This is a genomic window from Butyrivibrio sp., from assembly GCF_017940685.1.
Classification (GTDB): Bacteria; Bacillota; Clostridia; order Lachnospirales; family Lachnospiraceae; genus Butyrivibrio.
The window spans coordinates 1-46,455 of the sequence record NZ_JAGAYD010000265.1; the positions used below are offsets into that span (position 1 = coordinate 1).

Below are 46,455 nucleotides of genomic sequence, written 5' to 3' on the forward strand. Positions count from 1 at the left end.
GTGGGTTAAATAGTGGAATTCAGACTGAATGGCTTATTTTCTTATCTCAGTCCGTAAAAAGATGGCCAATATCAATTGTTATTAAATTGTATTACGGACTACATAGTGTTTTTTGAGTGCACAGTCCGTAAAACGGTTTTTTTCAAGGAATTATGCCACTGGATCCGGAAGGAAAGTTACGGACTGCAGGCTCTGAAAGCGGGTTCTGGTCTGAAATTGGATTTTTTTGAGGCTTTTAGCGGGAAATAATGACCTACTGTAGAGCATTTTTCTATGCTATAGTCCGTAATCAAAAAATTTGGCATTTTTTGGACCACATGTTGCGCTCAAAAGCGTTATTCAAAAGTGGGTTTTGGCCAATCTAATACCTTCAATTGATTTCCTTATTATTGGTCCTAGCTTTTTCTGGTCTTGAAGAAAAGAATCAGGGTACTTTAATACCATCGAAAGGGTATGTGGATACTGGTATTAGATTTCTTGCGCTAATTTTTGGGGCTTAAACAAAACCACAACGTGAAATTCATACCCGTCAGCGATGTAAGAGTCGTGGGTATTAGATTTGTTAAAATATCAGGCGATATTTTCGCAAAACCATAATACCTGCAGAAGATAAAGTTGACAATGGTATTATATTGACTCTGTGACGCTGGTCACAGCACGATATATCGCGATGCAGAAGACACTGTGCATCCATAGTGCATAAGCGCAACTAAAACGCATGTGGTAATCCAATTCACTGCCTACAACACCCTATCCATGGCCGCTTGATCACTAAAAAAGTCTGACCGGATGAATGTCAATAGCACCGTGGAATACCGCAGCAGATCGCACAGAATAAGACAAAAGAACCGTCCCCGTGTCTTGGTGCGGTCTGCGAGGATATGCCGCGAAAGGCTATTGAGATTCATCAGATCAGACTTATAATTCAAAAAGCAGCCATGGATAAGCTTATTGCTTATCAAGATCAGGCAAGGTCAGATGCGATATCGATATTTTCACCAGTAATTCCAACCCAAGCGCCGTCCTTAGCTTCGTTTGCTTCGGCGTGAGCAAGGAGCCATTTGTTTGTTGCTGTGAGCATGCGGTCTTCCTGGTTTTTAGCTTCAAATGAAGGCTTGCCTACGTTTGTACCCTTAGGAAGTCCAACAAGAACCTGGAATCCAGAATCCTTGTGAGCCTGGCAAGGTGCATAGTGAAGGGCTGTAGCGTAAACCTCGATCATTGTGCCTGCAGGGCATAGGAAAGCCTTAACCTTGCTGGAGTCGATCTTGTAGTCAACGATCTCTTCTCTCTTAGCAAGAAGGAGAATAAAGTCAGTTGAGCCAAGATTGATCTCAGATGAACGGTGATACTCAAGGCAGTTGAGCTTGGTATTGTGTCCGTTGCACCATCCAAACTGCATATCAGATCCCCCAAAGAGACTGTTTGTGATGGATGCTGCTGCATCAAGAGACTGAAGAGCTGGCTCCTCAGCAACGTAGTCTGTTCCCTCTGGAATAGGAGTCTTGTCCTTAAGTGCCTGTGCAATTGCCTTCTTTTCTTCTTCGTAACCCTCGATGATCCTGCCGTAGTTTGTGAACTCAGGATCGCTTACATTATATATCTTCATACCTGTCTCCCTTCTGAAAAGATATTTTTTCTCATAATCATGATAGAGCCTTGGCGCAGCGTCTGCCAATCATTTGTAGGCAATTTCTTTTCAAAAGTTGCTAGGTCTTTTATTCTTGCAATAAAAATACTACAATATGATTATTGATAAACATAATTGCGTGAGTAATGATTCAGGGATCTGGCTTATTTATGAGGGGATGAGACGTATGAAAGATAAGAAAACCTGGCAGATCGTTCTATTTACTGCAATATGTGTGTGCCTGAACGTGGGGGGAAGATTCTTTGCCGTATGGCTAGGGTTGCCATTATGGATGGATTCTTTTGGTACGGCACTGGCGGCCTTCTTTGGCGGACCAGTTTGCGGCGCCTTAGTTGGCGTTACAGGTAACCTGGCATATTGCGTTATCAGCCGCATGTCAGCGGCGTATTCCATTACAAGTATTGCGCTTGGAATAGTCATAGGTATAGCTGCACGTCAGCGATGGTTTGACCGGTTCTTTGGTTTTATGAGGACCGCCACACTTTGTATGCTGACGGCACTTGTTGTGTCTGTTCCAGTTAATTTCATTTTTGATAACGGTTATACCGGAAATAAATGGGGAAATGGTGTAATCGACTATCTGCTTGAGAGAAACTGGCCTATGTTTGTCTGCGCTGTACTAGGACAGCTTTCCATTGAATTTGCGGATAAACTTCTTACAGTGCTGGCGTTGTACCTGCTTGTCAGAGTAAAGCGCTGGAACAGCCACGAGAGCAGCGAAAAGAAAAAGCTCCAGGGAAATACTGCAAGGGCAGCTATCATGCTGCTTCTTACCTTTGGACTTAGCATGGCTCTTCCTGTTACTTCTGAAGCTTCAACAGGCGCAACTGACGAAAGCGAAGATTATAACGATTATGTTCAGAGCATCTACAGCAGTAACAATGGTCTTCCCTGCGGAGAAGCCAATGACATCACTCAGACCAATGACGGTGTTTTGTGGATAGGTACCTATGCGGGACTTTACCGCTACAACGGCAGAGAATTCAGATGGGTTGATAAATATGATTCTGTAAAGAACGTAAACTGCCTGTATGTAGATGAAGAGGGCCGTCTGTGGATCGGAACCAATGATAACGGTCTTTCGATTGTCATCAGGGAAAAGCTGGTAAATGTGCTGGATCAGTCAGATGGACTGCCTTCCAACTCTGTAAGGTGTATCACCAGGGCATCTGATGGATATTACTATGTTGGAACAACCAGCAGTATGCAGATCATCATGATGAACAATGGCTTAAAAGCCATCAATACCCTTAATGAAGTGAATTACACAGAAAGTATCTGTGCAGATAAAAAAGACCATGTAGCAACCATTACTTCAGATGGACAACTGTTCCTTATGAAGGGCGGCGAGATACTGGATACATTAAAGCTTCCTAGTGAGGAGGAGCTTTTTAACTGCTGTACCTTTGCTCCTACAGGAATACTGATGGTTGGTACTTCTACTGACCACATCTACAGTTATGACGTTTCTTCGGACAAGTTTAAGAAGGTTGGCGTCATGAACTGCAGCAATGTGTCTCACATTAACAATATCAGCTACATAAATGACGGAACGCTGTTCATATCATCAGACAGCGGTGTTTCCTATATAAATAAGAGCGGCTATCACAGTTTAAATACCAATGAGTTCAATAACTCAATTGACAACATGCTATGTGATTATCAGGGAAATCTGTGGTTCACATCTTCAAGACTGGGACTACTGAGGCTGGCAAAATCTCCTTTCAAGGATATCTACGGCTCTATTGGAATGGAGCGAAAGGTTGTAAATGCCATTGTGCTCTGGGAGGGCAATTACTACATCGGTACAGATAGCGGCCTTGATGTGGTTGACAGGGCATGCCACAACCAGATAGAAAATGAACTTACACAAAAGCTTGATGGCAAGCGAATCCGTTGCCTGTATGTGGACAGACAGAACCATCTGTGGGTATGTACTTACGGAAATGGACTTATGGAATACACTGCAGATGGTAAAGAGTGGGAATATAATGCCGATGCCGGTAGCTTTGGCAATAAGGCCCGTGTTGTTACAGGCCTTTCAGATGGGACCATTCTTGCGGCAGGTGACACTGGAATAAGCTACATAAAAGATCACAAGATCACCAAGACAATTGGCCTCCAGGATGGTCTTATAAACTCCATGATCCTGACTTTGACAGAAAGAAAAGACGGAACCATCTTAGCTGGTACAGACGGCGATGGCATTGCAGTTTTAAAGGACGGTCAGGTTGTAGACATGATAACCAGAGACGACGGCCTTAGCAGCGGCGTAATCCTTAGAACTATCAAGGATCCCAAGTCAGAGGGCGTATTTTTGGTTACCAGTAACAGCTTGTGTTATTTAGAGCCAGATCAGACCATAAGGGTTTTTGAAAAGTTCCCGTATTTCAACAACTACGACATCTGGGTAAAGGATGAGGATACTCTGTTTGTTATGTCCAGTGCCGGAATTTACGTGGTAGAGCGAGATGAGCTAGTAGCTGGAGGCGAGATCGCCTGGGAACTTCTTGATGCAAGAAGAGGTCTTGGAACATCTCTTACAGCCAATTCCTGGAACTATTACGACGAGGCCGGGGAGTTGCTTCTTCCCTGCGACACCGGCGTATACATGATAGATGTTGAAAAATACAACAGTGATGTGCGTTCTTACCGTATGCAGCTGGCATCCGTAAAGCTTGATGGCGTATTGCAGCCACCGCTTAGAAAGGGCGCTATTACTGTAGGACAGGGCATCAGCCGTGTTGAACTTGGACCTGAGATATTAAACTATACGATCCAGGAGCCAAATGTAGGCTACTTCCTTGAAGGATACGACACACAGTGGACAATTGTTCCTCAGAACAGCCTTAACAACATCATTTATGTAAATCTGCCAGCAGGAACCTACACCTTCCACCTTGCGATCTTAGACAGCGCAGGAGATAAGGTTTTGGAGGAGAGAACCTTTGAACTGGTAAAAGAAGGCGAATTTTACGAGCAGCCATATTTCTTTTTCTATATGCTGACGATCATGAGCCTTATCATATTCTGGTTTACATGGCTTGTTGTACAAAGACAGATAAATCAGCAGCAGATCAAGATCAATATGGCCAACGAAACAGTCATGGCTATAGCGAACGCCGTCGATGCCAAGGACGTACGTACTCACCAGCATTCTCTTAGAGTTGCTGAGTATTCGGTGCTGATCGCTCAGGAAATGCACATCTTTAAATGGTGGGAAAAAGACAGGATGCTCTCCAACCTTAAAAAGGCGGCACAGATGCATGATATCGGTAAGATCGCCGTTCCTGACAGTGTTCTTAATAAGGTTGGCCGTCTTACGGATGACGAGTATGCCAAGATGAAATCTCATGTTGTAAAGGGTGCTGAGATCCTTAAGGACTTTACCCTTGTTGAACACGTAGAGGAAGGAACCAGATATCACCACGAAAGATATGACGGAAAAGGCTATCCTGACGGACTTAAGGGAGAAGAGATCCCGCTGTTTGGCAGGATCATCGGTGTGGCAGATGCCTTTGATGCCATGACTTCAAACCGTGTATATCGAAACCATATGGATACCGCCTATGTTATGACGGAGATGCTAAGGGGACGAGGAACTCAGTTTGATCCTGCCGCTCTGGATGCATTCTTCAGGCTCCTTGATAAAAAAGTTATCGATCTGGATGCAATCTATGCTCAGAAGAGAGCTGAGATCCAGCAGGCCGGCGAAGAGCAGTCAGAAGAGCTAAAGCGCCGTGTTGAGGAGGATAAAAAGATCCAGGAAGCGGAGATGAAAAACGAATCCAAGGATTCTTCTTCAGAGACTAAGGAAGAGAAAGGAGCAGAGGTATGAAACGAGTATACATAGCAACTTTCCTGACCTGTTTGAGTTTGCTGGCCATCTTTTTAGGATGCTTTAAGTTCTTTAATATCACTGGTAAAAGAGACCACCTGACAATTGGATTTATCTACGATAACGACGAGAGTACACCATATACTTACAACTTTTCACTGGCCAAGGACGCCCTTGAAAAAGAGTATGGGGAGAAGATAACTATTTTGACCAGCAGCAATGTCCTTGATGAGGAGATGGAAGAACCTTTAAGGGAACTGGCAGATCAGGGCTGCGATATCATATTCTTTAACGGCTACAGCGAGCTTGTAGTCAAGCTTGCTCCGGAGTATCCAAATATCCAGTTCTGCCAGACATCTTACATGGATATGTATGGGAAGACGGTTCCGGAAAACTACCACACCTTTAAGGGTGAAGCTTATCAGGGCCGTTATGTAAGCGGAATCGCTGCAGGCATGAAGATAAAACAGATGATAGATGAGGGAATAATATCTGCAGATCAGGCTCTGGTGGGCTTTGTGGCAGCGTTCCCAACATCTGAGGTCATCTCAGGATACACAGCGTTTATTCTGGGAGTAAGATCCATTGTGCCAGAGGCCACAATGAAGGTTAGCTATACCAATACATGGAGTAGTTACGCCCAGGAAAAGAAAGCGGCTCAAAAGCTCGTTGAAGAGGGGTGCGTGATCATATCACAGCACACCGATACCATTGGCCCCGCAATAACCTGCGAAGAGGAGACCACTGAGGAAAGGCCACTGTACTTTGTAGGCTATAATCAGAGTATGTCTGAAGTTGCACCTGCAACAAGTCTTATTACTTCAAGGATATGCTGGGAGCCATATATACTTGGAGCTGTGGACGCTGTCTTTTCAAACAAAACTATAGAGTCCAGGATTTCAGGCAATATTCATGGTACTGATGTCTGTGCCGGCTATGAGCAGGGCTGGGTAGAAGTGGAAGAGCTAAACCATCAGGTTGCTGCTCCTGGAACACAGGAGGCCATGGATAAGGCCGTTGAGCAGTTCAAACGAGGCAACGTTGATTTTGTTTATAAGGGAAATCTTGTTGGCGTTAATCCTGAGGATCCTAGTGATACCTATGACTTAAGTCAGGGATATATAGAAAACGAGAATACATCATATCCTCTGTTCCATTACATTCTTACAGATGTGGTTACAGTGGAGAAATAAGCCCTGTAATTTGCAAAATATGCCAAGTCGCAATAAAATACCTACAATACTACCTGTTGTAGGTATTTTTTGTGCAGGTAGTAAATTTTGTGTGTGGAGCGATGTTTTTAGATGAAAAATAGTACCAAAGGCGCCCTTATTGTCACAGGAATGGCGCTTGTTATGACAGCATCACTGGTGGGTGGATATAAGTTCATAACCCACGTAAGTCCTAAGGTTAAGACAGAGTTTGATAACTATACAAATCCTATAACACAGCAGCTTATCAAGGACTTTGAAATTCCAGAGAAAGAGAAGGAAGAGCCAAAGGAAGAACCTTCCGAATTCTCATATACCGGATCTGTGAAAAGAACTTACGATAGCCCGGTAATCTACCAGAAAGGTGGATATATCTTTAATTCTGATGGGAAAATGCTCACAGATTTCAGAGGCGAAAAGGGAAATGATGTAAGGCTTACAAAAAGCATTGATGGATCCAGGGCTGTTCTTGTAGAAGATGATAAGTGCGTGTATATTGACGCAGACCTCAATACTACAGAGATCTCTAACACCTGTAGGCTCGCTGGAATGAGCTTTGACGGAAAGTATTTCTTTCACCTGGATCAGGAAGGCAGTGGTCAGGCTGTTTATATCCGTGACATCGATAAAGGCGATGACTATTTGATAGCTAAGACTCCGGCCACTTTTAGAAGTGTCTGCATTTCTCCTGACGGAAGGACTTTAGTTTACTCCTTTTACAGCGATAAAACCACGATCTTTGTCCAGGGGATTGATATTCCGGAAACGAAATATGAAACCGATGACTGCAACAGCATCATAACTGTATCCAACGATGGCGAGACTATTTTTTACAGTTCTTATGACAAAGATACTGAATACCACTGCATTCATCAGGGCAAGATCACTGATCTTGGAACCAAGAATTACAGGCATGACTATTTAGACAGGGAATGCAAGCAGATCCTGTATCAGGACAAAAAAGGCAGCGTCAAGTACTATAGGGCAGGAGATAAAAAGCCTGTTACACTGCTTAAAGAGGATGAAGCCAGGATCAAACTTGGATGTGTGGCAGCTCAGCAACAGGATATCTACATGGAAGATTATGTCCTTGATACGGACAGTTTTGCTGATGCTGTGATGATCGAGGCTGATTATAAATGTTATGCACTTTCCGGCAATACACCGGAAGTAGTGGAAATGAGCAAAGGCCTAAGTAAGATTTACTCTTATGAAACCTGTGTAACTCCTGAAGGTCCAGCCTGTATCTGTAAAATTGATGGAGAATATGTAAAGCTTGTTTATGACGGCAAGGATATAAACAGAACGCCGGTCTATGAGTGTGAGAGAACAACGACTGATATTACCTGCAATGACGATCTTACAAAAGTCTGGGTAAGAGACGGCAATAATATTTACTATGTTGAAGAGGGTAAAGAGCCGGTTCTGGTATTTGAGCTTGAAGGTGGTGCAGCTTACACCACATATGACCTTGACTGGGATCCTTCTACCGACAGATGTTGCTTTGTGGTTAGCTCAGTTCTGTACAGTGTGGGAACAACTGCGGACAGCAGAGTTGAGATGAATAACTGCAAGTTCTTTTCATCATATTCAACAAATGAATGTAAGATCCTCACCGTTTATGGTACTGATGGCAATACTTATATTGTGGTAGGCGGACAGGCTTATAAATTACGCTGAGGTGCGACATGAAGATATATATAGATTTTGACGATTGCCTTTGTGAGACAGCAAGGTCTTTTTGCGAGATCGGAAAACGTCTCTACGGCAAGGATGTTCCCTATGAGAGCATCCGTAGCTTTAACCTGCAGGAGTCCTTTGATCTTACAGATGAGCAGTACGAGGAGTTCATGCATGAGGGACACAAACCTGAGGTGATCCTTGGATATGAGGAGACTCCGGGAGCCTCAAGGGTCATAAATGAATGGATCGATCAGGGAAAAGAGGTATTCATAATCACAGGTCGGCCCTACTCGACCTATGAAACCTCCAGGAAATGGCTTGATGATCATGGCCTTTCCAGGGTACAGCTTTTCTTTTTAAATAAATATGGACGAGATTTTTTCTATAAGGACAGCACTTATAACCTTGAACTTGAGGACTACTACAAGATGAAGTTTGATGTGGCTATAGAGGATTCGCCCATGGCATTTAAATTCTTTGACCATCTGCCAGATTTAAAGGTCATGCTCTTTAACAGACCATGGAACGAAGACTGCAAGCTGCCAGGAGATAACTATCACCGGAGCCCTGACTGGGACTGGATCCGGGAGCAGGTCGGATAAAAACATCAAGGAGAGCCAATATGAGATCAGAAGAAGATATCAGAAAAAAGCTTAATGATGAGATCGACGCATACCTTACATGTTCAAAATTCACCGTGGAAGAGCATGCGCACAACATCACTATGCTGGCTTGGGTTCTGGACATTGAGGACGGAGCCTTAAGCGAGATGATAGTGCAATCTGAGGTTTCATTTGGAGGAGAACCGCTTGGATTACAAGACAACCAGGACTACTTATAGCATAAGAGAGATCAAAAGAAAGATTGAGCCTATAGAGGACGGATGCTCTGCAAGAGAGATCATGTCTGAGAGGCTCTTTTTCTCATCCCGGGAAATCTCAAGATGCAAGCAGTTTGAGGACGGGGTAATGGTCAAAAGAGCTGATGATGTGGCCTACAGTCCCATATGGCTAAAGGATATCTTAAGGGCCGGAGATACACTAAAGATCAAGATCTACGAAGATATGGACAACAGCGGGGATGTGATCCCTTCTGACGAAGAAATAGATATTGTTTACGAGGACGAGGACCTGGTGCTGGTAAATAAGCCGGGAGATAAGGTGGTCCACCCATCCTACGCCCACCACCTGGACTCTTTGTCCAACGCCCTTGCCGGGTACTACAAGAAAACCGGGCAAAGGCACATAGTAAGAACCATTGGAAGGCTTGACAGGGAGACTTCGGGACTTCTTATATTTGCAAAGAACAGGCATGCAGCAGCTCTTTTGTCTGACCAGAAGGACAATATGTCGCGGCGAAAAGAGTACCTGGCCCTTGTAGACGGAATCCCTGATAAAAAGCAGGGAACCATAGATGCCCCTATAGGACAGGAAGAAGGAGTTCGGATGATCCGAAAGGTCATGCCAGAGGGGAAGGAAGCCATAACCCACTATCAGGTGGAAAAAGAGTTTGATGGTTACAGCCTTGTAAGGCTCCATCTGGACACCGGAAGGACCCATCAGATAAGGGTTCACATGTCATATATTGGGCATCCGCTGCTTGGGGATAACCTGTACGGAAAAGAGATAAAGGACAGCCATGGGATGACAAGAGCTGCCCTTCACGCTGCCCATCTTGAGTTTATTCAGCCAATAACGGGTAAAGAGCTTAAGTTTGATGCGGATTTTCCTGAAGATATGAAGAGACTTGTTAACTGAATCAGTGCTGGCAAAGGAGGAGAACTATGCCAATAGTAGGAGCTTTTATGGTGCCACACCCGCCCATTATGCTTCCAGAGGTGGGAAGAGGCGAAGAGAAACAGATTGAAGCTACAACCAGGGCCTATAGGCAGGTGGCAGACGAGATTGCGGCGTTAAAGCCAGAGACCATCATCATCTCAAGCCCCCACAGCATCATGTACGCTGACTATTTCCATATTTCTCCAGGGAAATTTGCACATGGTGACATGGGGCGTTTCAGGGCGCCGCAGGTTCGTTTTGACGTGGAGTACGACACGGACCTTGTGGAAGAGATTTGCGCCATTTCAGACTCTTATGGCCAGGAAAATGACGACATAAAGAGCATGGAGATACAGGGGTTTCCTGCAGGGACCATGGGAGAGAGAGACCCTGAGCTGGACCACGGAACCCTTATCCCGCTCTACTACATAAAAGAAAAGTATGACAACTTCAAGATAGTCAGGATCGGGATTTCAGGGCTGTCCCTTCCAATGCACTACGAGATGGGGCAGATCATCCAACAGGCTGTAGAGAAAACCGGCATAAGGGCTGTGTACGTGGCCAGCGGCGACCTTTCCCACAAGATGAAGGAGGATGGTCCTTACGGCTTTGCCAAGGAGGGACCTGAGTACGATAAGAGGATAATGCAGGTTTGCGGAAGCGGAGAGTTTGACAGGCTCCTTGACTTCGATGAAGTATTCTGCGAAAAAGCAGCTGAGTGTGGTCACAGGTCTTTTGTCATGATGGCAGGAGCCCTGGATGGAATAGCGGTTTCGGCAAAAGAGCTCTCCCATGAGGCTACCTTTGGAGTTGGCTACGGTATCTGCACCTTTGAGGTGAAGGGCGAGGATGAGACCAGGCATTTCCTTGAAAAGTGGAGAGAAGATAAAAAGAAGGCCCTTGATGAAAGGCGAAAGGACGAAGACCTTTACGTAAGGCTTGCCAGGTACTCTCTTGAGAGCTACATAACCCTAGGAAAGAGGATAGGTAGAAAAGATATTCAGACAGAGGAATGGAAGGACCTGGACCCGGAGATGTATGAAAGGCGGGCGGGAACTTTTGTGTCCATTCATAAAGACGGGGCGCTAAGGGGCTGCATTGGCACTATTTTGCCAACATGTTCCTGTATTGCTGATGAGATAATGCAAAATGCCATCAGCGCCGGCACCAATGACCCGAGATTTCCAATGATAAAAGAGGACGAGCTTCCATACCTTGAAATGAGTGTTGACGTCCTTGACGAGCCGGAGCCCATAGACGGGCCTGATCAGCTGGACGTTAAGAGATACGGCGTAATTGTGACACACGGAAGGAAAAGGGGGCTGCTTCTTCCAAACCTTGACGGTGTTGACAGCATTAAGCAGCAGATAGACATCGCCCGCCAGAAGGCCGGGATTAGTGAAGACGAAGAGTATTCCCTTGAGCGCTTTGAGGTAATAAGGCATATCTAAGGATTTCCGGGAGGATAATGTATGCCAAAGTGTAATGTCTGCCATAACGGATGTTATTTAAAAGAGGGAGATATAGGGCTGTGTATGGCAAGGATCTGCCGCGATGGGAAGGTGGTTGCAAAAAACTATGGCCAGATCACATCCATTGCCCTTGATCCCATAGAGAAGAAACCTCTAAATCTCTTTTACCCTGGTTCAATGGTGGTATCAGTGGGAAGCTATGGCTGTAATCTAAGGTGCCCATTCTGCCAGAACCATGAGATCTCCTACGATTTTGATAGGGAGTATCCTTATGGCTTTAGGGAGATTTCCCCGGTGGAGCTTGCTGGTATAGCGCTGCAATATAAGGATGAGGGCAATATTGGAGTTGCTTTTACCTATAATGAGCCTCTTGTTGGCTATGAGTATGTGGTTGATGCGGCCATAGAAGTCCACAAGCGGGGAATGAAGACGGTTTTGGTGTCAAACGGAAATGTCTCCAGGGAGGTGGCAGAGGAGGTAATTCCACATATAGACGCCATGAACATAGATCTTAAGGGCTTTACAGACGCCTACTATAGGGATGTTCTTAAGGGCGACCGGGAGATGGTCATGGATTTTATTGAAATGGCTGCAGGGAAGTCACATGTTGAAGTTACAACCTTGGTGGTTCCAGGTTATAACGATACGGAAGTCGAGATAAAAGAGCTGTCAAAGTGGCTTTCATCCCTTGATGGCGGAAGAGGGAAAGAGAGCATAGCGCTGCACCTTAGCAGGTATTTTCCAAGGTTTAAGATGGACGTTCCAGCTACGGATGTTGGGCTTATTTATCATCTAAGGGACGTGGCGGGAAAAGAACTTGATCATGTATTTACAGGAAACTGCTGAAACTTAAGGGATTTTAGATTATACAGGAGGTAGATCACGCATTATGGGAAAAAGAATCTTAAACAGCTTTGCCAGCGATTTTGAGAAGATGGGAAAAACAGAGCTTTTAAATGCCATGGCTGAAAGTGAGGGCAGAACCCTTATTACAGAGTGCATAGGAATGTTCACACCTCAGTGCGAGGATGTATCAAATGCTGAGCTCTGCGCAGCTTTTGGCTCTGACTTTATTCTGTGCAATATCTTTGATGTGTGGAATCCTGATGTAAAGGGACTTCCCGAGCACGCTCCGGAAGATACAGTGCGCCTTATTAAGAGCCTTACAGGCCTTCCTCTTGCTATAAACCTAGAGCCGGGCAAGATCGTTCCTGGATCAGACAACCCATGGGCTCTTTCAAAGGGCCGTGTTGCCAACGCTGAAAACGCAGTGAGGGCAAGGGACATGGGCGTTAACATGATCCTTATTACTGGTAACCCTGGAATAGGTGTCACTAACGAGGGTGTTTTGCAGGCCATCAGGGAAATAAAAGAAGCTGTAGGAGACGATGTCATCATCGCATCAGGTAAGATGCACGCTGCGGGCGTAATAAGTGAAGGGGCTGACGGGATACTTACAATGCAGGATATAGACTCTTTTGCGGAAGCTGGTGCAGATATCATTCTGCTCCCAGCACCAGGTACAGTTCCCGGAATTACCGTGGAATGGGCAAGAGAGAGGGTAAGTTATATTCACAAAAAGGGAAAGCTTTCCATGACGGCAATTGGAACAAGCCAGGAGGGTACAGACGAGGAGACTATCAAGCAGATAGCCCTTATGTGCAAGCAGACGGGAACTGATATCCATCATATAGGAGACAGTGGTCATCCAGGTATTGCAGCGCCAAGGAACATCATGTCCTACAGTATAGCGATCCGCGGTATCAGACACACCTACCACAGGATGGCAGCCAGTGCCAGAAGGTGATAGGTCTTAGGACCTTGCCAGAGCCTCTTTTTCCTTGTGAGTCAGCTGCTTTAGGTGCCACTCACGGCTCATGGCTTCCTCTTTGGTATCAAATTCCTCAAAATAAACAAGCGCAACCGGGAGACGGGCACGAGTGTACTTGGCGCCTTTACCCTGGTTGTGCTTTTCTATACGTTTTTCCAGGTTATTGGTATAACCGCAGTAGTAGCTGCCATCTGCGCACTTAAGAATGTAAGCATAATGTTTCATGGCTATATTATACACCCCTCTAGTTGCTGCGGCTCTGGGAAAACAGCCAGCCCAAGAAAGAATCATCAGTCATTACCACAAAATCTGACTGGTGGTACCCCACAAGAGCGCCTGCTGACAGCATCTCCTGATCGGTAAACTCGGTGAGAGTTACGTCTTTTGCCCCGGCGTTTTTTAAGGTGAAGACCGCAGACCTGCTCACATCTACAGGGATCACGTTGTCATTAGTTGCGTGGGCAAACCAGATGGGAATGTCCTTTATCAGCGAAAGCTTTGTGGTGGAATCCTTGGAGTAGGTAAGGGCAGGACACATGGGGATCGCAGCTGCCACAAACTCCGGGTAATATTCCAGAAACTCTACGGTAGCAAGACCTCCAAAGGAGTTACCGATCACGTAGACTCTGTCTGGGTCAACCTGTTTATTTGTGATAAGGCCTTCTGTTATCTCTTTTACGGCCTTATAAAGGCTCTCTCTGTTTGACTGGACCAGATATACGTTGTTTTCTACTGAAGGCTCTAAAACGTAGCAGGGCCTTACAGACTGGGCATCTGCGCCGGTAAGTGTGGAGTATATCTTTGTATCGTCGATGTTCTCCCCTTCGCCGAAGCCATGGAACACTATCACAATTGGCATATTTTGCCCGTTTTCGGGGGTAAACAGATGGTAGTCAAAAGAAATATCACCATCAGCCCTAAGAGTCTCAGAACCGGAAAATATTGTGTTTTTGCCATATGCTGCACCGCACCCTGTAAGCATCAGGACCATGGCGGCTACAAGCAATCTTAGTATTAGTCTTTTTTCCATAAGAAAATATTACTATAATATGTTTAACAAAACCATTCTTAGCAGGGGGATGCATATGATTGACTTAAAAAAGCCAGCAAACATCATATATCTGTCGGTTATTGCCATAGCGCTTATCGCAAGCCTTGTGCTGATCATAGGCTATAAAGCTGATAAAAAGGAGGCTGCAAGGCAGGATGCTACAATAGTTTCTGAAGAGCCAGGGCAAAAGGAGCCCAAGGTTCTTGTGACCGTAAATGTAGAGACCATCGAGGACGGCCTTAAGAACATGGGAACTCTCATCACTCAGGAGTACTATTTTACCCAGGTTGAGACCTACACCAAGGAGATGAAGGTTTTAAACATCATCCCATCCTCATCGGGCTTTACCTACAGCTACGACGGAACGGTCACAGCAGGGATAGACTTTGAAGGAATAACCATGGAAAAGGACGATGAAACCAAGACTATCACCGTTACAGTTCCTGCCTCTGAGATACAGTCTGTAAATGTGGATACCAGCACCTTTAAGGTATATTCCGAGAAGGATTCCCTCTGGAATCCCATGAAGATTACAGATTACAATGTATCTTTGTCAGAGTTTGAAAATGCTGCAAAAGAGAAGGCTCTAAAGAGCGGAATATTGCAAAAATCCGATGAGCAGGCTAAAACCCTTATCTCTAACTTTATAGGGAACTTCCCTTCAGCTTCAGGTTATACAATAGTCTTTGCAGAAAAAGGAGAAATGCCGTGAATCTTAAAAAAGTGACCATAATAGCAGTATTTCTGCTTATAGCTGTAATCTCTTTTACCAAAATATCACCCTGGGCTTCGGACCCGGAAAGCCACAATTATTCGATCGTGAAGACGGATGATAAAATATCAACCGTTATGGCGCTATCTGGCGGTGCTGCTGCAACTTCAGCCACGTTATCTCTCCTTCCGGGAGACTTTGGAACGCCTATAGCAGAGCAGATGGCGGAGCTTGCCAAGTACTTTCTGATGATACTGAGCGCTCTTTATCTTGAGAAATTCCTTATTACCATTTCGGGATTTATCACCTTTTCTGTTCTGATACCAATTGCATGCATTTTGGTGTGCGTAGCTGTGGTGGTAAAGAGAAGGGATCTTATTGAGATCGCAGTTAAGATCGCTATTGTTGGATTTATCATCTTCCTTATAGTACCTGCAAGTGTTATGATATCTGACATGGTCTATGACACACAGGCAGAGACGGTGGAGAGTACGCTTGATCAGTACAATGAGCTGGATCTGGAAAAGGGCTCTGACTCAGGGCTCCTTAATGAGATAACCACCATAACCACGGATACGGTGGACAGAGTTTCATCGTTCCTGCAGGGACTTTTGGAATCCCTGGCGGTCATGATAGTGACAGCCTGTGCAATTCCCATCATCGTCTTTGTATTTTTGATATGGCTTGTTAAGACCATATTTGGGGTTTCCCCGATAAAATAGCAGCAAGAAGCAGAGGTAACAGGGGAGTAATGTTAAAAAAGCTGATATCAAAAGAATTAAAGATATCTCCGGTTCAGATAATCCCGGCGAGTTTCTTTATCACTATAATGGTGGGAACGCTGATACTTATGCATCCTGCAGCTACGGTTACAGGGCAAAAGACAGATTTTTTAACGGCGCTTTTTACAGCAACCACTTCAATCTGCGTTACGGGACTTGTGGTGGTTGATACCTACGCTCACTGGAGCTTTTTCGGGCAGTTCGTGATCATGGTCCTTGTCCAGATAGGTGGTCTTGGCATGATCGCCATAGCTTCAGCTATCATGCTTCTTGCAAGAAGGAAGTTTTCCCTGACAGACAGGATCCTCCTTCGGGATGCATTTAACCTAAATACAAGCAATCAGCTCCTTACGTTCCTGGTGGATGTGTTTAAGGGAACATTTCTAGTGGAGGCCATAGGAGCTATACTGTACGCCTTTGTTTTCGTGCCGCAGTTTGGCGTAAGGCATGGTCTCTGGTGCGCAGTATTTAACTCCGTATCGGCCTTTTGTAACGCTGGAATGGACGTTATTGGGCCAAACAGCATGGGCAATTACAGAAGTGACCCGATCGTCATGACAGTTACAATGCTTCTTATCGTTATGGGAGGTATTGGTTTTGTTGTCTGGTTTGACATGATGAGCCGGGTTAAAGAGGGCGTATCAAAGAGGTTTTCGCCAGTACTGATCGTAAAGAGACTTTCTGAGCACACCAAGCTTGTTCTTGGTTTTACCTTTGTGCTCATCACTTTTGGAACAATAGCTTTTTTGGCTCTGGAATATAACAATCCAGGAACCATAGGATCCATGAGTCTTGGGGGCAAGCTGGTCAACAGCCTGTTTCAGTCTGTCACCTTGAGAACTGCCGGGTTTACCACGTTTCCGCAGGAAAACTTATCCAAGGCTTCCTGCATGGTTGCCTATGTGTTTATGTTTATAGGCGGCTCACCAATAGGAACAGCTGGCGGAATCAAGACTACGACCTTTTTCCTGCTACTTATGAATGTCAGGTCGTATCTTAAAAATCAGGATGACAACATGGTCTTTCATCACAGGGTTTCAGAGGAATCCATGAGAAAAGCATCAGCCATATTCTTTGTGAGCCTGTTGGCAGTAATGGCCCTGACTACCATTCTGTGCGTAGTGAATCCCGTTCCTTTGGAGGATGCGCTTTATGAGGTTGTAAGTGCCTGCGGAACTGTGGGACTATCTAGAGGCCTTACGTCATCTCTTTTACCAGCCGGAAGGCTCACCATCATCATAGCCATGTACCTTGGAAGAATAGGGCCTATTTCACTGGTAGCTCTTTTCTCCAAAAACAATGAAGATGCAAATAAGATCAAGTATTCCGAGGGTAATTTCTACGTCGGATAAAGGGGATAAAATGAAAAGTTCAAAGAAATCAGTTGCCATATTAGGGCTTGGAAAGTACGGCTGCAGTCTGGCCGAAAATCTGTATAATCTAGGGGAGGATGTGCTGGTAGCGGACATCGACGAGAGAGTCATAAGGGACATGGCGCCCAAGGTTACCAGTGCTGTGTGCGCAGATCTTACTAACGAGGATGAGATCGTAGCTCTCGGCCTTCAGAATATGGATATAGTCATCATCTGTATGGGAGGCAATGTGGCAGCCAGCATCATGTCAGTGACCATCGCCAAGGAGCAGGGGGTTCCCAAGGTTATTGCCAAGGCCTCTTCTCCAAGAATGAAAAATATTCTCAAAAGAGTTGGTGCTGACAAGATAATCGATCCTGAGCTGGAGGGTGGAATCCGCTCAGCAAGGATCCTGGCATCACAGCATATCCATGATTACTTTGAGATTGACGATAATCTGTGCATGGTTGAGCTCTTTCCCAAGAAGGCCTGGGTTGGCCATAATCTCATAGAGCTTGATCTTAGAAAAAAATATGACCTCAACGTGGCTGCCGTCAAGGTCGAGGACCACGATTGGGGATATGTAGATCCAAACCGTAGGCTTGAGGAGACAGATCTTTTGATGGTTCTTCTTGAGAAAAAAGATATCAACAAGTGGAGATAAAAATGCAGGATGCATTCAATAGAAGCGGCTATGGACCAGCGTTATTTTGTTTACAGTCTAGGCGGAACCACAAAAGTGGTTTCGCTTTTTTGATAAACCCCGTATAATAAAAAAATGAATATTTATACGTTGGGGGAATATATGAAGCAGACATCTATTGAAGAGATCAGTAAGATCGCATCAGAGGGCAGTTACAGGCTCATTCCGGTTATCAGGCAGATTCTGTCGGATGTGGCAACTCCTGTGCAGGTTATGAGAAAGCTCCTTAATGTGAGTAGCCATTGCTTTCTTTTGGAGAGTGTGGAGGATTCAAGGCAGTGGGGCAGATATTCGTTTCTTGGGTATAACCCTACTATGCAGATATCAAGCAGGGGAAAAGAGACTACAGTTACCCTGGAAGATGGCAGCCAGCAGGTAATGAAGCTTGATAATCCAGGCACATATATAAGAGAGCTCATTGAGAAAAACAAAGCTCCAAAGCTTAAGAATTCGCCTACTTTTACAGGCGGTCTTGTAGGCTATTTTTCTTATGAATACATGCAGTATGCTGAGCCGTCCCTGCATTTTTATTCGTCTAATAAGTATGACTTTTCAGACATGGACCTTATGCTGTTTGAAAATCTCATCTGCTTTGACAATCTTAAGCAGAAGATCCTTTTGATCTCTAATTTAAGAGTTCCTGAGGTGCCTTTAGATGCGGCACTTAAGGATGCATATAACACTGCAAACGCAAAGCTTGATGAGATGGAGAACCTTATCCTTTGCGGCGAGATGAAAAACGTGGAAAAAGGTCATCTTCTTGGGGATATCAAGCCAGTTTTTTCCAAAGAGGAGTACTGCAATAAAGTTGAGAAGGTTAAGGACCACATCTATGAGGGCGATATCTTCCAGATGGTATTGTCAAACCCCATGGAGGCTGACTTTGAAGGAAGCCTGTTTGATACCTACAGGATCCTTCGGACCACCAATCCATCGCCATATATGTTCTATTTTTCCGGAGATACAGAGATCGCAGGGGCTTCACCAGAGACCCTTGTTAAGGTTGAAGATGGCGTGATAAGGACGTTTCCTCTTGCCGGAACAAGGCCAAGGGGAGCCACACTTGAAGAGGATCTGGCTCTTGAAAAAGAGCTTCTTGCAGACGAAAAGGAAAGAGCAGAGCACAACATGCTGGTAGATCTTGGAAGAAATGACCTTGGAAAGCTCTGTGAATTTGGCAGTGTTGAAGTTGAAAAGTACATGTCTATTGAGAGATACTCTCATGTCATGCATATTGGATCTTCGGTAAAAGGTAAGCTGGACTCAAAATATAGCGCTATTGATGCAATTGACGCTGTCCTCCCTGCCGGAACACTGTCAGGAGCACCCAAGATAAGAGCCTGCGAGCTCATCGATGAGCTTGAAGGAATGAAGAGAGGTATTTACGGCGGAGCTATAGGATACGTTGATTTTACCGGGAACCTGGACACCTGCATTGCCATCAGGCTTGCATATAAAAAGAATGGAAAGGTCTTTGTCAGAAGCGGAGCGGGGCTTGTGGCTGATTCTGTTCCGGAGAATGAGTTTACAGAGTGCGTAAATAAGGCAAAGGCAGTGGTAAATGCCATTAAGGAGGCCTGCGATGGTACTGATAATTGATAATTACGACAGCTTTACATATAACCTTTTTCAAATGATAGGTGCCACCACGCCAGATATGAAGGTTGTAAGAAACGATGCAGTATCTATCCAGGATATAAGAGAAATGGCACCTTCAGCCATAGTTCTTTCTCCCGGACCTGGCAAGCCTTCCGACGCAGGAATCTGTGAAGCGGTGGTAAAAGAGCTTGGGGGAGAAATTCCGATCCTTGGCGTATGCCTTGGGCATCAGGCAATCTGCGAGGCCTTTGGAGGAACTGTTTCCTACGCAAAAAAGCTCATGCATGGCAAGCAGTCTGTTGCAAAGGTAGATAATGATTCTGAGCTGTTTTATGGTCTTTCTGACACCACTAAGGTTGCAAGATACCATTCTTTGGCCCTTAAAGAAGAAACCCTTCCTAAATGCCTTAAAGTGACAGCAACAGCAGACGATGGTGAGATTATGGCGGTGCAGCATAAAGACTATCCCATATTTGGACTTCAGTTCCACCCAGAGTCAATAATGACTCCAGATGGAGCAGTGATGCTTCAGAATTTTTTAAATATCAGGTAAGGATTACTGAGAAATGGCCATGTCAGATGGATGTCTTTTCACATAAATAACTAGCGTTATTATAAAGATCATGTCGATGACCAGCACGATAGCTATGCTTGCAATACCTGTGGCAATGCCAAGTTTTTCTGCGATGATGCCCACAATGGCAGGCATTATTATGGATCCAAGGCTTGCGGTTGTAAGGATAAAGCTCCAGGCAAGGCTGTACTTTTTGATAAGATCACCTGCAAAGGATACTGTGGTGGCGTAGATGCCAGCCATTGAAAAGCCAAAACCCATGATGCCAATGACGATAGGCACCGTGCTTTTTGCTGAAATAAGGACAAGGAAGAAGACCACTATTCCGATACCCATGACAGGAAGAAGGTTTTCTTTTTTTACCTTAGTGGACACAAAGGCTGTAAGAAGCCTTCCGCACAGGATCATGACCCACAGTATGCTGGCGGTAGTCTGTGCCAGGTTTGGAGGAAGGAGCCCAGTGTCCTTAAAGTAGGTGATCATCCATCCAATTACGCCCTGCTCAGCGCAGAGATAAAAGAAAAGTGTGCCTATGCAGATGTAGAAAAGAGGCACCTTAAAAAAGCCAAAGACGTCACTTTGAGAGTCCTTTGAAGTCGCCTTATCCTTTGAAGCAGCTTTTTTGGCGCTTTCAGGGATCAGATAGTACATGATAAGGGTGATGACACCGAGGACTACAAGAAGTCCACAGGCATAAACCCAGAAAGAATCATTATTTTTGGTGATCAGCATCAGGATCAGGGGGTATGTAAATGCGCCCACTGCAAAGGATGCATGGAGGCAGTTCAGGGCCCACGCCTGTCCGGTTGCAATCTCATTAATCTTGGTGTTACAGTAATTGCTGGAGGCACCTCTTGCAACTCCTGTTGCAAAGAAAGCAAAGGCCAGAAGGAATTTACTGTTTCCATATAGCATTAAGAGGAACGATAGCGGGAAGAACAGCTCAAATAAAAGGATGCTTTTCTTTCTGCCGATCAGCATTGACAATGCTCCTGAGAAAAAGCTGGAAAAGAGATTTCCCACTGAATGCAGGCTTACTATGAGGCCGCAGAAGGCGTAATCAAGGCCATGGGCATCCCTGAGAAACGGCAGGAGCGAGCCAATTGAAAGGGCAAGCATGCCATTGGTGAGGAATACGCCGTAGCTTAGTGCAAATTGTTTTCTTTTGATGTTGTCGTATAAAGTATTCATAGTGATGATTATATACCCAATCGGGCAAAAATAGTGAGGTGATTTGATATGCGAAAAGCTCGCACAGAAAAAGAAAATGCCATCAGGGAGAAAATGATCTCTGAGCTGTATTCAAATGAATACAATAAATTCATTGGATTTGAGGTTTTGGAACTTAGCTCCACCTACAGTAAATCCAGGATAAAAGCGGACCCAAGGCTCTATAATACCTATGGAAGCATCCACGGCGGAGCGCTTTTGTCTTTCGTTGATGCCATGGCGGGCGCCACAGGCAGCATGAGCGGATATTATGTTACGACGGTCTCTGCGAACCTCAATTTCCTGCTTCCTGCGGTAAACACTGAATATATCTACTGCGAGTGTATGAAATTAAAGACAGGAAAGCACATCCTGGTCTTTGACATAAGGGTTACAGATGATGCAGGAAATCTTCTTGATAGCGGAGAGTTTTCATTTTTTGCAAGCAAAGTGCCGGTTCTTGGGGACAGCCTGAAATTCTGATTGATTAGGAGAAAGAGATGTACAAGAATATCATGTTTGATCTGGACGGAACAGTGACAGATTCTGGCAGGGCCATAACTTCTTCAGTTGAGTATGCGCTGGCAGATTTTGGTATCACTGATCAGCCAAGAGAAAAGCTCAACACTTTTATTGGACCATCACTTTACGACTCATTTGAGAGGGAGTATGGCTTTAAGGGCGAGGACTGCGACAAGGCAGTTGCTCTTTACAGATATATATATGAAAAAGAGCGCATGTATGATGTGGATATATACGAGGGCATTCCAGAGCTGCTTGAGAAGCTGCAAAACGGCGGCTTTAAGGTGTTTCTGATAACCAGTAAGCCCCTTAAGTTTTCTGTGCAGATCCTTGAAAAGATCGGGCTATCAAAGTTTTTTGACCACATGATAGGTCCTGACCTTACAGACCACAGCTCAGATAAAAAGCGCCTCATCGAAAAGGCCATAAGAGAGCAGGGCCTTGAAAAGAGTGAATGCATCATGATAGGTGATACCCAGTACGACATAGATGGCGCAGTTGCTGCAGGCGTAGACAGCATTGCGGTGACCTACGGATATGGCAATGTGGAGGCTATGAAGGCGGCAGGAGCAACTTTTTTTGCAGATTCTGCGAGGGACATAGGGAAGATACTTGGCGTATGCTCAGATATGGTAGATGAGATCAGAAGGACGTTTAAAGCAAATGATGACATCAGGGATGCGGGCCTTACAACCCCTGATGATATAGAGCGTTTTGATGACATAGTATATGGCGAGAACGAAAAATGGCAGGTCCTCGATGTATATCGCCCTAGAAATACGAAGGGCAAGCTTCCTGTCATTATCAGTGTTCACGGCGGAGCCTGGGTTTATGGCGACAAGGAAAGATATCAGTATTACTGCATGTCACTGGCTCAGAGGGGATTTGCTGTTGTTAATTTCACCTACAGACTGGCGCCTGAATTCAAATACCCTGCGCCTTTAGTGGATACTAATCTGGTGGCGAGATTTGTGGCAGAAAACAGTGAAAAATACGGATTTGACCTTGGAAATGTATTTGCAGTAGGCGACTCTGCAGGAGCGCATATTTTGGGACTCTATGCCTGCATGCTTACAAACACTAGTTACGCCCAAAAGTTTGATATAAAGCTTCCGGAAGGCTTTTTCTTTAAGGCAATAGCGCTGAACTGCGGCGTATACAGGATTGATAAGAAAAACGGAAGGGAACAGGATCTTGACCTTATGAAGTTGTTCCTTCTTGGAGGGGCTACAGAGGATGAGCTTAAGGATATTTCTGTAGCGGAGCACATCACGAAAGAATTTCCGCCAGTATTTGTCATGACTGCAGATGGAGATTTTCTTAAGGATCAGCCAGGAAATATTGTTGGAAAGCTCCTTGATGAAAACATACTATTTAACCTCAGGTACTATATGGCTCCAGAAATGCAGTTGGGACATGTTTTCCATTTGAATTTAAAGCTCTCTGAAGCTACAAAGTGTAACGACGAGGAATGCGCTTTTTTCAAGGGATTTATTAACTGAATCTACAGGTGAAATGTATGGAATACTTTGTAAACATGAATGGGATAGATGTATGTGCCCATTATAGTGATGAGACTATAAATGAGATCTTTCTGCCGCTGCTTGGCAGGTTATCTGCTATGCAGAAAGAGAAAAATCGCAGAATTTTGGTTATGCTGGCTGCGCCTCCCGGCGCAGGAAAAAGTACTCTGGCCAGTTTCCTTCAGAAACTGTCAGAGGAAAATGATAAGCTTACTGACATCCAGGCCATTGGTATGGATGGATTTCACAGGCGCCAGGAGTATCTTACAAGCCACAAGACTGTAAGAGACGGACAGGAAGTTCGTATGGTCGATATAAAGGGCGCGCCCATTACCTTTGACCTTGACCTTTTTAAAGAGCGTATAAAGAGGGTCCTTAACGAGAAAAAAGTCTCCTGGCCCTCCTATGACAGGCATCTTCACAATCCTGTAGATGATGCCATTTTAGTAGAAAAAGATATAGTTCTTTTGGAAGGAAACTATCTCCTTCTTGATGAGGATGGTTGGCGGGAGCTTAATAAAATGGCAGATTATTCCATATTCCTCAGCGCAGATGAGGACCTGTTAAGGGACAGGCTGATCGACAGGAAGATCAAAAGCGGAAACACCAGGGAAGTAGCTGAGAAATTCGTGGATTACAGCGATATGGCCAATGTCAGACTCTGTCTTAATAAGAGTAGTAGCGCTGATCTGGTGCTTTCAATCGATAAGACAAATATAAGGATAGCTCGGTGATGAAAAAAAGGTTATTTACGCCACGGATCAGGGTTTTGTGGCTTACACTGGCGGTTTTATGCCTCCTTTATTCGGCGATGGTCTATATGGTAGGCAGCGGAACCTTTTCTTTTGTGATATGGCTCTTTGGAGCGGCATTTTTCGGTGCATGTTTCTTTTTCGCAGGAAAGGGACGGTGGATGAAGGTGCCTTCTGGCCTTAGGATTGCAGCGTATTCGCTAATTGGTGTGGCTACCGTCATATTTCTTGTATGCCAGATAGCAATACTTTCTCACTTTTTTGATAAGGGTGAAAAGAACCTTGATTACGTCATAGTTCTTGGTGCTCAGATGAGAGATAGCGGTCCCAGTGTCATTTATCGCTACAGGCTGCAAAAAGCCAAGGAGTATATGCTTGAAAACCCTGAAACAATCTGCATCACAACAGGAGGACAGGGGAGTAATGAGTCTGTAAGCGAGGGCGAAGGCGGAGCAGAGTACCTTGTATCTCTTGGCGTTCTGGATTCAAGGATCATGGTGGAGCATGAATCCATGACTACTCCAGAAAATCTGATAAATGCTCTGGATATGATAAAGCAGGAAAACGGGAGCACTGAAGATCTGAGGATCGGCATCATTACCAATGGCTTCCATGTTTTCAGGGGAGTCCGTATAGCCAAAGGGCTGACTGACGCCCATATCTGCGGGATTGCAGCTTACATGCAGCCCCAATACATCCCCAACAATATGGTCAGGGAGACCTTTGGGATAATAAGGGACTTTTTAGCAGGAGGAATAAAACTATGATTCTTTTTGTAGATGCGTGTGTACGGGATGAATCAAGGACAAAGAGGCTTGCAAACGAGGTTTTATCAAGGCTTAAGGGCGATGTAAAGACGGTAAAGCTTAAGGACGAGAAGTTTGAAGTTACGGATCAGGATTATTTAAAAAAGCGTGACGAGCTTATTGCGAAAAGAGAATTTGATAGCGAAATGTTTGCGCTGGCAAGGGATTTTAAAGAGGCTGATCAGATTGTCATAGCAGCACCGTATTGGGATCTTTCTTTTCCTGCAATGCTCAAGCAATACATTGAGCACATAAATGTGCTGGGAATAACCTTTGAATACACCAAGGAAGGTACGCCTGTAGGACTTTGCAAGGCTGACAGGCTTTACTACGTAATGACTGCCGGCGGAGCGTTTGTCCCTGAGGAGTATGGCTTTGGGTATGTAAAAGTGCTTGCACAGAGCTTTTACGGAATTGACAACGTAAAGCTCATAAAAGCGGTTGGCCTGGATATTTACGGAGCCGATGTGGATCAGATAATGAATAAAGCAATCAGAGGGATCAATCTATGATACTTGTTACCGGAGCGACGGGATTTGTTGGAAAAAAGATAATGGATGTTTGCAGTGATACTGTGGCTTCGCCATCATTGCGAGATGTATCTCTGGATGATGTTAAGCGCGTGATAGAAGCTAGCGGAGTTGACGTTATCGTGCACACTGCGGCAATTTCTGATATCAAAGACTGTGAGGCAGATCCGGAAGGGTCTTATCGCGCAAATGTTGAGCTTCCTGTATTTCTTGCAAAGGCCGCAGAAGGCAGAAAGCTTGTCTGCTTTAGCTCTGATCAGGTCTATACGGGATCTGAAAAAGAAGGACCATATGCTGAAGGAGATGAAAAGCCAGCTAATACCTATGCAAAGCATAAGCTTGAAATGGAAAAGAGGGTACTTGATATCTGTCCGGATGCAGTTATGCTCCGCGCAGAGTGGATGTATGACTTTGGACCAGGCAAGCCAAACTATTACACAATTGTGCGAAATGCCGCAGCCCCTTTGCGCTTTAGCTCTGGGAATTACAGAGGAGTTACTTACGTTAAAGAAGTGGCTGAAAATATGGAAAAAGTTATTGCTCTTCCCGGGGGAGCATATAATTTTGGAAGTGAAACAAACAGAAGCATGTTCAACATAACCAAGGAATTTGCTGGAGCACTTGGATGCGATATCACGATAGAAGATGTTCCGCCGCTTCACAATCTGTGGATGGACTGCAGCAAAGCCAGAAAATATGGCGTGGTGTTTAGCGAAGTTTTGGATGGACTTCTTAAATGTGCTAAAGATGAGGGAGGACTATTATGAGCGACAAGAAGATAGCTGTTATTTTCCCTGGTATGGGATATCACAGCGACAAGCCGCTTCTTTATTTTTCAAAGAGACTTGCAAGAGAAAAGGGCTACGAAGTGGTAGAGGCTCACTATGAATTTCCTTTCAAGGCCAAAGAGATAATGAACGACAAGGTGCGTATGAAAGAGGCCTTTGAAGATGCAGTTTCCCAGATAAAAGAGGATCTTACAGGTATAAAATTTGATGAATACAGCGATGTTGTTTTTATCGGAAAAAGCATAGGAACTGCGCTGGCTGCCCATTTTGACAGAGTGCTGAATGTCGGTGCAAGGCACATTGTCTTTACACCGGTTCCACAGACTTTTGAGATGCTTAAAAAAAACGCTGGTATAGTCTTTCATGGACTTAATGATCCCTGGTGCAAGACAGAGATTGCAGATGCAAGGTCAAAAGAGCTGGGTCTGGAACTTCATAAGATCGATAGGGCAAATCATTCCCTTGAAACAGATTCACCTATGGAGGATCTTGTAAGCCTTCAGGCAGTAATGAAGCGGGTTGAGAGCTTCCTGTGAGAGCTGCCTGTTTTTGTGATAATGTATATAAAAATTGACAACAATCCGGATTTATGTATAATTATATGTACATAAGGAGTGAAGACTATGCCAAAAAAATCGACCGTATTATTACCTGAAACAACGGAAATTTTAGAACAGATGGGCCTTCAGATAAAATATGCGAGGCTCAGGAGAAAAATAAGTTCAGAACTTGTGGCTGAAAGAGCTGGTATCAGTAGGGCGACCCTGGTTGCTATAGAAAAAGGAGCGTCTTCCGTAGCCATTGGTTGCTATGCCGCAGTGCTTCATGCACTAAATCATATGGATAAAGATCTTTTGCTAGTTGCTAAAGATGATGAACTGGGTCATAAGTTGCAGGATTTGGAGTTACCAGTAAGAAAACGGGCACCAAAGAGAGGATAGAAATTTGGATAACGAATTCAAGATATATGTTTATGCCGATTATCTAAATTTTAATAATGATCTTGTGGGTACAATAAATGTATCAAGGCAGAGAGGGAGAGAGTTTTACTCTTTTGAGTATTCAAATGAATGGCTGAAAAAAGGAACGATGGCTCTCGATCCGGACCTTCAGATGTTTAAAGGAAGGCAGTATCTTTCGGATGATAAGACTATCTTTGGCGTATTTGCTGATTCATGCCCTGACAGATGGGGACGTAGGCTGATGCAACGACGTGAGGAGCTAAGAGCTAGGAAGGTCGAGGAAAAGCCAAGGAAGCTGCTTGAAAGTGATTATCTGCTGGGTGTCTTTGATGAAGCCAGGATGGGCGGACTTAGATTTAAGACAGAAATTAATGGTGAGTTTCTTTCTGCTGAAAAAGAATATGCAATACCTCCATGGACTTCATTGAGAGAACTGGAGCATGCATCTATAGAGTATGAAAAGAGTGAAAATGCTCTGTCTGAAAAATGGCTGAAACAACTTTTGGCTCCGGGATCTTCATTGGGAGGAGCAAGACCAAAAGCTACTGTTGTCGCTCCAGATGGATCGCTCTGGATTGCAAAATTTCCATCTAAGCATGATGATATCGATTCTGGCGCCTGGGAGATGGTTGTTCACGAACTGGCATTAAAGTGTGGCCTCAATGTTCCGGAAGCGAAAACGGAGAAGTTTTCAAAACTTGGGACCACTTTTTTGGTAAAGCGTTTTGACCGAGATGGGGATAGAAGAATACACTTTTCCTCTGCCATGACCTTGCTCGGGAAAAAAGATGGACAGGATGCTTCGGAGGGAAGCAGCTATCTTGAAATGGTCTCTTTCATAAAGGCTAATGGATCACAACCTATGAGAGACATGAAGGAATTGTGGAAAAGGATAGTTTTTAGTATTGCAGTATCCAATACAGACGATCATTTTCGTAACCATGGATTTATTCTTACTAAATCTGGGTGGGCACTATCTCCTATGTACGATGTCAACCCGGATATTTATGGAGAGTATCTTTCTTTAAATATTGATGAGTATCAATCTGACCTTAGCTATGAATTGGCGATTTCTGTAGCGCAGTATTACGGTATTAGTCAGAAAGAGGCCAAAGAACTGGTAAAAGGGATATCAGAGGTAGTTAGAGATAACTGGCAGAGCCTTGCCCAAAAACAGAAGATAGGTAGGCCAGAGATTGAACGAATGAAAGGTGTCTTTAACAAGACCTAAAAGGTTCATGTAGAATACTAGCAAAAAATTAGGAACAGGTAACATGAAAGAAATAACATTAGAAGAACTAAAGAAATTAAATAGAGACGATTACGAGCTTATCGATATAAGAGACGAAGGTCCAAGGACATATGGAATGATGCCAGGAGCCATTGCAATCCCATTGGAGACAGAGTTTGAGAAGTCGGTAGAAATGATATCAGAAATTCCCATGGAGAAGAAGCTTATTTTTTACTGCGATTTTGGCCGAAAGACCGCCGTTCTTGATGAAGGTGGACCATTGGAGGGCAGGGACTGCTACAGCCTTCAGGGTGGCTATACAGGCTATATCTGCGCACAGATCGCTGATATGGGTGATCTAGAGGAGCGAAGAAAAAAGGCGGAGCTTAGCATCAGAAAGAAGTTTCATAAGACGCTCTTTTCCCCATTTGCAAAGGCCTGCAAGATGTACCACCTCATAGAAGAGGGCGACAACATTGCAGTATGCATTTCCGGCGGAAAAGACTCTATGCTCATGGCCAAGCTCTTTCAGGAGATCCAAAAGCACAGACAGTGCAACTTTGAGCTGACTTTCCTGGTAATGGATCCTGGGTACAACTCAGATAACAGGGCGCTTATTGAGAGTAATGCAAAGGCCCTCGGTATTCCTGTCACTATTTTTGAGAGCACAATTTTTGATGCCGTGGATACTATCGAAAAGAGTCCTTGCTACATATGTGCAAGAATGCGAAGGGGCTATCTTTATAGTAAGGCCAAGGAACTTGGATGCAACAAGATTGCGCTTGGACACCACTACGACGACGTTATTGAAACTATCCTTATGGGAATGCTCCATGGTGGCCAGTTCCAGACCATGATGCCCAAGCTTCACAGTACTAACTTCGAGGGAATGGAGCTCATAAGGCCCCTTTATTTCGTCAGGGAAAAAGATATTTGTGCGTGGCGTGACTATAATGACCTGCATTTTCTTCAGTGCGCTTGCCATTTCACAGAGACCTGCACAACCTGCCACGAGGATGGAACCACATCTTCAAAGAGGCTTGAGACCAAGAAGCTCATCGCTCAGCTTAAGAAGAGCAACCCTTACGTTGAATCAAACATTTTCAAGAGTGTAGAAAACGTGAATTTAAACAGTGTCATCGAGTATAAGCAAGATGGCGTAAGACACAACTTTTTAGACAATTATTGATCTTTCAAAAGAAAAAACTTTCCGAAATGGAAAGTTTTTTCTTTGAGGGGTTTTAATTCAATGCTACTCCGTTTACATAAAGAGTGTAGCCATTTGAGTTTATGCTGGATACATCGCCGTCAAAGGAGGAAATATAAGTGTCTGCGGTGAGTGTCCAGGTGCTGCTTTTATCTATAGAAACGCTGACAGTTCCAACTTCAGTTGATACTGTGTCGCCCTTGGCATTTTTAATATTTCCGCTTACGGTTCCTGTAAAGTCAGAACCATCAGAAAGGTTCAGGGTGAGCTCTGAATCACTGCCGACCAGGACTGTGCCTTCTAGTGTCTGGTTGGTGGCATTAAGAGTTGCCTTGTTTGTGTCTCCGGTCCAGCCATCAGAACATACTGAAATGAGTATGTTTTCTGAGTCTTTGTTGGTGATCTTAACGTTGTTTAGGTTGATCACTGCGGAGGTGTTGGTTACATGGAAGACATGGCCGTTTTTGCTGGTGAGACTTCCGCCTGTCATTGTAAATGTTGAAGTACCGCTGTCTGCATCTCCGGACATTGACTGATAGATCATGATGCTGTCATAGAAGGTGGCATTACCGTTGGTATCTGTGTTATTGGCAGTCAGATTGCAGTCGTTTAATGTGATTGAATTGATACCCTCAATGCATACGCCCTCTGAGAGGTTTGAGGTAAGGGTGGCGTTTGAAACCGTAATATCTGCAGTTGAGTAAATTGCAGGAGAACCAAGGCCATTAGTTGTGTAGCTTCCGCCGTCAACTGTAACTGTTCCGCCGCCTCTGTCTGTTCTGATAGCGGCTGAAGATCTTCCGCTGGTCTCGATATTAAGGTCATAGGCCTCTGTGATACCGCCGCCGGTTGTCATGATACCGCCGGAACCATCGCCTGTTGTGGTGATCTTTGAGTCAGAGATGATAACCTTTGTTCCATCGCCTGAAGCTCCGTTCTGGCCGCCGTTATCGCCGTATGAAAATACGCCGTTGGCTCCGTCTGCATCAGAGGTGATGGTTGCGCCGGAAATTGTTGTGGTGGATCCGTCTTTTACAAGGACAGCTGCATTAAGTCCATAGAAATTGCAGTTGTCGCCGCCGTCAGAATCTCCGGTCTTTGAAACAGTAGCATCTGTTATTGAAACAGCTTCTGAAGTGCTGACAAGAAGCGCACTTTCATCTGCTGTAGTACTTTTATAAGTTTGTCCGGTTTGGGAATCCGCAGATGTGATGGTGGTTGACGCAGTGTAGTCGATGTCTGCGCTGCTGCTCCCACCGCCAAATCCGCCACCGGGAGGATTGCCAGGTGCATTGCCGTCGGGTGGGTTGCCAGGATTTTCGCCGTTTGGTGCGCCTCCATCAGGAGGATTTCCTGGAGCTTCACCACTTGGGGCTTCTCCATCAGGAGGATTTCCTGGAGCTTCACCATTTGGAGCCTCTCCATTAGCCGGTGTATCAGGGGCCTCTACAGTTGTTTCAGCTGAAACTTTATCAGTTCCGCAGGCTGAAACAGCCAAGCACATTGCTGTGATCATTCCAATCGATAAAACTTTCTTGATATCTCTTTTCTTCATAAGAACTCTCCTTGTTGTTTGTTTATGAGGTGATTATGAAACTCGAACCTTAAAACAACTTAAAGAATTTAATATCTTTTCATGTATAATTATTAGTGACTGTGTCGTAAGATGGATTGTGAGGGGTTATTTAGCTATGGAGAAGGAAAAAATGATCGCAAAAAGACCTCCTATGGGGTGGAACAGCTGGGACTGTTATGGCGCCAGTGTAAATGAAGAAGCGCTTCTTGGAAATGCCAGATATATGCACGATCACTTGAAGGAATACGGATGGGAATATGTTATCTGCGACATTCAGTGGTATGAGCCCACTGCGGATTCCCACGAATATCATAAATTTGCCAGGCTTGAGATGGACGAATACTCAAGACTCATCCCAGCGGTAAACAGATTTCCTTCTGCAGCAGACGGAAAAGGCTTTGGACCTATAGCAGAGCAGATCCATGATATGGGGCTTAAGTTTGGAATTCACATAATGAGAGGCATTTCGAGACAGGCAGTTCATAATAATACCAAAATACTTGGAAGTGATGCTACTGCCAGGGACATAGCGCATCCTGCATCAATCTGCATGTGGAATACAGACATGTACGGTGTTGACGCTGAGGCAGATGGCGCTCAGGAATACTACAATTCAATTTTCAAGCTGTATGCGCAGTGGGGAATTGATTTTGTTAAAGTTGATGACATTGCAAGGATTGACTGTGGAAAAGAGGCACCCGGAGCCGGCGTTTCAGAGATAGCACTTATAAGGAACGCGATTGATGCCTGCGGAAGGAAGATCGTATTGTCCCTTTCTCCGGGACCGGCGAGAGTTGAGCAAAAGGACTATCTTCTTGAAAACGCCAATATGTGGCGAATGACAGATGATTTCTGGGATAAATGGGAGCTTCTCTACGGTATGTTTGAGAGATGTCATGCCTGGGAAGGAATCGGATGCAAAGGCCACTGGCCTGATTGCGATATGCTTCCTTTGGGGCATCTGTGCCTTTGCAATAAGGAAAACGGACAGGTTGGTCATTATACGCATTTTTCAGAAGATGAGCAAAAGGTCATGATGACCCTGTGGTGCATATTCAGGTCTCCACTTATGATAGGCTCAGAACTTCGGGATAATGATGATTTTACTTTGAGTCTTCTTACCAACAAAAGGCTTCTTGATATGCACAGATACGGAAGGAAAGCTCGCCAGGTCACCAGAAAAGATGACTGTATTATCTGGAAGAGCGCATCCAAAGAGGGAAAAACGTATGTTGCGGTCTTTAACATTGGTGAAAAGAAGAACAAGATCAAGCTGAAATTCAAGGATATTGGATTAGGATCTGGCAGCGAGGTTAATGCTGTTGAAATATGGACAAATCTGTCTGTGACAATAAAAGATAAGCAGAGTGTGGAACTTGAGCCTCACAGCGTTAAATGCTATGAAATATGAGGCAGAGGGATTTTTATGATAGATATATTTGGAACATTGGGGCCGGCTTGCGATAGCGAAGCAGTTCTGTCTGAGATGATTTCTAATGGAATGACAGGCATAAGGGTCAATTTATCTCATGTGATGCTTGCAGACTGTGCGGCTAGTATAGACAGGGTCAAAAGAGCTGCAAAAGAAAATGGGGTATCTCCTAAAATTCTGATAGATATGCAGGGACCGGAGCTAAGGATAGGGCGCTTCGAGGGAGGGATGGTACTTAAAGCTGGAGAAACAGTAGGGCTTGGCGTTGAAGGAATTCCCTTGGATGACGCTGTGATAAAAGAGCTTTCGGCGGGAGATGAGGTGCTGCTTGATGATGGCAAGATCCTTGGAGAAATTTCTTTTGCAGGCGAACAGAAAGCTACAATGCGCATCATCCGTGGCGGCGAGCTGACCCAGAGAAAGAGCATACTTATAAAGGGCAAGGATTTAAGGCTTTCAGCCATTACTGCAGATGACAGGGAAAACCTTAAACTGGCAAAAGACCTTGGGATCACCGGGATCATGCAGCCTTTTGTAAGGAGCAGGGAAGACCTTATGGAGGTCAGAGTTGCCCTTGATGTGTGCGGCTGCACAGGCCTTAGAATATATGCAAAGATTGAAAACATGGAGGGTGTAAAGAACTTAAGCTCCTTTATAGATCTTTGCGATGAGGTGATAATCGCCAGGGGAGACCTTGGAAATAATATGGATCTATGGGCACTTCCAAGGGTTCAGAAAGAGATTTCCGGGATCTGTAACGAGGCCTGTAAGCCTTTTATGGTGGTGACGCAGATGCTTGCATCCATGGAAAAGAGCGAAGTTCCCACCAGGGCAGAGGTAAGCGACATATTTAATGCGGTACTGGACGGAGCTTCGTCTGTGATGGTCACAGGGGAAACTGCAATTGGCGTTAATCCGGCGGAAGTAATAAAGTATTTGAGTAATACCGCAAGGGAAGCAGAAAAGTATATTGGGGAGGAGCGGAAATGAGGACGCTTTTTATTGGCAACAGCCACACTTACTACAACGACATGCCTGGGATTTTCAAGGAGATCTGCAAAGAAAACGGTATAGACATGCAGGTAACAATGCTCACTAAAGGGGGAATGGGCCTTGATTACCACGCAGACAACGAACAGACCAGGTTCAATATCTTATATGGGGATTATGATTTCGTTATCCTTCAGCACGTTGCCCATCCTATGGGCGAGTTTTCGGTGATGGAAGACGGGGCTGACAGGATCATGGAGTGGATCAGAAAGACTAAGGCAAAGCCCTGCTTTTACATGACCTGGACCAAGGAGGGGGACGAAGAGTCCCAGCCTGAGATGTCTGAGCGTTACAGGAAGCTTGCTAAAAAGTATGGATGTCTTTTGGCACCTGTAGGAGAGAGATGGTGGGAGCAGATCCATGCTCATCCCGAGACAGATCTTTTCTTCGAAGACAGAAGGCATGCGTCACTTGAAGGATCTAAACTGATCGCGAAAACAATATTCGAAACACTTAAAGAAGAAATGGAGTTTAAAGAAGTAAATGCTTAATGAGTTTTCAAGAACACAGTTATTATATGGTAAAGAGGCTATGGATAAACTCGCAGCCTCAAGGGTAGCTGTGTTTGGAATTGGTGGCGTAGGCGGCTATACAGTGGAGGCACTGGCCCGTTCAGGAATAGGTGCTTTGGACCTCATAGATAATGACCAGGTCTGCCTTACTAATATAAACAGACAGATAATTGCCACCCAGAAAACAATTGGAAAATATAAAGTAGATGTGGCAGAAGAGAGGATCCACGACATTAATCCTGAGTGCAAGGTCAGAACCTACAAGACCTTCTACCTGCCTGAAACTCAGGATCAGTTTGATTTTTCAGAATACGATTATGTGGTAGATGCCATAGATACGGTTACAGGTAAGCTTACGATCATTGAGAATGCTAAAAAGGTGAATGTGCCTGTGATTTCTGCCATGGGAGCCGGAAATAAGCTGAATCCTACAGGATTTGAGGTGGCTGATATTTACGATACATCTGTCTGCCCGCTGGCAAAGGTCATGAGACATGAATGCAAAAAAAGAGGGATTGACTCCCTGAAGGTAGTGTATTCTAAAGAAAAGCCAATTGCGCCGCTTGAAACATCAGAGGAAGTAACCAATAAAAGGGTTACTCCCGGATCCACAGCCTTTGTGCCCTCTGTAGTGGGGCTTATCATAGCTGGTGAGATCATCAATGATCTCACAAAAGAGTTTAGAGCATAAAGGAAAAATACTAATTTCAAAATGAGGGGAAAAATATGGATATTCAGTATTTGTTAATGTTGCAGGAACTTAGGAATGCCACAGGAGGCATTTTTGACGAGTTTTTTAATGCACTGTCAAAGTTTGCGGTAGATGTACTGCCGTTTCTTCCTTTTGTGATCTTTTGGGGAGTTGATAAGAAATGGGGATATTTCTTTTTGACCACCCATTGGACAGGGGAGCTTCTAAACGGTGTGATAAAACTCACTGTGTGCGCTTATCGCCCATGGATAAGGTCTGACCTTATAGAACCTGCTGGGGATTCAAAAGTGGCGGCAACCGGTTACTCTTTTCCTAGTGGCCACACCAGGACTGCGACTACTATCTATGGAGATGTGTTTGTCTGGCAAAAAGACAGGCGCAAGTGGCTTGCTGTCTGCTGCGCTGTGCTCATTCTGCTGACAGGATTTTCAAGAAATTTCCTTGGCGTACATACACCGCAGGACGTGCTTGTAGCCTTCATTGAGTCTGTTTTTGTTATCTACGTGGTTTCAAGAGTGTCGAAAAGAGTCGAAGGCAACGAGAAAGTCCTGGATATACTTACTGTTGTGGGCGTTGTGGCAGTTATTGCGGCTTTGGCTTACATACAGCTTAAGCATTACCCGCTGGATTACACTTCAGATGGAACTTTGTTAGTTGACCCTCAGAAGATGATGAACGACTGCTTTAAGGCTTGCGGATCCTTCTTGGGACTGATGGTTGGAAGCTATGTAGATCGCCACTATATACAATACGAGATTCCATTTGGCGCAAGGAATCTGCCTGTACTGGTGTGCGTTGGTGCTGCTATTACTATGGCATGGAAAGACTTATTTGCTCCTGCAACTATTGTTCTTGCCTTCGGTGGACATTGGGGTAATTTCATCGCCAGATTCCTGATGCTCATCTTTGCTATGGTAGTATGGCCTCTGGTGATCAGAAAAGAATGTAAACTGAATTAGATCTTTTTGGGAGGATGACTGCAGGTGCTGGCCTGCAGTCACATGTGTTATGAAAATATGTGTGTGGGGTTCAGGTTGCTACCTGATGAATACATAATATCTTCGTAACCTTAAAATAACCTAAAAGGTTTTATTTTTTTTGACTTTTTTCCCCATAAAAAAGTAATATAGTTCAGTAGCTGCTAGAGGAGCGATAAATAAATGGATCATTTTTACTTTGTGAGACATGGTGAAACTGTGTGGAATGTAGAAAACAAAATATGCGGAGCCACAGATATTGAGCTTACCGAAAAGGGGCATCAGCAGGCTATTGAGACGGGACAGAAGATCCTCGATATGGGAATCAAGGCAGATATCATTCTGACATCTCCTCTTGTAAGAGCCAAAGAGACTGCCAGACATATATCAGAGATCACAGGAATTCCAATGAAGATTGAGCCTCGCGTGATAGAGCAGAATTTTGGAATCTGGGAGTCAACTCCCCGTGATGGAAAAGAGTTCCACGAGGCCAAAAAAGACATGGCATGCCGCTTTGGAACAGGAGAGTCAATGCTTCAAATGGCTCAGAGAATATACAATCTCCTTGATGATATAAAGGCAGGAGATAAGGAAGTGATCCTCGTTGCCCATAATGGCATAGTCAGGATTGTCGAATCATATTTTAGAGATATGAACAATGAGGAATTTTCCTCCTGTGGTATCAAGAATTGTGAAATAAGGAAATACGAATTTTAAGTTGTTTTGTGAGGTACGAATTAATGAAAGATAACCAGAAGCTGTTAGACCTGATAGATAAAGCTGGAAAAGGCAGCATTGAAGCTGCTGAAGAGATTGCTGTAGGCTATTTTAAGGGAACTCTTGGAGAAAAGAACATCACCAAAGCCAAGAAATGGGCATCCTACGCTGCAAAGCATGGCAGCATAGTGTGCCAGGAAATAATTGAGCAGATACAGTAGGAGGTAGCGCAGATGATAAAGAGTAGAATGGAGATTTCTGCGATAATCTGCAGTGTTGGAATGGCAGCTATGATTCTTGGAGGCTGCGGGAAGAGTGGAAATGTAGAGCCGACAGAGGCAGCAAGTGAGGTTACTGTGGAAGGGGCTGCAGAAACAGCAACATCAGAAATCAACGAGGAAACAGCTAAAGAAGCTGAAGCAGTAACAGAAGAAACATCCACTGAAGAACCCTGGAAAACCAGGATCGAAGGCATCTCCGACGATTTCATCTTTGGAATGGACGCATCTTCACTTCTTGCAGAGGAAAACAGCGGTGTAAAATACTACGATTTTGATGGCAATGAGCAGGACGCACTAAAAACCTTCGCGGATTCAGGAATCAACTATATTCGCCTTCGCGTTTGGAATGACCCATATGATGAAGATGGCAACGGATATGGCGGAGGCAATAATGACCTGCCAACTGCAATTGAGCTTGGAAAAAGAGCTACCGATTACGGAATGAAGGTCATGATAGATTTCCACTACTCAGACTTCTGGGCAGATCCCAAGAGGCAGCATGCACCAAAAGCCTGGGAGGGCATGAGCGTAGAGGAAAAAGCAGATGCTCTCTACGGTTTTACAAAGGACAGCCTGACACAGCTCCTGGATGCAGGCGTTGATGTTGGCATGGTGCAGATAGGAAATGAGATAAACTACGGAATGTCAGGAGAGAAGCAGTTTGAAAAGGTTGCTGAGCTCCTTAAGGCTGGAAGTCTTGCAGTTAGGGAAGTATCTGAGGCTTACGGAAAAGAGATATCTGTAGTAGTGCATTACACAAGGATCCAGGACAAGGCAGATGTACTTACACTGGTTGACAGGCTTATCAGGTGTGAACTGGATTTTGACATGATTGGAATGAGCTATTATCCTTTCTGGGATGGCAGTTTTGAAAATATGAGCCGCGTCCTTGAGCTGATAAATGAGAAGTATGGGAAAAAGGCTTTCATCGCTGAGACTTCATACTGTTATACAACTGAGGATGGAGATGGCTTTGGGAACAGCCTTTCTTCAAAGGACCTGGTGAAGGGATACCCTGCTTCTGTAGAAGGCCAGGCCACTGTTCTTCATGATATATGTCAGTATGTCAGCGACGCAAACGGAATTGGTATATTTTACTGGGAAGGCGCATGGATTCCTGTGGGACCTGCAAATGCTGACAATTCTGCTATATGGGAGCAGTATGGAAGCGGATGGGCCAGCAGCTATGCATCTGACTATGACCCTGAAGATGCTGGAAAATACTATGGCGGAAGCTCCTGGGACAATCAGGCGTTTTTTGATTTTGAAGGACATCCTTTGGAATCTCTGAAAGTATTTAATTACATGTTAGGAAAATGATTTGATCACTGATATAGATTTCTGGGCCAAATATGGCCAAAAACTAAATGAACAGCAAAAACAGGCAGTAGAAACAGTAGATGGGCCTGTGCTGCTACTGGCGGTTCCGGGAAGCGGTAAGACCACTGTCCTTGTAAACAGGCTTGGATACATGCTCTACTGTAAAGGGATTGATCCAGGGAATATCCTGACTCTCACATACACTGTGGCAGCCACAAGGGACATGGCAGATCGTTTTAAGAGTCTCTTTGGGCAGGAGTTGGGTGACAGGCTTGAATTTAGGACCATAAACGGCATCTGTGCCAAGATAATTGCCTATTATGGCAGACTCATTGGAAAAAGCTCTTTTGAACTGGTAACAGACGAGAAGATAACAGGTAAGCTCCTGACTGACATATTCCTAAAAGTAATGGGCGAATACCCCACAGAGAGCGACATCAAGGGTATCAGGACCCTCATTACCTACTGCAAGAATATGTGCCTTACTGAGGATGAGATCAGGGATGTGGGGAAAGATCAGGGGATAGATCTCTTTTCCATATATTCCGAATACAACAGCGCTCTTAAGGCCAGAAGCCTTATGGACTACGATGACCAGATGATCTACGCCTACAGGATGCTCAAGGGGTCAAAAGAGCTGCTTGCGCATTACCAAAGCGAGTACAGATATATCTGTGTGGACGAAGCCCAGGATACATCCAAGATACAGCATATGATCATAGCTCTTTTGGCCGGAGAAGCGGGAAATCTTTTCATGGTGGGAGACGAAGATCAGAGTATCTACGGCTTCAGAGCGGCTTATCCGGAAGCTCTTTTGAACTTCGAAAAGGATCATCACGGTGCAAAAGTGCTTGTGATGGACAAAAACTACAGGTCCAATGCCAAGATAGTAGTGGCTGCAGACCGGTTCATCCAAAAGAACAAGAGCCGCCACGAAAAGCACATGTGCGCCACAAAAGAGGCTGGCGGCGAGATCACCATCACAGAGCTCAGCGCCAGAGAGGCACAGTACAACTATCTTTTAAAAGTGGCAGAGGATGTTAAGACCCAGACAGCTGTGCTCTACAGGGACAACGAGAGCATTCTGCCCCTGGTGGACATACTTGAAAGAGAAGGCGTGCCCTACAGGATAAAGAACGTGGATATGGCATTTTTCACCCACAGAGTAGTTGTGGATGTGATAAATATGCTTTCTTTTGCACTTGCGCCTGCTGATCCTGAGCTTTTTATGAAGATATACTTCAAGTTCCAGGCATTTTTGAGGAAACCTGACGCCGAGGCCATGTGTGAGATGGCTGATGAGCGTCACACAGGCATATGGGACGCAGCTGAGTATATAGACTTAAATAAGCGTGTTCTGGGGAACTGCAGGTCCCTTAGGACCCACTTTAGGAATATGGCCACAGAATCCCCCTACAAAGCCATAAACCGGCTTGAAAACTTCATGGGCTACGGGGATTACCTGAAGGATAACAACATCGATACAAACAAGATATTTATCCTTAAGATGCTTGCGAAAAATGAGGCTACCATAGAGGATTTTCTCTCAAGGCTTGAGGAGCTTCGCAGTATCCTTACGGAAAAAGAGCCTGATTACAGCTCCAAATTCATCCTTTCAACCATCCATTCCGGCAAGGGCCTGGAGTACGACTCAGTCATACTTATGGATGTGATAAACGGCGTTTTTCCGAGCAAGGTTGTCAGGGAAAAAGATAAGTCGGCCTCTCCTCAGGATCTAAGGGATTTTGAGGAGGAGCGAAGGATCTTTTACGTAGGGATGACAAGAGCAAGAGAGAAGCTTACAATATTTAAGTATGATGATAAGCCTTCGGCCTTTGTAAAAGAGCTAACGGCCAAGGAAAAGGCAGCTTCGAAGCCTACTGGTGTCAAGGCACCTACAGCTCTTTTGAAAAAGAGTAAGACCAAAGCTGCGGATGTTGCCAGTGTTCCGGACCAGCTGGTCATTGGTGAGAGGGTATCTCAGCCCAAGTACGGGGAAGGTACGATCACTGATGTGACATACGACGACGATGAGATCCCAATGAAGTTTTCCGTGAAGTTTGATGCAGGAGATGAGAAAATATTCCTGTATCCTGTGGCGTTTAATATGGGGATGAAGATAGTTCACTAACTTTTAAGTGCTGATTTCGGCGCGATAAGGAGGAGCTAAAGTGAAATTACTTGAAGATATGATCAGGGAAAAAGGAGAGGTTTATCCGGGAAATATCCTGAAAGTAGACAGCTTTTTAAACCACATGGTGGATGTATCTCTAATGGATAAGATGGGTGAAGAGTTCTATGAGAGGTACAAGGACGCCGGAATTACCAAGATCCTTACCATTGAGGCTTCAGGAATTGCGATAGCAAGCTTTGTAGCAAAGCGCTTTGAGGTTCCGATGCTCTTTGCCAAGAAGACTAAGAGCCTCAACATCGGAGATGATGTGTATACTTCAAGAGTCAGCTCCTACACCCATGGAACAGACTACGATATAACTGTATCAAGGAAATACCTTGATAGCAGCGATACAGTTCTTTTGATAGATGATTTTCTGGCCCTTGGCAATGCCATGAAGGGGCTTATAGAGATCTGCGACCAGGCAAGGGCAAGGGTCGCAGGGATAGGGATCTGCATTGAAAAAGGCTTTCAGCCAGGTGGTGCAGACCTTAGGATGATGGGAATTGATGTGATGTCTCTGGCAATCATCGAGAGAATGGGAGATGATGGGACAATCGAGTTCCAGAGGCAGGAGGATTAGTAATCGGAAAGTAAAATGACCTTATGAAAAAAGAAATTATGAAATAAATAATTTTTGATGATGGGCGACGCTTCCGCGAATGCAGTATTCGTGAGGGCGTCGCTTTTTTCATGTGCCTTTGGAAAATTAATACACTATATCTAGCGGTTGCAAAATCGAACAGTTGTTCTTATAATAAAAACTACCCAAACAAATGTTTGCAAAACGTAAGGAGGCGGGAAATGTAATGGATGACAGGATCATCTTGCATTCAGACTGCAACTGCTTTTATGCATCCGTTGAGATGCTGCACAACCCCGCCCTGAGGGACGTTCCCATGGCGGTGGGAGGGGATGTTGAGGCAAGACACGGAATAGTCCTCACTGCCAATTACATAGCCAAGAGAAATGGAGTCAAGACAGGCATGGCACTGTGGCAGGCAAAAAGGGCCTGTAAGGACGTGGTATTTGTTTCACCCCACTATGATGATTATATTCGCTTTTCAAGGCTTGCAAGGAATATCTATTGCGACTACACAGACAGAGTTGAGCCCTACGGTCTTGACGAGAGCTGGCTTGATATAACAGATTCAGCCAGGATGCTGGGAACAGGCGATGGCATGGATATTGCCAGGCAGATATCCTCCAGGATCAAAAAAGAGCTGGGAATCACAGTATCCATCGGCGTTTCCTGGAACAAGATATATTCCAAGTTTGGATCAGACTATAAAAAGCCTGATGCCATAACCCAGATCAGCAGACAGAATTACAGGGATATCCTGTGGAGAGCGCCTGCATCTGACCTTCTTTACGTAGGCAGACGCACCTGTGCTAAGCTATATAAATATGGGATCATAACCATCGGAGACCTTGCCAGGACTGATCCCGAGTTTCTGCATCAGATATTTGGCAAGATCGGGTATGTGCTCTCTGCTTTTGCCAGAGGCGAGGATAATACACCTGTTGCTGCTTTTGACGACAGCGTTCCAGTAAAGAGTGTGGGAAACAGCACTACTACTCCCAGGGACCTGGTCAGCGACATAGATGTGAGGATGGTGCTTTATCTTTTGTCAGAGAGCGTGGCTGCAAGGCTTAGGGAGAACCATTTCATTGGGGACGTGATAGGCATCAGTATCAGAGATAACGGCCTGTTCAGCTTTACAAGGCAAAAGAAGATCAAGATAGCCACTAATATCTCAGAGGAGATAGCAGGCTACGCCTGGGAGCTCTTTAAGGAAAACTATGAGTGGCATGCACCCATAAGGAGCGTGGGAGTGAGGGTATCACATCTATCCCCAGACACCCAGCCTCATCAGCTTGACCTTTTTATGACAGAGGCCCAGAGGGAAAAATACCTGCGGGCAGATCTTGCGGTGTCAGAGATAAGAAACCGCTTTGGCTATGAGTCGGTACTGAGGGGACTTATGTACTTTGACAAGAGCCTGTCTGGCCTTGACGCCAAGGCGGATGACCACATGATACATCCTGTGGCTTATTTTCAGAATGGCAATAATGTATTTGAGTGACGGAGACAGATATGGCGATACGAATAGGACATAAGGTCTATGTGGAGACAGTTGTAGACTTTTCAGATGAAGGGATAATAAGGCCTCTTTCCATAGTGTGGGAGGATGGAAAAAAATATGAGATAACAAGGGTTTTGCACTGCGAGAGAGGCGCCAGCAGGAGAGCAGGCGGAGCGGGACTTGTTTACACCTGTATCGTTGATGGAAAAGAGATCCATCTGTATTTTGAGGATGCTCCCGGGGGAGCGAAGTGGTTTTTAGAGTCTAAAGCCTGAAGAAAGTGAGGGAAGATCATGATATATGCAGTAGATTTTGACGGAACATTGAGCATGGGTCAGTGGCCTGAGGTTGGGCCTGCAAATACAAGGCTTCTTCGCTACCTTTTGGACAAACAGAGGCAGGGCGACAAGCTCATTCTCTGGACCTGCAGGGCAGGAGAGCCTCTTGATAAGGCTGTAGAATTCTGTAAAGAAAATGGTCTCATTTTCGATGCCATAAATGACAATCTTCCTGAGACCATTGAAAAGTACGGTTCTAATTCTAGAAAAATAACATGTGATGTTTATATAGACGACAGGGCAAGCCATGTGGACAACTACTGATGTGGCTGAGTATCATTGTCAGAACTCCATCTGATACCCGACCTTCATCTGGTTTACGGTATCGCCAAGTTCTCTTTTCAGTATGCCATATGCGTGGCCCTTGGTGCAGTGGCCTGTGCACACGTAATCTATTCCGGTAGCCTTTATATTCTGCGCCAGGGCTGTGATCTCTTCATCAGATTTGTTAAACAGGTGGAAACCGCCTACAAGGCCGTATACGCGCTTATCCGGGAAGGTTTCTTTTACCTCGTTTATGATGTTTGCTGCTCCGCCATGAGAGCAGGAGTTTATGATAAGGAGCCCTTTTTCGGTCTCAAGGACAAGGCTCTGCTCGTGGGAGAAGTCATCTGGGATCCAGCCCTTACCTGTTTTCCTGTACATTGACTCGCGTTTGCCAACTTCAGAAAGATTTGCAGTTTTGTGGGGGATGAGATATACCCCATCTGTGATTTGGTAGTCTCCTGATACCAGTTCTATGCGATCTTTGTAGCTTCGGATCAGATTTCTTGGGATACCAATGTATTTCTTAAAGATGAATTTCTTGTGGTAGCAGTTATCGGCTGCAGAATCTCTCAGGTAAAATTTGGCGTGGGAGTTGTGATCGAAAAACGCCGGGATACCGTTGGCGTGGTCATAGTGAGCATGGCTCAATATACCAAAGTCAATGCTGTCAACGTCGATGCCGAGCTTTCCCATGTTCTTAAGGAACAGGTCGGAAGCTCCAGCATCTACTAAGATCTTCTTGTCTCCAAACTCCACCAGGACGCACAGTCCCCACTCTCCGGAGATTTCTTCGTTTGAAATGTTATCTACTATTACTGTCAGCTTTGTTTTCATACTTTTTCCCTCTTTTCTCCTTAAAAGTATAGCAAACGTGGCGTGGATGACAATATAATAAGAGTTGGAACACTTGCAGAGAGGTTTGCAAATGTGCGCAGGGAGTTTAAATATGGCAGGAATTTTGTACGCCGTAGGGGTTGGACCGGGAGATCCGGAGCTTCTTACCCTTAAGGCTGTAAAGGTGATAAATAAGGCAGATGTGATCGCTTGTCCCGCAAAAGGCGGCACTGCAGGCGTTGCATATGAGATAGCAAAAGGAGCCTGTCCTGAGATCGAGGAAAAAGAGAAGATCCTTCTTGATTTCCCCATGAAAGAGGAGGGGCTAGATGCAGCTCATCAGGAGGTTGCAAAGAGGATAGTTGATGTTCTTGGGAAAGGCAGGAGCGTGGCTTTTCTTACTTTGGGAGATCCTGGCTTTTATTCCACCTTTTTCTATATTTCAGAGATGGTAAGTGATATGGGTTTTGAGATCCAGATTGTGAGCGGAGTGACCTCTTTTTCCGGTATATCTGCAAGACTGAACATACCGATAGCACTTGGCAGGGAAAATGTGCTGATCACAACCGGAGAATTTAAGGATTTTGACGGAACACTTATCATCATGAAGGCAGGCAGCAAGCTGAAGGGATTAAAAACATGCGTTATCAAATGTGGCAAAAAGGCCTGGCTTGTTGAGAACTGCGGAATGGAGTCTGAGAAGGTTTATGAGGACGTACATGTGATTCCCGATGAGGCGGGGTATTTTTCTGTACTTATAGTCAAGTGACACAATGAGGCGAAGTTGGCAACTTTTTGCGAAAAGAAAGGATGAAGGTATGAGAGCACTATTTATTGGCGGAACCGGAACAATCAGCATGGGAATAGTTAGAAGGCTTTCTGAGGACCCTTTGTGGGAGGTATATCTTCTGAACAGAGGAAACAGGAAAAGTGAAGTCCCCGAGTCAGTTAAGCAGATCATTGCAGACATAACTGATGAAGAGGATGTAAAAAAGAAGCTTGAAGGAATGACATTTGACGTTGTAAGTGACTTTATTGCTTTCGATGTCAGTGCTGTTGAGCGGGATTACAGGCTCTTTGAGGGCAGGACCAAGCAGTATATCTTTATAAGCTCTGCATCTGCTTACAATAAGCCTGCAGCATCTTATGTGATAACAGAAGGGACAACCCTTGCAAACCCTTACTGGGAGTACTCAAGGAACAAGATTGCCTGTGAGGAATTCCTTTTACGCAAGTACCGTGAAAATGGCTTCCCTGTAACAATTGTAAGGCCAAGCCACACCTATGATGAGAGACATATTCCGCTGGGAGTTCACGGAAATAAGGGCTTTTACCAGGTAATAAAGAGAATGCAGGAGGGCAAGCCCGTTATTATTCAGGGCGATGGTTCCTCTTTGTGGGCTCTTACTTTTAACAGCGATTTTGCATTAGGCTTTACGGGGCTTATGGGCAACCGACACGCTATTGGAGAGGCTTTCCAGATAACAGGAGATGAGATCCTTACCTGGGACCAGATCTATAGGACTATTGCAGATGCTCTTTCTGTAGAACTTAAGGCATACCACGTTTCATCTGAGTTCCTTGCTGAGGTGGGTGAGAAGTACGGCTACGATTTCAGGGGAGGGCTTCTTGGAGACAAGGCAGTATCTGTGGTGTTTGACAATGCCAAGCTAAAAAGGCTTGTGCCTCAGATGACCACAAATATTCCATTCCATAAGGGGGTCCGTATGGCTCTTGACTATGTGCTTTCACACCCTGAAGAATATGAAGAGGATCCTGAGTTTGACAAGTTCTGTGATAAGGTTATAAGTGCATTAGAAGATGCAAAGAAAAAAGTAATAGAATGAATGGAAAAGGTGAGATATTATGACTCGTAGAGAAGCTGCCATGGCAAATTTTTTGAAGGGCTATAATTGTTCACAGTCAGTAGCACTGGCTTTTGCGGACATGATTGATATAGATGAAGCCACGTTATCAAAGCTCTCATCCTCTTTTGGTGGAGGAATGGGGAGGCTAAGAGAGGTGTGCGGCTCTGTCAGCGGAATGTTCATGGTCGCAGGGCTGTTATATGGCTATGATGGACCTGAAACCGGACAGCTGAAGGCAGATCATTATGCCAGGATACAGGAGCTGGCAAGACGATTTGAGGAAAAGCATGGATCCATTGTCTGCAGAGAACTGCTTGGCTTAAGTGTTAGGCACGATGTTCCAGTTCCTGAAGCAAGGACCTCTGAATACTACAAAAAACGCCCCTGCCCGGAGATAATAGGTGATGCTGCGGAGATCCTGGAGCAGTTCATTAACGAACAAAACGAGCAAAACAGCTAAATGCTTGCAGGTAACGATTATGGGAAACGAAAATGGAACATGGATAATGTATGGCGTTGACTGGGATGATCCTGAATGCCTTCA

The 46,455-nt window shown here is 44.8% G+C and carries 47 protein-coding genes; 41 read left to right on the top strand and 6 right to left on the bottom strand.

The window, feature by feature from the left end; genetic code table 11:
* Window positions 1–964: 964 nt before the first annotated feature.
* Window positions 965–1,609, bottom strand: a complete 645-nt coding sequence (locus J6I68_RS15805; RefSeq protein WP_292221693.1) for a DUF4867 family protein — start codon at window positions 1,607–1,609, stop codon at window positions 965–967.
* Between the two features lie 208 nt (window positions 1,610–1,817).
* Between J6I68_RS15805 and J6I68_RS15810 the strand changes: the two genes are divergently transcribed.
* From J6I68_RS15810 to J6I68_RS15850, 9 genes are all read left to right on the top strand, one after another.
* Complete coding sequence (locus J6I68_RS15810; protein WP_292221695.1) at window positions 1,818–5,489, top strand: HD domain-containing phosphohydrolase; 3,672 nt, start codon at window positions 1,818–1,820, stop codon at window positions 5,487–5,489.
* A complete protein-coding gene (locus J6I68_RS15815; RefSeq protein ID WP_292221697.1) occupies window positions 5,486–6,682 on the top strand; it encodes a BMP family ABC transporter substrate-binding protein in 1,197 nt (398 codons plus the stop codon). Before J6I68_RS15810 ends, J6I68_RS15815 begins: the two co-directional genes overlap by 4 nt.
* A 111-nt stretch (window positions 6,683–6,793) precedes the next feature.
* The gene (locus tag J6I68_RS15820; RefSeq protein WP_292221699.1) at window positions 6,794–8,380 is read left to right on the top strand and encodes a TolB family protein; all 1,587 of its coding nucleotides are present in this window, start codon (window positions 6,794–6,796) and stop codon (window positions 8,378–8,380) included.
* A gap of 8 nt (window positions 8,381–8,388) precedes the next feature.
* Entirely contained in the window at window positions 8,389–8,985 is a 597-nt protein-coding gene (locus J6I68_RS15825; protein WP_292202589.1) for a 5' nucleotidase, NT5C type, read from the top strand.
* A 20-nt stretch (window positions 8,986–9,005) separates the two neighbouring features.
* A complete protein-coding gene (locus J6I68_RS15830; protein WP_292221700.1) occupies window positions 9,006–9,224 on the top strand; it encodes a hypothetical protein in 219 nt (72 codons plus the stop codon).
* Window positions 9,193–10,140 carry an RluA family pseudouridine synthase gene (locus J6I68_RS15835; protein ID WP_292221701.1) on the top strand — a complete coding sequence of 316 codons (948 nt, stop codon included), beginning with the start codon at window positions 9,193–9,195 and terminating at the stop codon, window positions 10,138–10,140. Before J6I68_RS15830 ends, J6I68_RS15835 begins: the two co-directional genes overlap by 32 nt.
* A gap of 26 nt (window positions 10,141–10,166) precedes the next feature.
* Window positions 10,167–11,612 (top strand): AmmeMemoRadiSam system protein A, encoded by a 1,446-nt coding sequence (gene amrA / locus J6I68_RS15840; RefSeq protein ID WP_292221702.1) that lies wholly within the window; start codon window positions 10,167–10,169, stop codon window positions 11,610–11,612.
* A gap of 21 nt (window positions 11,613–11,633) precedes the next feature.
* Window positions 11,634–12,479 carry an AmmeMemoRadiSam system radical SAM enzyme gene (amrS, locus tag J6I68_RS15845; protein ID WP_292221704.1) on the top strand — a complete coding sequence of 282 codons (846 nt, stop codon included), beginning with the start codon at window positions 11,634–11,636 and terminating at the stop codon, window positions 12,477–12,479.
* A 43-nt stretch (window positions 12,480–12,522) separates the two neighbouring features.
* Complete coding sequence (locus tag J6I68_RS15850) at window positions 12,523–13,440, top strand: DUF7916 family protein (protein ID WP_292221713.1); 918 nt, start codon at window positions 12,523–12,525, stop codon at window positions 13,438–13,440.
* Window positions 13,441–13,446: 6 nt separating this feature from the next.
* On the opposite strand, the gene J6I68_RS15855 is transcribed toward J6I68_RS15850, so the two are convergent.
* Both J6I68_RS15855 and J6I68_RS15860 read right to left on the bottom strand, forming a co-directional pair.
* Complete coding sequence (locus J6I68_RS15855) at window positions 13,447–13,689, bottom strand: GIY-YIG nuclease family protein (protein ID WP_292221716.1); 243 nt, start codon at window positions 13,687–13,689, stop codon at window positions 13,447–13,449.
* A 19-nt stretch (window positions 13,690–13,708) separates the two neighbouring features.
* A complete protein-coding gene (locus J6I68_RS15860) occupies window positions 13,709–14,494 on the bottom strand; it encodes a dienelactone hydrolase family protein (RefSeq protein ID WP_292221717.1) in 786 nt (261 codons plus the stop codon).
* A 55-nt stretch (window positions 14,495–14,549) separates the two neighbouring features.
* Here J6I68_RS15860 and J6I68_RS15865 point away from each other — a divergent pair, with 55 nt between their 5' ends.
* The 6 genes from J6I68_RS15865 to J6I68_RS15890 all read left to right on the top strand — a co-directional run bounded on the left by J6I68_RS15865 (window position 14,550) and on the right by J6I68_RS15890 (window position 20,216).
* A complete protein-coding gene (locus J6I68_RS15865; RefSeq protein WP_292221719.1) occupies window positions 14,550–15,227 on the top strand; it encodes a DUF4230 domain-containing protein in 678 nt (225 codons plus the stop codon).
* On the top strand, window positions 15,224–15,949 hold the full coding sequence (locus J6I68_RS15870) for a hypothetical protein (RefSeq protein ID WP_292221720.1): 726 nt from the start codon (window positions 15,224–15,226) through the stop codon (window positions 15,947–15,949). The genes J6I68_RS15865 and J6I68_RS15870 overlap by 4 nt, the downstream gene beginning before the upstream one ends.
* A 29-nt stretch (window positions 15,950–15,978) precedes the next feature.
* Window positions 15,979–17,361 carry a TrkH family potassium uptake protein gene (locus J6I68_RS15875; RefSeq protein ID WP_292221721.1) on the top strand — a complete coding sequence of 461 codons (1,383 nt, stop codon included), beginning with the start codon at window positions 15,979–15,981 and terminating at the stop codon, window positions 17,359–17,361.
* A gap of 10 nt (window positions 17,362–17,371) precedes the next feature.
* Window positions 17,372–18,025, top strand: a complete 654-nt coding sequence (locus tag J6I68_RS15880; protein WP_292221722.1) for a potassium channel family protein — start codon at window positions 17,372–17,374, stop codon at window positions 18,023–18,025.
* 141 nt (window positions 18,026–18,166) lie between these two features.
* Window positions 18,167–19,663, top strand: coding sequence for an anthranilate synthase component I (gene trpE / locus J6I68_RS15885; RefSeq protein WP_292221724.1), 1,497 nt, complete (start codon window positions 18,167–18,169; stop codon window positions 19,661–19,663).
* Window positions 19,647–20,216 (top strand): anthranilate synthase component II, encoded by a 570-nt coding sequence (locus tag J6I68_RS15890; RefSeq protein ID WP_292221725.1) that lies wholly within the window; start codon window positions 19,647–19,649, stop codon window positions 20,214–20,216. The genes trpE and J6I68_RS15890 overlap by 17 nt, the downstream gene beginning before the upstream one ends.
* A gap of 3 nt (window positions 20,217–20,219) precedes the next feature.
* On the opposite strand, the gene J6I68_RS15895 is transcribed toward J6I68_RS15890, so the two are convergent.
* On the bottom strand, window positions 20,220–21,428 hold the full coding sequence (locus tag J6I68_RS15895; protein WP_292221727.1) for an MFS transporter: 1,209 nt from the start codon (window positions 21,426–21,428) through the stop codon (window positions 20,220–20,222).
* A 48-nt stretch (window positions 21,429–21,476) separates the two neighbouring features.
* On the opposite strand from J6I68_RS15895, the gene J6I68_RS15900 reads away from it, so the two are divergent.
* The 10 genes from J6I68_RS15900 (at window position 21,477) to J6I68_RS15945 (ending at window position 29,749) form a co-directional block, all read left to right on the top strand.
* The gene (locus J6I68_RS15900; protein WP_292221728.1) at window positions 21,477–21,929 is read left to right on the top strand and encodes a PaaI family thioesterase; all 453 of its coding nucleotides are present in this window, start codon (window positions 21,477–21,479) and stop codon (window positions 21,927–21,929) included.
* Window positions 21,930–21,946: 17 nt separating this feature from the next.
* Window positions 21,947–23,470 (top strand): HAD hydrolase-like protein, encoded by a 1,524-nt coding sequence (locus J6I68_RS15905; protein ID WP_292221729.1) that lies wholly within the window; start codon window positions 21,947–21,949, stop codon window positions 23,468–23,470.
* Between the two features lie 17 nt (window positions 23,471–23,487).
* Window positions 23,488–24,225: a nucleoside/nucleotide kinase family protein gene (locus J6I68_RS15910; protein WP_292221730.1), complete on the top strand. Its 738-nt coding sequence runs from the start codon at window positions 23,488–23,490 to the stop codon at window positions 24,223–24,225.
* Window positions 24,225–25,010, top strand: coding sequence for a YdcF family protein (locus tag J6I68_RS15915; protein ID WP_292221732.1), 786 nt, complete (start codon window positions 24,225–24,227; stop codon window positions 25,008–25,010). Before J6I68_RS15910 ends, J6I68_RS15915 begins: the two co-directional genes overlap by 1 nt.
* Window positions 25,007–25,561, top strand: coding sequence for an NAD(P)H-dependent oxidoreductase (locus tag J6I68_RS15920; RefSeq protein WP_292221733.1), 555 nt, complete (start codon window positions 25,007–25,009; stop codon window positions 25,559–25,561). Before J6I68_RS15915 ends, J6I68_RS15920 begins: the two co-directional genes overlap by 4 nt.
* Window positions 25,558–26,346, top strand: a complete 789-nt coding sequence (locus J6I68_RS15925) for an SDR family oxidoreductase (protein WP_292221734.1) — start codon at window positions 25,558–25,560, stop codon at window positions 26,344–26,346. The genes J6I68_RS15920 and J6I68_RS15925 overlap by 4 nt, the downstream gene beginning before the upstream one ends.
* Window positions 26,343–26,903: a hypothetical protein gene (locus J6I68_RS15930; RefSeq protein WP_292221735.1), complete on the top strand. Its 561-nt coding sequence runs from the start codon at window positions 26,343–26,345 to the stop codon at window positions 26,901–26,903. The genes J6I68_RS15925 and J6I68_RS15930 overlap by 4 nt, the downstream gene beginning before the upstream one ends.
* An 87-nt stretch (window positions 26,904–26,990) precedes the next feature.
* Window positions 26,991–27,308, top strand: coding sequence for a helix-turn-helix domain-containing protein (locus tag J6I68_RS15935; protein ID WP_292202647.1), 318 nt, complete (start codon window positions 26,991–26,993; stop codon window positions 27,306–27,308).
* Between the two features lie 4 nt (window positions 27,309–27,312).
* Window positions 27,313–28,560 (top strand): type II toxin-antitoxin system HipA family toxin, encoded by a 1,248-nt coding sequence (locus J6I68_RS15940; RefSeq protein WP_292221736.1) that lies wholly within the window; start codon window positions 27,313–27,315, stop codon window positions 28,558–28,560.
* A 43-nt stretch (window positions 28,561–28,603) separates the two neighbouring features.
* A complete protein-coding gene (locus J6I68_RS15945) occupies window positions 28,604–29,749 on the top strand; it encodes an ATP-binding protein (protein WP_292221737.1) in 1,146 nt (381 codons plus the stop codon).
* A 52-nt stretch (window positions 29,750–29,801) separates the two neighbouring features.
* Here the strand turns inward: J6I68_RS15945 and J6I68_RS15950 are convergent, their stop codons facing one another.
* On the bottom strand, window positions 29,802–31,322 hold the full coding sequence (locus J6I68_RS15950) for a hypothetical protein (RefSeq protein WP_292221738.1): 1,521 nt from the start codon (window positions 31,320–31,322) through the stop codon (window positions 29,802–29,804).
* Window positions 31,323–31,458: 136 nt separating this feature from the next.
* Between J6I68_RS15950 and J6I68_RS15955 the strand changes: the two genes are divergently transcribed.
* The 13 genes from J6I68_RS15955 to J6I68_RS16015 all read left to right on the top strand — a co-directional run bounded on the left by J6I68_RS15955 (window position 31,459) and on the right by J6I68_RS16015 (window position 43,206).
* Window positions 31,459–32,754: a glycoside hydrolase family 27 protein gene (locus J6I68_RS15955; protein WP_292221740.1), complete on the top strand. Its 1,296-nt coding sequence runs from the start codon at window positions 31,459–31,461 to the stop codon at window positions 32,752–32,754.
* 15 nt (window positions 32,755–32,769) lie between these two features.
* A complete protein-coding gene (locus tag J6I68_RS15960; RefSeq protein ID WP_292221741.1) occupies window positions 32,770–33,765 on the top strand; it encodes a pyruvate kinase in 996 nt (331 codons plus the stop codon).
* Entirely contained in the window at window positions 33,762–34,316 is a 555-nt protein-coding gene (locus J6I68_RS15965; protein WP_292221742.1) for a hypothetical protein, read from the top strand. The genes J6I68_RS15960 and J6I68_RS15965 overlap by 4 nt, the downstream gene beginning before the upstream one ends.
* The gene (locus tag J6I68_RS15970) at window positions 34,309–35,028 is read left to right on the top strand and encodes a tRNA threonylcarbamoyladenosine dehydratase (protein ID WP_292221743.1); all 720 of its coding nucleotides are present in this window, start codon (window positions 34,309–34,311) and stop codon (window positions 35,026–35,028) included. The genes J6I68_RS15965 and J6I68_RS15970 overlap by 8 nt, the downstream gene beginning before the upstream one ends.
* A gap of 35 nt (window positions 35,029–35,063) precedes the next feature.
* Window positions 35,064–36,008 carry a phosphatase PAP2 family protein gene (locus J6I68_RS15975; protein WP_292221745.1) on the top strand — a complete coding sequence of 315 codons (945 nt, stop codon included), beginning with the start codon at window positions 35,064–35,066 and terminating at the stop codon, window positions 36,006–36,008.
* 201 nt (window positions 36,009–36,209) lie between these two features.
* Window positions 36,210–36,743, top strand: coding sequence for a histidine phosphatase family protein (locus J6I68_RS15980; RefSeq protein WP_292221746.1), 534 nt, complete (start codon window positions 36,210–36,212; stop codon window positions 36,741–36,743).
* A gap of 23 nt (window positions 36,744–36,766) precedes the next feature.
* A complete protein-coding gene (locus J6I68_RS15985) occupies window positions 36,767–36,964 on the top strand; it encodes a hypothetical protein (protein WP_292221747.1) in 198 nt (65 codons plus the stop codon).
* A gap of 12 nt (window positions 36,965–36,976) precedes the next feature.
* Window positions 36,977–38,344: a glycoside hydrolase family 53 protein gene (locus tag J6I68_RS15990; protein ID WP_292221749.1), complete on the top strand. Its 1,368-nt coding sequence runs from the start codon at window positions 36,977–36,979 to the stop codon at window positions 38,342–38,344.
* A gap of 1 nt (window position 38,345) precedes the next feature.
* Window positions 38,346–40,475, top strand: coding sequence for an ATP-dependent helicase (locus J6I68_RS15995; protein ID WP_292221751.1), 2,130 nt, complete (start codon window positions 38,346–38,348; stop codon window positions 40,473–40,475).
* Between the two features lie 40 nt (window positions 40,476–40,515).
* Window positions 40,516–41,100: a xanthine phosphoribosyltransferase gene (locus J6I68_RS16000; protein ID WP_292221753.1), complete on the top strand. Its 585-nt coding sequence runs from the start codon at window positions 40,516–40,518 to the stop codon at window positions 41,098–41,100.
* A 226-nt stretch (window positions 41,101–41,326) separates the two neighbouring features.
* Entirely contained in the window at window positions 41,327–42,604 is a 1,278-nt protein-coding gene (dinB, locus tag J6I68_RS16005) for a DNA polymerase IV (RefSeq protein ID WP_292221754.1), read from the top strand.
* 11 nt (window positions 42,605–42,615) lie between these two features.
* A complete protein-coding gene (locus tag J6I68_RS16010; RefSeq protein WP_292202689.1) occupies window positions 42,616–42,879 on the top strand; it encodes a hypothetical protein in 264 nt (87 codons plus the stop codon).
* 18 nt (window positions 42,880–42,897) lie between these two features.
* The gene (locus J6I68_RS16015) at window positions 42,898–43,206 is read left to right on the top strand and encodes a hypothetical protein (RefSeq protein WP_292202690.1); all 309 of its coding nucleotides are present in this window, start codon (window positions 42,898–42,900) and stop codon (window positions 43,204–43,206) included.
* 18 nt (window positions 43,207–43,224) lie between these two features.
* On the opposite strand, the gene J6I68_RS16020 is transcribed toward J6I68_RS16015, so the two are convergent.
* Window positions 43,225–44,043: an MBL fold metallo-hydrolase gene (locus tag J6I68_RS16020; RefSeq protein WP_292221755.1), complete on the bottom strand. Its 819-nt coding sequence runs from the start codon at window positions 44,041–44,043 to the stop codon at window positions 43,225–43,227.
* Between the two features lie 112 nt (window positions 44,044–44,155).
* Here J6I68_RS16020 and cobI point away from each other — a divergent pair, with 112 nt between their 5' ends.
* Genes cobI through J6I68_RS16035 form a run of 3 tightly spaced genes read left to right on the top strand, consistent with a single transcriptional unit; the run spans window position 44,156 to window position 46,371 of the window.
* Entirely contained in the window at window positions 44,156–44,812 is a 657-nt protein-coding gene (gene cobI / locus J6I68_RS16025) for a precorrin-2 C(20)-methyltransferase (protein ID WP_292221757.1), read from the top strand.
* A 49-nt stretch (window positions 44,813–44,861) separates the two neighbouring features.
* Complete coding sequence (locus J6I68_RS16030) at window positions 44,862–45,890, top strand: NAD-dependent epimerase/dehydratase family protein (protein WP_292221758.1); 1,029 nt, start codon at window positions 44,862–44,864, stop codon at window positions 45,888–45,890.
* Window positions 45,891–45,909: 19 nt separating this feature from the next.
* Window positions 45,910–46,371 carry a C-GCAxxG-C-C family protein gene (locus J6I68_RS16035; RefSeq protein WP_292221759.1) on the top strand — a complete coding sequence of 154 codons (462 nt, stop codon included), beginning with the start codon at window positions 45,910–45,912 and terminating at the stop codon, window positions 46,369–46,371.
* Window positions 46,372–46,455 lie beyond the last annotated feature (84 nt).

Bases quoted from the DNA above. Each gene is read 5' to 3' on its own strand.
- J6I68_RS15805 (WP_292221693.1), bottom strand. From the start codon at position 1,609: ATGAAGATATATAATGTAAGCGATCCTGAGTTCACAAACTACGGCAGG.
- J6I68_RS15810 (WP_292221695.1), top strand. From the start codon at position 1,818: ATGAAAGATAAGAAAACCTGGCAGATCGTTCTATTTACTGCAATATGT.
- J6I68_RS15815 (WP_292221697.1), top strand. From the start codon at position 5,486: ATGAAACGAGTATACATAGCAACTTTCCTGACCTGTTTGAGTTTGCTG.
- J6I68_RS15820 (WP_292221699.1), top strand. From the start codon at position 6,794: ATGAAAAATAGTACCAAAGGCGCCCTTATTGTCACAGGAATGGCGCTT.
- J6I68_RS15825 (WP_292202589.1), top strand. From the start codon at position 8,389: ATGAAGATATATATAGATTTTGACGATTGCCTTTGTGAGACAGCAAGG.
- J6I68_RS15830 (WP_292221700.1), top strand. From the start codon at position 9,006: ATGAGATCAGAAGAAGATATCAGAAAAAAGCTTAATGATGAGATCGAC.
- amrA (WP_292221702.1), top strand. From the start codon at position 10,167: ATGCCAATAGTAGGAGCTTTTATGGTGCCACACCCGCCCATTATGCTT.
- amrS (WP_292221704.1), top strand. From the start codon at position 11,634: ATGCCAAAGTGTAATGTCTGCCATAACGGATGTTATTTAAAAGAGGGA.
- J6I68_RS15850 (WP_292221713.1), top strand. From the start codon at position 12,523: ATGGGAAAAAGAATCTTAAACAGCTTTGCCAGCGATTTTGAGAAGATG.
- J6I68_RS15855 (WP_292221716.1), bottom strand. From the start codon at position 13,689: ATGAAACATTATGCTTACATTCTTAAGTGCGCAGATGGCAGCTACTAC.
- J6I68_RS15860 (WP_292221717.1), bottom strand. From the start codon at position 14,494: ATGGAAAAAAGACTAATACTAAGATTGCTTGTAGCCGCCATGGTCCTG.
- J6I68_RS15865 (WP_292221719.1), top strand. From the start codon at position 14,550: ATGATTGACTTAAAAAAGCCAGCAAACATCATATATCTGTCGGTTATT.
- J6I68_RS15875 (WP_292221721.1), top strand. From the start codon at position 15,979: ATGTTAAAAAAGCTGATATCAAAAGAATTAAAGATATCTCCGGTTCAG.
- J6I68_RS15880 (WP_292221722.1), top strand. From the start codon at position 17,372: ATGAAAAGTTCAAAGAAATCAGTTGCCATATTAGGGCTTGGAAAGTAC.
- trpE (WP_292221724.1), top strand. From the start codon at position 18,167: ATGAAGCAGACATCTATTGAAGAGATCAGTAAGATCGCATCAGAGGGC.
- J6I68_RS15890 (WP_292221725.1), top strand. From the start codon at position 19,647: ATGGTACTGATAATTGATAATTACGACAGCTTTACATATAACCTTTTT.
- J6I68_RS15895 (WP_292221727.1), bottom strand. From the start codon at position 21,428: ATGAATACTTTATACGACAACATCAAAAGAAAACAATTTGCACTAAGC.
- J6I68_RS15900 (WP_292221728.1), top strand. From the start codon at position 21,477: ATGCGAAAAGCTCGCACAGAAAAAGAAAATGCCATCAGGGAGAAAATG.
- J6I68_RS15905 (WP_292221729.1), top strand. From the start codon at position 21,947: ATGTACAAGAATATCATGTTTGATCTGGACGGAACAGTGACAGATTCT.
- J6I68_RS15910 (WP_292221730.1), top strand. From the start codon at position 23,488: ATGGAATACTTTGTAAACATGAATGGGATAGATGTATGTGCCCATTAT.
- J6I68_RS15915 (WP_292221732.1), top strand. From the start codon at position 24,225: ATGAAAAAAAGGTTATTTACGCCACGGATCAGGGTTTTGTGGCTTACA.
- J6I68_RS15920 (WP_292221733.1), top strand. From the start codon at position 25,007: ATGATTCTTTTTGTAGATGCGTGTGTACGGGATGAATCAAGGACAAAG.
- J6I68_RS15925 (WP_292221734.1), top strand. From the start codon at position 25,558: ATGATACTTGTTACCGGAGCGACGGGATTTGTTGGAAAAAAGATAATG.
- J6I68_RS15930 (WP_292221735.1), top strand. From the start codon at position 26,343: ATGAGCGACAAGAAGATAGCTGTTATTTTCCCTGGTATGGGATATCAC.
- J6I68_RS15935 (WP_292202647.1), top strand. From the start codon at position 26,991: ATGCCAAAAAAATCGACCGTATTATTACCTGAAACAACGGAAATTTTA.
- J6I68_RS15945 (WP_292221737.1), top strand. From the start codon at position 28,604: ATGAAAGAAATAACATTAGAAGAACTAAAGAAATTAAATAGAGACGAT.
- J6I68_RS15950 (WP_292221738.1), bottom strand. From the start codon at position 31,322: ATGAAGAAAAGAGATATCAAGAAAGTTTTATCGATTGGAATGATCACA.
- J6I68_RS15955 (WP_292221740.1), top strand. From the start codon at position 31,459: ATGGAGAAGGAAAAAATGATCGCAAAAAGACCTCCTATGGGGTGGAAC.
- J6I68_RS15960 (WP_292221741.1), top strand. From the start codon at position 32,770: ATGATAGATATATTTGGAACATTGGGGCCGGCTTGCGATAGCGAAGCA.
- J6I68_RS15965 (WP_292221742.1), top strand. From the start codon at position 33,762: ATGAGGACGCTTTTTATTGGCAACAGCCACACTTACTACAACGACATG.
- J6I68_RS15970 (WP_292221743.1), top strand. From the start codon at position 34,309: ATGCTTAATGAGTTTTCAAGAACACAGTTATTATATGGTAAAGAGGCT.
- J6I68_RS15975 (WP_292221745.1), top strand. From the start codon at position 35,064: ATGGATATTCAGTATTTGTTAATGTTGCAGGAACTTAGGAATGCCACA.
- J6I68_RS15980 (WP_292221746.1), top strand. From the start codon at position 36,210: ATGGATCATTTTTACTTTGTGAGACATGGTGAAACTGTGTGGAATGTA.
- J6I68_RS15985 (WP_292221747.1), top strand. From the start codon at position 36,767: ATGAAAGATAACCAGAAGCTGTTAGACCTGATAGATAAAGCTGGAAAA.
- J6I68_RS15990 (WP_292221749.1), top strand. From the start codon at position 36,977: ATGATAAAGAGTAGAATGGAGATTTCTGCGATAATCTGCAGTGTTGGA.
- dinB (WP_292221754.1), top strand. From the start codon at position 41,327: ATGGATGACAGGATCATCTTGCATTCAGACTGCAACTGCTTTTATGCA.
- J6I68_RS16010 (WP_292202689.1), top strand. From the start codon at position 42,616: ATGGCGATACGAATAGGACATAAGGTCTATGTGGAGACAGTTGTAGAC.
- J6I68_RS16015 (WP_292202690.1), top strand. From the start codon at position 42,898: ATGATATATGCAGTAGATTTTGACGGAACATTGAGCATGGGTCAGTGG.
- J6I68_RS16020 (WP_292221755.1), bottom strand. From the start codon at position 44,043: ATGAAAACAAAGCTGACAGTAATAGTAGATAACATTTCAAACGAAGAA.
- cobI (WP_292221757.1), top strand. From the start codon at position 44,156: ATGGCAGGAATTTTGTACGCCGTAGGGGTTGGACCGGGAGATCCGGAG.
- J6I68_RS16030 (WP_292221758.1), top strand. From the start codon at position 44,862: ATGAGAGCACTATTTATTGGCGGAACCGGAACAATCAGCATGGGAATA.
- J6I68_RS16035 (WP_292221759.1), top strand. From the start codon at position 45,910: ATGACTCGTAGAGAAGCTGCCATGGCAAATTTTTTGAAGGGCTATAAT.